This is a genomic window from Yunchengibacter salinarum (genome assembly GCF_037658235.1).
GTDB lineage: Bacteria > Pseudomonadota > Alphaproteobacteria > Sphingomonadales > Kordiimonadaceae > Yunchengibacter > Yunchengibacter salinarum.
The window spans coordinates 57018-111969 of sequence record NZ_JBBJLN010000001.1; the positions used below are offsets into that span (position 1 = coordinate 57018).

59 protein-coding genes (1 of these 59 running past the window's edge) are annotated in these 54952 nt (G+C 65.7%); 25 read left to right on the forward strand and 34 right to left on the reverse strand.

Features of this window, described 5'->3' with window-relative positions:
* The 3 genes in view from WGH93_RS00280 to WGH93_RS00290 are tightly spaced (at most 42 nt apart) and all read right to left on the reverse strand, a layout consistent with a single transcriptional unit that may run on beyond the window.
* Positions 1–624: the 5' portion of a M48 family metallopeptidase gene (locus WGH93_RS00280; RefSeq protein WP_374762838.1), read on the reverse strand. Its footprint begins 93 nt before the window's first position; 624 of the gene's 717 nt are visible here — the first part of the coding sequence; its start codon is at positions 622–624; its stop codon lies beyond the left edge, outside the window.
* Complete coding sequence (locus tag WGH93_RS00285) at positions 617–1060, reverse strand: YcgN family cysteine cluster protein (RefSeq protein ID WP_374762839.1); 444 nt, start codon at positions 1058–1060, stop codon at positions 617–619. The genes WGH93_RS00280 and WGH93_RS00285 overlap by 8 nt, the downstream gene beginning before the upstream one ends.
* Before the next feature lie 42 nt (positions 1061–1102).
* On the reverse strand, positions 1103–1717 hold the full coding sequence (locus WGH93_RS00290) for an SCO family protein (RefSeq protein WP_374762840.1): 615 nt from the start codon (positions 1715–1717) through the stop codon (positions 1103–1105).
* A gap of 335 nt (positions 1718–2052) precedes the next feature.
* Between WGH93_RS00290 and WGH93_RS00295 the strand changes: the two genes are divergently transcribed.
* Genes WGH93_RS00295 through WGH93_RS00310 form a run of 4 tightly spaced genes read left to right on the forward strand, consistent with a single transcriptional unit; the run spans position 2053 to position 5629 of the window.
* Positions 2053–2637 (forward strand): ankyrin repeat domain-containing protein, encoded by a 585-nt coding sequence (locus WGH93_RS00295; protein WP_374762841.1) that lies wholly within the window; start codon positions 2053–2055, stop codon positions 2635–2637.
* 37 nt (positions 2638–2674) lie between these two features.
* Positions 2675–3676, forward strand: coding sequence for a hypothetical protein (locus WGH93_RS00300; RefSeq protein ID WP_374762842.1), 1002 nt, complete (start codon positions 2675–2677; stop codon positions 3674–3676).
* The gene (locus WGH93_RS00305; protein ID WP_374762843.1) at positions 3673–5082 is read left to right on the forward strand and encodes an ActS/PrrB/RegB family redox-sensitive histidine kinase; all 1410 of its coding nucleotides are present in this window, start codon (positions 3673–3675) and stop codon (positions 5080–5082) included. The genes WGH93_RS00300 and WGH93_RS00305 overlap by 4 nt, the downstream gene beginning before the upstream one ends.
* Positions 5075–5629, forward strand: coding sequence for an ActR/PrrA/RegA family redox response regulator transcription factor (locus WGH93_RS00310; protein ID WP_374762844.1), 555 nt, complete (start codon positions 5075–5077; stop codon positions 5627–5629). The genes WGH93_RS00305 and WGH93_RS00310 overlap by 8 nt, the downstream gene beginning before the upstream one ends.
* A gap of 43 nt (positions 5630–5672) precedes the next feature.
* Here WGH93_RS00310 and WGH93_RS00315 read toward each other — a convergent pair whose 3' ends face one another.
* Positions 5673–6992, reverse strand: a complete 1320-nt coding sequence (locus WGH93_RS00315; RefSeq protein WP_374762845.1) for a YuxH family protein — start codon at positions 6990–6992, stop codon at positions 5673–5675.
* A 104-nt stretch (positions 6993–7096) separates the two neighbouring features.
* Entirely contained in the window at positions 7097–7783 is a 687-nt protein-coding gene (locus WGH93_RS00320; RefSeq protein WP_374762846.1) for a transglutaminase-like cysteine peptidase, read from the reverse strand.
* A gap of 178 nt (positions 7784–7961) precedes the next feature.
* Here WGH93_RS00320 and WGH93_RS00325 point away from each other — a divergent pair, with 178 nt between their 5' ends.
* Positions 7962–10097, forward strand: coding sequence for an HD-GYP domain-containing protein (locus tag WGH93_RS00325; protein WP_374762847.1), 2136 nt, complete (start codon positions 7962–7964; stop codon positions 10095–10097).
* Between the two features lie 12 nt (positions 10098–10109).
* Here WGH93_RS00325 and WGH93_RS00330 read toward each other — a convergent pair whose 3' ends face one another.
* The gene (locus WGH93_RS00330; protein WP_374762848.1) at positions 10110–10562 is read right to left on the reverse strand and encodes a hypothetical protein; all 453 of its coding nucleotides are present in this window, start codon (positions 10560–10562) and stop codon (positions 10110–10112) included.
* Positions 10563–10764: 202 nt separating this feature from the next.
* Here WGH93_RS00330 and WGH93_RS00335 point away from each other — a divergent pair, with 202 nt between their 5' ends.
* Positions 10765–10977, forward strand: coding sequence for a DUF3126 family protein (locus tag WGH93_RS00335; protein WP_374762849.1), 213 nt, complete (start codon positions 10765–10767; stop codon positions 10975–10977).
* A 118-nt stretch (positions 10978–11095) separates the two neighbouring features.
* Here WGH93_RS00335 and WGH93_RS00340 read toward each other — a convergent pair whose 3' ends face one another.
* Positions 11096–13180, reverse strand: coding sequence for a M13 family metallopeptidase (locus tag WGH93_RS00340; protein ID WP_374763209.1), 2085 nt, complete (start codon positions 13178–13180; stop codon positions 11096–11098).
* 583 nt (positions 13181–13763) lie between these two features.
* On the opposite strand from WGH93_RS00340, the gene WGH93_RS00345 reads away from it, so the two are divergent.
* Together WGH93_RS00345 and WGH93_RS00350 are read left to right on the forward strand one after the other, a co-directional pair.
* Positions 13764–15152: an NfeD family protein gene (locus tag WGH93_RS00345; protein ID WP_374762850.1), complete on the forward strand. Its 1389-nt coding sequence runs from the start codon at positions 13764–13766 to the stop codon at positions 15150–15152.
* A 3-nt stretch (positions 15153–15155) separates the two neighbouring features.
* A complete protein-coding gene (locus WGH93_RS00350) occupies positions 15156–15932 on the forward strand; it encodes a slipin family protein (protein WP_374762851.1) in 777 nt (258 codons plus the stop codon).
* Between the two features lie 24 nt (positions 15933–15956).
* Here WGH93_RS00350 and WGH93_RS00355 read toward each other — a convergent pair whose 3' ends face one another.
* The 11 genes from WGH93_RS00355 to WGH93_RS00405 form a co-directional block, all read right to left on the reverse strand.
* Complete coding sequence (locus WGH93_RS00355; protein ID WP_374762852.1) at positions 15957–16544, reverse strand: lipid-binding SYLF domain-containing protein; 588 nt, start codon at positions 16542–16544, stop codon at positions 15957–15959.
* Positions 16545–16588: 44 nt separating this feature from the next.
* Positions 16589–17887 carry an MgtC/SapB family protein gene (locus WGH93_RS00360; RefSeq protein ID WP_374762853.1) on the reverse strand — a complete coding sequence of 433 codons (1299 nt, stop codon included), beginning with the start codon at positions 17885–17887 and terminating at the stop codon, positions 16589–16591.
* A 9-nt stretch (positions 17888–17896) separates the two neighbouring features.
* Complete coding sequence (locus WGH93_RS00365) at positions 17897–18202, reverse strand: hypothetical protein (protein WP_374762854.1); 306 nt, start codon at positions 18200–18202, stop codon at positions 17897–17899.
* A 121-nt stretch (positions 18203–18323) separates the two neighbouring features.
* Positions 18324–18947 carry an urease accessory protein UreG gene (ureG, locus tag WGH93_RS00370; protein ID WP_374762855.1) on the reverse strand — a complete coding sequence of 208 codons (624 nt, stop codon included), beginning with the start codon at positions 18945–18947 and terminating at the stop codon, positions 18324–18326.
* Between the two features lie 22 nt (positions 18948–18969).
* On the reverse strand, positions 18970–19680 hold the full coding sequence (locus WGH93_RS00375; RefSeq protein WP_374762856.1) for an urease accessory protein UreF: 711 nt from the start codon (positions 19678–19680) through the stop codon (positions 18970–18972).
* Positions 19670–20125 carry an urease accessory protein UreE gene (locus WGH93_RS00380; protein ID WP_374762857.1) on the reverse strand — a complete coding sequence of 152 codons (456 nt, stop codon included), beginning with the start codon at positions 20123–20125 and terminating at the stop codon, positions 19670–19672. The genes WGH93_RS00375 and WGH93_RS00380 overlap by 11 nt, the downstream gene beginning before the upstream one ends.
* Before the next feature lie 7 nt (positions 20126–20132).
* Positions 20133–21839, reverse strand: coding sequence for an urease subunit alpha (gene ureC, locus WGH93_RS00385; RefSeq protein ID WP_374762858.1), 1707 nt, complete (start codon positions 21837–21839; stop codon positions 20133–20135).
* A 1-nt stretch (position 21840) separates the two neighbouring features.
* Positions 21841–22179: an urease subunit beta gene (locus tag WGH93_RS00390; RefSeq protein ID WP_374762859.1), complete on the reverse strand. Its 339-nt coding sequence runs from the start codon at positions 22177–22179 to the stop codon at positions 21841–21843.
* The gene (locus WGH93_RS00395) at positions 22176–22379 is read right to left on the reverse strand and encodes a hypothetical protein (protein ID WP_374762860.1); all 204 of its coding nucleotides are present in this window, start codon (positions 22377–22379) and stop codon (positions 22176–22178) included. The genes WGH93_RS00390 and WGH93_RS00395 overlap by 4 nt, the downstream gene beginning before the upstream one ends.
* Positions 22380–22408: 29 nt before the next feature.
* Entirely contained in the window at positions 22409–22711 is a 303-nt protein-coding gene (locus tag WGH93_RS00400) for an urease subunit gamma (protein WP_374762861.1), read from the reverse strand.
* 18 nt (positions 22712–22729) lie between these two features.
* On the reverse strand, positions 22730–23611 hold the full coding sequence (locus WGH93_RS00405) for an urease accessory protein UreD (RefSeq protein WP_374762862.1): 882 nt from the start codon (positions 23609–23611) through the stop codon (positions 22730–22732).
* Between the two features lie 286 nt (positions 23612–23897).
* On the opposite strand from WGH93_RS00405, the gene guaD reads away from it, so the two are divergent.
* Positions 23898–25217 (forward strand): guanine deaminase, encoded by a 1320-nt coding sequence (guaD, locus tag WGH93_RS00410; RefSeq protein WP_374762863.1) that lies wholly within the window; start codon positions 23898–23900, stop codon positions 25215–25217.
* A gap of 4 nt (positions 25218–25221) precedes the next feature.
* On the opposite strand, the gene WGH93_RS00415 is transcribed toward guaD, so the two are convergent.
* The 3 genes from WGH93_RS00415 to aceB are packed head-to-tail and all read right to left on the reverse strand — an operon-like array spanning position 25222 to position 28617.
* Positions 25222–25761, reverse strand: a complete 540-nt coding sequence (locus WGH93_RS00415; protein WP_374762864.1) for an ureidoglycolate lyase — start codon at positions 25759–25761, stop codon at positions 25222–25224.
* The gene (locus WGH93_RS00420; RefSeq protein ID WP_374762865.1) at positions 25758–26966 is read right to left on the reverse strand and encodes a urate hydroxylase PuuD; all 1209 of its coding nucleotides are present in this window, start codon (positions 26964–26966) and stop codon (positions 25758–25760) included. The genes WGH93_RS00415 and WGH93_RS00420 overlap by 4 nt, the downstream gene beginning before the upstream one ends.
* 52 nt (positions 26967–27018) lie before the next feature.
* Entirely contained in the window at positions 27019–28617 is a 1599-nt protein-coding gene (aceB, locus tag WGH93_RS00425) for a malate synthase A (RefSeq protein WP_374763210.1), read from the reverse strand.
* Between the two features lie 151 nt (positions 28618–28768).
* On the opposite strand from aceB, the gene WGH93_RS00430 reads away from it, so the two are divergent.
* The 5 genes from WGH93_RS00430 (at position 28769) to WGH93_RS00450 (ending at position 33332) form a co-directional block, all read left to right on the forward strand.
* Entirely contained in the window at positions 28769–29710 is a 942-nt protein-coding gene (locus tag WGH93_RS00430) for a LysR family transcriptional regulator (RefSeq protein ID WP_374762866.1), read from the forward strand.
* Positions 29711–29867: 157 nt separating this feature from the next.
* Positions 29868–30614, forward strand: a complete 747-nt coding sequence (locus WGH93_RS00435; RefSeq protein ID WP_374762867.1) for an electron transfer flavoprotein subunit beta/FixA family protein — start codon at positions 29868–29870, stop codon at positions 30612–30614.
* Positions 30614–31540, forward strand: a complete 927-nt coding sequence (locus tag WGH93_RS00440; protein WP_374762868.1) for an electron transfer flavoprotein subunit alpha/FixB family protein — start codon at positions 30614–30616, stop codon at positions 31538–31540. The genes WGH93_RS00435 and WGH93_RS00440 overlap by 1 nt, the downstream gene beginning before the upstream one ends.
* 202 nt (positions 31541–31742) lie before the next feature.
* Positions 31743–32615, forward strand: a complete 873-nt coding sequence (locus WGH93_RS00445; protein WP_374762869.1) for a 3-hydroxybutyryl-CoA dehydrogenase — start codon at positions 31743–31745, stop codon at positions 32613–32615.
* Positions 32616–32648: 33 nt separating this feature from the next.
* On the forward strand, positions 32649–33332 hold the full coding sequence (locus WGH93_RS00450) for a glutathione S-transferase family protein (protein WP_374762870.1): 684 nt from the start codon (positions 32649–32651) through the stop codon (positions 33330–33332).
* A gap of 172 nt (positions 33333–33504) precedes the next feature.
* Here WGH93_RS00450 and WGH93_RS00455 read toward each other — a convergent pair whose 3' ends face one another.
* Entirely contained in the window at positions 33505–34089 is a 585-nt protein-coding gene (locus WGH93_RS00455; protein ID WP_374762871.1) for a TlpA disulfide reductase family protein, read from the reverse strand.
* Positions 34090–34205: 116 nt separating this feature from the next.
* On the opposite strand from WGH93_RS00455, the gene argH reads away from it, so the two are divergent.
* Genes argH through lysA form a run of 3 tightly spaced genes read left to right on the forward strand, consistent with a single transcriptional unit; the run spans position 34206 to position 37010 of the window.
* Positions 34206–35582: an argininosuccinate lyase gene (gene argH, locus WGH93_RS00460; protein WP_374762872.1), complete on the forward strand. Its 1377-nt coding sequence runs from the start codon at positions 34206–34208 to the stop codon at positions 35580–35582.
* Entirely contained in the window at positions 35579–35743 is a 165-nt protein-coding gene (locus WGH93_RS00465) for a hypothetical protein (RefSeq protein WP_374762873.1), read from the forward strand. The genes argH and WGH93_RS00465 overlap by 4 nt, the downstream gene beginning before the upstream one ends.
* Before the next feature lie 4 nt (positions 35744–35747).
* Positions 35748–37010: a diaminopimelate decarboxylase gene (gene lysA, locus WGH93_RS00470; RefSeq protein ID WP_374762874.1), complete on the forward strand. Its 1263-nt coding sequence runs from the start codon at positions 35748–35750 to the stop codon at positions 37008–37010.
* 27 nt (positions 37011–37037) lie between these two features.
* On the opposite strand, the gene WGH93_RS00475 is transcribed toward lysA, so the two are convergent.
* A complete protein-coding gene (locus WGH93_RS00475; protein WP_374762875.1) occupies positions 37038–37619 on the reverse strand; it encodes a phosphoribosyltransferase in 582 nt (193 codons plus the stop codon).
* A 16-nt stretch (positions 37620–37635) separates the two neighbouring features.
* Complete coding sequence (locus tag WGH93_RS00480) at positions 37636–38865, reverse strand: zinc-ribbon domain-containing protein (RefSeq protein WP_374762876.1); 1230 nt, start codon at positions 38863–38865, stop codon at positions 37636–37638.
* Between the two features lie 258 nt (positions 38866–39123).
* Between WGH93_RS00480 and ftsE the strand changes: the two genes are divergently transcribed.
* Genes ftsE through WGH93_RS00500 form a run of 4 tightly spaced genes read left to right on the forward strand, consistent with a single transcriptional unit; the run spans position 39124 to position 42383 of the window.
* Positions 39124–39879: a cell division ATP-binding protein FtsE gene (gene ftsE / locus WGH93_RS00485; protein WP_374762877.1), complete on the forward strand. Its 756-nt coding sequence runs from the start codon at positions 39124–39126 to the stop codon at positions 39877–39879.
* Positions 39876–40787, forward strand: coding sequence for a cell division protein FtsX (locus WGH93_RS00490; RefSeq protein ID WP_374762878.1), 912 nt, complete (start codon positions 39876–39878; stop codon positions 40785–40787). The genes ftsE and WGH93_RS00490 overlap by 4 nt, the downstream gene beginning before the upstream one ends.
* Before the next feature lie 4 nt (positions 40788–40791).
* Positions 40792–41403: a YdcF family protein gene (locus WGH93_RS00495; protein WP_374762879.1), complete on the forward strand. Its 612-nt coding sequence runs from the start codon at positions 40792–40794 to the stop codon at positions 41401–41403.
* Positions 41400–42383 carry a DUF2125 domain-containing protein gene (locus WGH93_RS00500; protein ID WP_374762880.1) on the forward strand — a complete coding sequence of 328 codons (984 nt, stop codon included), beginning with the start codon at positions 41400–41402 and terminating at the stop codon, positions 42381–42383. The genes WGH93_RS00495 and WGH93_RS00500 overlap by 4 nt, the downstream gene beginning before the upstream one ends.
* Here the strand turns inward: WGH93_RS00500 and WGH93_RS00505 are convergent.
* A complete protein-coding gene (locus WGH93_RS00505) occupies positions 42378–43331 on the reverse strand; it encodes a prephenate/arogenate dehydrogenase family protein (RefSeq protein WP_374762881.1) in 954 nt (317 codons plus the stop codon). The genes WGH93_RS00500 and WGH93_RS00505 overlap by 6 nt on opposite strands.
* Positions 43328–44455, reverse strand: a complete 1128-nt coding sequence (gene hisC, locus WGH93_RS00510) for a histidinol-phosphate transaminase (protein ID WP_374762882.1) — start codon at positions 44453–44455, stop codon at positions 43328–43330. The genes WGH93_RS00505 and hisC overlap by 4 nt, the downstream gene beginning before the upstream one ends.
* A gap of 176 nt (positions 44456–44631) precedes the next feature.
* Here hisC and metX point away from each other — a divergent pair, with 176 nt between their 5' ends.
* Both metX and metW read left to right on the forward strand, forming a co-directional pair.
* Positions 44632–45798 carry a homoserine O-acetyltransferase MetX gene (gene metX / locus WGH93_RS00515; RefSeq protein ID WP_374762883.1) on the forward strand — a complete coding sequence of 389 codons (1167 nt, stop codon included), beginning with the start codon at positions 44632–44634 and terminating at the stop codon, positions 45796–45798.
* Positions 45795–46400 (forward strand): methionine biosynthesis protein MetW, encoded by a 606-nt coding sequence (gene metW, locus WGH93_RS00520; protein WP_374762884.1) that lies wholly within the window; start codon positions 45795–45797, stop codon positions 46398–46400. The genes metX and metW overlap by 4 nt, the downstream gene beginning before the upstream one ends.
* Positions 46401–46572: 172 nt before the next feature.
* Here metW and WGH93_RS00525 read toward each other — a convergent pair whose 3' ends face one another.
* The 4 genes from WGH93_RS00525 to WGH93_RS00540 all read right to left on the reverse strand — a co-directional run bounded on the left by WGH93_RS00525 (position 46573) and on the right by WGH93_RS00540 (position 49121).
* The gene (locus WGH93_RS00525) at positions 46573–46788 is read right to left on the reverse strand and encodes an SMc00767 family acetate metabolism repressor (RefSeq protein WP_374762885.1); all 216 of its coding nucleotides are present in this window, start codon (positions 46786–46788) and stop codon (positions 46573–46575) included.
* Between the two features lie 167 nt (positions 46789–46955).
* Positions 46956–47666, reverse strand: coding sequence for a class I SAM-dependent methyltransferase (locus WGH93_RS00530; protein WP_374762886.1), 711 nt, complete (start codon positions 47664–47666; stop codon positions 46956–46958).
* A gap of 11 nt (positions 47667–47677) precedes the next feature.
* Positions 47678–48955, reverse strand: coding sequence for an alpha/beta fold hydrolase (locus WGH93_RS00535; RefSeq protein ID WP_374762887.1), 1278 nt, complete (start codon positions 48953–48955; stop codon positions 47678–47680).
* Positions 48939–49121 carry a hypothetical protein gene (locus tag WGH93_RS00540; RefSeq protein ID WP_374762888.1) on the reverse strand — a complete coding sequence of 61 codons (183 nt, stop codon included), beginning with the start codon at positions 49119–49121 and terminating at the stop codon, positions 48939–48941. The genes WGH93_RS00535 and WGH93_RS00540 overlap by 17 nt, the downstream gene beginning before the upstream one ends.
* 168 nt (positions 49122–49289) lie before the next feature.
* On the opposite strand from WGH93_RS00540, the gene phaR reads away from it, so the two are divergent.
* Together phaR and WGH93_RS00550 are read left to right on the forward strand one after the other, a co-directional pair.
* On the forward strand, positions 49290–49886 hold the full coding sequence (phaR, locus tag WGH93_RS00545; protein ID WP_374762889.1) for a polyhydroxyalkanoate synthesis repressor PhaR: 597 nt from the start codon (positions 49290–49292) through the stop codon (positions 49884–49886).
* A 136-nt stretch (positions 49887–50022) separates the two neighbouring features.
* Positions 50023–51228, forward strand: coding sequence for an MFS transporter (locus WGH93_RS00550; protein ID WP_374762890.1), 1206 nt, complete (start codon positions 50023–50025; stop codon positions 51226–51228).
* A 40-nt stretch (positions 51229–51268) separates the two neighbouring features.
* Here WGH93_RS00550 and WGH93_RS00555 read toward each other — a convergent pair whose 3' ends face one another.
* The 4 genes from WGH93_RS00555 to WGH93_RS00570 are packed head-to-tail and all read right to left on the reverse strand — an operon-like array spanning position 51269 to position 54821.
* Positions 51269–51901: an ABC-type transport auxiliary lipoprotein family protein gene (locus tag WGH93_RS00555; RefSeq protein WP_374762891.1), complete on the reverse strand. Its 633-nt coding sequence runs from the start codon at positions 51899–51901 to the stop codon at positions 51269–51271.
* Entirely contained in the window at positions 51898–52869 is a 972-nt protein-coding gene (locus WGH93_RS00560; protein ID WP_374762892.1) for an MlaD family protein, read from the reverse strand. Before WGH93_RS00560 ends, WGH93_RS00555 begins: the two co-directional genes overlap by 4 nt.
* 3 nt (positions 52870–52872) lie before the next feature.
* Positions 52873–53652: an ABC transporter ATP-binding protein gene (locus tag WGH93_RS00565; RefSeq protein ID WP_374762893.1), complete on the reverse strand. Its 780-nt coding sequence runs from the start codon at positions 53650–53652 to the stop codon at positions 52873–52875.
* The gene (locus WGH93_RS00570; RefSeq protein WP_374762894.1) at positions 53649–54821 is read right to left on the reverse strand and encodes an MlaE family ABC transporter permease; all 1173 of its coding nucleotides are present in this window, start codon (positions 54819–54821) and stop codon (positions 53649–53651) included. Before WGH93_RS00570 ends, WGH93_RS00565 begins: the two co-directional genes overlap by 4 nt.
* Between the last annotated feature and the right edge of the window lie 131 nt (positions 54822–54952).

Sequence of the window (54952 nt, forward strand, 5' to 3'; positions counted from 1 at the left end):
CCAGAAGGCGGGGGAATGGTTCATCTCCACCATATGGGCCATTTCATGGGCCGCCACATAAGCCAGCACGCCGGGCGGCGCCATCACCAGCCGAAAGGAAAACCGCACCGCGCCCCGGCTGGAACAACTGCCCCAGCGGCTGCGCATATCGCCGATGGACAGCCGGGGCGCGGCCACGCCCAGCGCGGCGGCATGATCCTGCACCAGCGGCGCCAGATCGTGGCGTGCCTCGGCCTTCAGCCAGCTTTCCAGCCGCCGGGGCGCCATGTCGCGCGGGCCGCCCACCATCAGGGCATCGCCTTCCCGCCAGACACGGCGGGGCGGGCCGTCGGTGAAGGTGAGCCGCAGCCGCTCCCCCCGCACCGGGCACAGGCCGCCATCGCCGATGCGCGCCGCATCCAGCGCGGCAAGGCGCGCCGCCACGAAGGCTTCCTCCCGCTGCACAAAGCGCACGGCCTCCCGCTCCGGCACGCCGGGGGGCAGCGTCACCCGCACGGACCCGTCGTCCCGCACACGCAGGGTCATCCGTCGGGCTCTGGGATTGGGGCGGCAGGCCACCGTGACCGACCGGCCATCGGCCAGGGTGAGCGCCACCCCATCCGGCGGCGGTGCGGCCTCAGTCATCGCTGTCCCGGTCGGGCCAGGAAACCACGTGATCCTCGATCGCACCGGCAACGCGCTCATCCACGATGCGCCCCTTCACCGACATGCCCGCCCGGTGCACGCTGTCCGGGTCGCCGGATACCAGCGGATGCCAGTCCGCCAGGCCACGCCCTTCCGCCAGGCGACGATAGGCGCAGCTTCGCGGCAACCATTGCAGGCTTTCCGCCAGGTCCGGCGACAGCTTGACACAACTGGCCACCCAGCGCCGGCGATCGGCATAGCGGGTGCAGCCGCCGCCGTTCGGGTCGAGCATCCGGCAGCCCACATCGGAGAAGAACACCTCCTCCGTGTCCTCGTCCTGCAATTTGTGCAGACAGCACTTGCCGCAGCCGTCACAGAGCGATTCCCACTCCGACTCGCTCATCTGGTGCAGGCTTTTTTCTTTCCAGAAGGTCAAAAGCCCCCCTTTCCCGTGCGGGCTCGCGCAGCGGGCCGCATGTCAGGAACCGGCCAGCAGGGGCCGCAGCGCGTCCGCGATCACCTGCTTGCTGTCATCGCCGGTGAAGATGCGGCGATAGCTGCCGTCCGGGTTCATCAGGAAAATCACGCTGGAATGATCCATCAGATAGTCCCCGGCGCTGTCATCGTCCACCTTGCGATAATACACCCGGTAAAGCTTCGCCACCTCGGCGATTTCCTGCTCCGAGCCGGTCATGCCCACCAGCCGGTCATGGAACAGGGGCACATAGTCGGCCAGGGCCGCCACCGTGTCGCGGGCGGGATCAATGGTGACAAAGACCGGTTTGACCTTTTCCGTGGGCAGGCCGTCTTCCTTCAAGTCCTTCAGCGCACCGGTCATCTTGGCCAGTTCCGTGGGGCACACGTCCGGGCAGAAGCTGTAGCCGAAATAGATCAACCGGTACTGACCCGCAAAGGCCGTGGTGCTCATGTCCTCGCCGGTATGGGCGGTCAGGGTGAACGGCCCGCCGGGGCCGCCACCGCCGCCGGTGTCGGCGGGCCGGTTCTGCCCGCCCGGCCCCAGCAGGGCAAGGGCCGCCACACCCGCCAGTGCCAGCGCCACCAGCGCCCATAAAATCAGCCGAAACCGTGCCATGCTCACCTCCTGATATGCAGTGGCGCGACCGGGAGACGGACTCGATCCCGTCTTGGGCAACGCCTTTCTCCCCGCTATATAAGGGGGCGCGGCGGTGCTGTCACCCACTGGCCGCCCTATGATCGCCCCCTGCGCGATCATCACGCAGGCCGCGCGCGCACCACGGCGCTCACCAATGGGCGCATCACGGGGCAACGGGTGGGCCGGGGACCGCCACGGTCAACCATCTGGGTCAACCGTCCGGCAACCATCTGGCGGGCCGGACCACTTCATGCTAGTCACGGTGGCCGAATGGTCCCCAAGCGGCCAACCACAAGAAGGAGCGAAAGGCAACCATGCGCGTATCCCTGTCGGCCCTGTCCCTTAAGATAGTCCTGTCGCTGTCCCTGATGGTCGGCATCATCGCCCTGTCGGGCGCGGCATCGGCCCAGCAATCCAACCAGTTCAAGCTGCTCAATGCGGTGGAAGATCAGGACATGGAGGAAGTGCGCTCCCTCATGCGCAAGGGCGTTTCCCCCAATACCCGCCGACGGCAGAGCGGCATTCCCGCCATATTGATCGCCGCGGACGGCGGCTATCTGCCCATGGTCAAGCTGTTGCTGGAAAACGGCGCCGACCCCGACATGAAGGGGGAGGAACGGGGCCAGACGGCCCTGATGCGCCGCGCCGTGGCCGGTGACATCGAAATGATGAAGCTGCTGCTTGAACACGGGGCGGATGTGAACGCCGTGGATGCGGGGCTGGAAACCGCCCTGATGAAAGCGGTGCGCAGCCGCAAATTCCGCACCGCCGAATTCCTGCTGGAACACGACGCCGACCCCAATGTGCAGGACATGACGGGCCGATCCGCGCTTCAGTATGCCCGCATGAGCCGCAGCCGTCGCATGGTGCGGATGCTGGAAGAAGCGGGCGCCTACTGATCATGGCTGTGCCCGCCCATACCGCCCCCCTGGTGCCGTGACCGGCGCGCTGGCCCATCTGCCGGATTTTGGCCGCCTGCTGGCGACTCCCCTGCCGGGTGATGCACCCGCCCACTGGCTGATTCTGGCGGGAATCGCCCTGCTGCTGGATGCCCTGCTGGGCAGCCGCACCCTTCTGGGCCGCCTGCCCGGCCCGGATCGCATATTGTTGCGACTCGGCCAGTGGCTGGTGCCCCGGCTGGACCGCGAACGCCGATCCCGCTTTGCGCGCGCCATGCGCGGTGCCCTGGTGGTGATGGCCTTCACCCCGATACTGGTGGTGATCGGGCGCGGTGTGGACCTGATCGCGCTGGATGGCGGCCTTGGCACGCTGATCACCGTGCTGTTGCTGGCCCGGCTGATGGAACAGCGGGCGCTGGTGGACTTGATCAGCGCCATGCCGGATCGGCTGGGGCGCATCCGGCCCGGCGCGGACGGAAACGGGCGCTTCGGCGCGTCCCGCTTTGCGCTGGAACGGCTGGCGGTGCGCTTTGCCGACGGCCTGGTGACCGTGCTTGTGCTGCTGATGCTGGGGGGCATGGCGCTGGTGCTGGTCCATCGTTTTCTCACCATGCTGGTGGAAGCAGGCGCGCCCAAGGGAATGACACCGCCCGCCAGCCCTTTCTATCTTGTGCCGCTGGCCCTGCAACAGGCGCTGGCCCTGCCGGGGGCGGCGCTGGCCGCGCTGCTGATGGCGCTGGCGGCGCTGCTGGTGCCGGGCGCGCGCGCCGGGCAGGCATGGCGCGGCCTGTCCCCGTTCGGCGCTGGCCTGCCCGCCCGCCTGATCCCCGCCGCCACGCTGGCCTTCGCGCTGGGGCTTAACCTGCACAGCGACCCGGACAACCGCCCCGGTGGCCGGTGGCTCGGCCCGCCGGACGGGCGCGCCCGCCCCGCCCCACTGGATATGAGCCGGGCGCTTTATCTGATACTGGTCGCCGGCCTGCTGATTCTGCTGGCACTGGTGGGTGTGCTGCTGCATCTTCTGGGGGGAACGCCATGAGCCTGCCACCGAGCCCCGGTGAAGCCGACGCGCATATCAATCTGCTTCATCCCGATCTGCCCCAGGGCGGCGGCGTGCGGGCCGGTACGCTCGTGTCCATTCGCTGGGTGGCCGTGGCGGGCCAGGCGCTCAGCCTGCTGTTCGTCAGTTACGGGCTGGGCTTCCATGTGCGGCTGGATCTGACCCTGCCGCTGGTGGCGCTGTCCGCCCTGCTCAATCTGGTGCTGCATGTACGCCTGCCCCGCAATAGCCGCCTGACGGAACTGAACGCCACGCTGCAACTGGGCTTCGATCTGCTGCATCTGGCGGCGCTGGTCTATCTCACCGGCGGGCTGGCCAACCCGTTTGCCGTTCTGCTTCTGGCGCCCACCAGTGTATCCGCCTCCATGCTGGGGCGGCGCTCCACCATTCTGCTGGTCCTGCTCAGCCTGATATTGCTGACCTGCATGGCCTTTACGCCTTTTCCCCTGCCCTGGGACGGCCCGCCACCGGATATTCCCCGGCTTTATCTGGTGGGATTATGGGTGGGGCTCGCCTTTGCCATGGTGTTTCTGGCCGCCTATACTGCGCGCGTGGGCCGCGAAGGGCGCCACCGGGCACGCGCCCTGTCCGCCACACAGATCGCGCTGGAACGGGAACAGCAACTGTCCGCGCTGGGGGCACTGGCCGCCGCCGCCGCCCATGAACTGGGCACACCGCTGGGCACCATCACCATGACCGTCAGCGACCTGAGGGATGCCGCCAGGGACAGCAACGATGCCTTTGCCGCGCAAGCGCTGCCCGATCTGGACCTGATCGCCCAGCAGACCCGGCGCTGCCGCGACATTCTGACCCGGATCAGCCAGCAGGGGCGCACCGGCAGCGAGGATCATTTCCGCCATATATCGCTGGAAACGCTGGTGCGGGAAGCTGGCGCCCCGCTGGAGCACGCCGGTGTCACCCTGCATTATGGCGGCGATCCCCAGGCCCGCGGCATGGCGGTTCTGCGCCGATCCGAACAGATTCACGCCCTGCGCAATATCGTGGAAAACGCCGTGAGCTTCGCGGCAAGCCGGGTCGATATTGAAATGGGAATGGCGGGCGACCGGGTGGACCTGCGCATATCCGATGACGGGCCGGGCTTCGACCCAACGATTGTCCGCCAGCTCGGCGAGCCCTATGTCAGTCATCGGGAAGGCGCGCACGGCGAAACAGGCGGTCTGGGGCTTGGCCTGTTCATCGCCAAGACCCTGCTGGAGCGCACCGGCGGCAAGGTGCGGTTTGAACGCGCCCCCGGTGGCGGCGCTCAGGTGCGGGTGGCCTGGCAGCGGGCCGACCTGATCGCGCCCCGGCAGGAGCCACAAAAGGCCGCCCCACCGGCAACGCATCGAACCGGCACAGGCGATAAGGAAGAAACCGATGAGTGAAACCAACCCCCTTGACGATTTTACCGGCGGCACCCTGCTGGTGGTGGAGGATGATCAGGCATTCCGTCAGCGCCTCGGCCTGACCATGCAGCGGCGCGGCTTCGATGTGATATCCGCCGCGGGCGTGGAAGAAGGGCTGGCCATGGCCCGGACCCACAAGCCCGCCTATGCGGTGATCGACATGCGGCTGGAAGACGGCAACGGCCTGGACATGGTGGAGGAACTGCGCGCCCTGATGCCGGACATCCGCATCGTGATCCTGACCGGCTATGGCAATATCGCCAGTGCCGTGGCCGCGGTGAAGGCAGGCGCGGTGGATTATATGGCCAAACCCGCCGAGCCGGACGAGATCGCCGCCGCGCTGGTTACGGGCGCCGGGCAGAAAACCCCGCCGCCAGAAAATCCCATGTCCGCCGAGCGGGTGAAATGGGAACACATCCAGCGTGTCTATGAACTGTGCGAGCGTAATGTGTCGGAAACGGCGCGGCGGCTGAACATGCACCGTCGGACACTGCAACGAATCCTGGCCAAGCGCTCCCCGCAATAAGGCCGCATCGGGCCTGGGGAGCGCCGCACCACGCGGCCAACATCTAGCCCTTCGCCAGCGCCTCGGCCAGCGGCACGGCGGGGGAAACGGCATCCCCCTGAAACAGGGAAAAGCCCAGCTTGCGCCCTTCGGCCAGGGTGTGGCCATCGTCCACCCGGTCCAGAATGGTGCGGGCCGCGCCCCAGCGGGACAGCAGCGTTTTCAGCCGCTGGCGCACCGCTTCATCCAGCCACATCACCACCGGCTCCGCCGGGCATCTGAGCTTGATGAAGTCAAGGCCGAGAAGTTTCAGATCAGGCCACAGCAGGCTTTGCGGATCGAGCCCGGCCAGCGCCAGCCTGAAACCGCGCTCCCGCGCTTCCTCAAAGGCCAGCGCGCACTGGGCCGGGTTACTTTGCAGATCGATGGCGGGAAATTCCAATATCACCTTGGATCGGGGCCAAGACCCCAACCCATGATCGAATCGGGCGAACACATCCGACAGCACGCCGAACGAGGTGGTGCGCACCATGGTGGCCAGGCTATCCCGGTTTTGCACATCGGGCTCCCCGGCCAGCAGCCGTTCCGACAGGGTATCCTGCAAATAACCGCGAAACCACGGATTGACCGCGAACCGCCCCTTTTTCAGCAATTGCTGAAAGGCGGGCTCCATGGGCAGGTCCAGATGCATCAGCACGGGGGCCTGTGGCACCTGATCCACCGGCGCTTGATCATCCCCCGCCACCATGCCCATCACGGTCTGGCGCACCATCAGGCCGCTCAGGTCCGTGCCTTCCAGCCCCTTGACCATGCGGGCGAAGGTCTCGGCATCCACATCGCGCACATGTTCCTGTGGCTGACGGTGCTCCCGCACAATGGCGCGAAAGTCGATGGTCTTGTGCCGCCGCCCCTCCGGGTCCGTGGTTTCGGTGACAGGCGGGGGGCGCGTGCCCGCGGCGGTCGGGCTGGCGGGGCGCCCTTCCACCACGCGGGTGATCAGGCTTTCCATTTCCCGCTTGAAGCGGTCGAAATCGTTTTCCAGATCATACCATTCGATGAAGGCGTCGGACATGCCGGGCACCGGCTTCAGGGCCCGGATCACGCCGCTGTCGGACAATTCCCGGCGCACGCGGGCGATGTGCGGCTCGATCACGCCAAGGCCAAGCCCGCGCGTGGCGACAATGATCTCGCCATCCACCAGCCGGATCACCTTGCCGCCGTGCTTGTCCCGAAGCGGCCTGAGCGCCGCCCCCACGGCCCGGCGGTAATAGCTGTCCCGGAACGGGCGCTCCAGCGCGGACATGCGAATATGCAGCACATAACGGCCCTGAGGCGACCGCTTGGCCAGACGGATAAATCCCTGTAGATCCTCAATGCTCTCCATGCGCCACCCTCAAGCCCGTCCTGCCGCCAGAATGACGGCCCGCGCCACAAAGTGCAAGACGGCGGGAACAGCGGGGCATGACGGAAAAATCCCGACCCGGACGGTCAGCGCCCAAAGCTTTTGCGCTGATGCAGCCACCAGGCGCTTTCATTGATGGAATAGACCGGGCGATAGTGCAGGATGTCATCATCCGCCACCACCTGATCCACCTGATTGTCCAGAATATATTCCTGCCCTTCATGGCGCACGGCCAGCACCGCGTGGGCGGCGTTCAGGTTTTCATCCTGCAACACCACAAGGCGCATGGTGTCCGCCGGCACGCCCAGCCGCTTCAGCGTGATATATTTGCTGATGGCGTAATCCTCGCAGTCGCCGTCCTTCAGGAAGAATTCCCGCGGCGTGGCCCAGTAATCGGGTATGCCCCAGTTCACCGGGTCCACGATATAGGGCGCCTGATTCATGAAGCGATTGACCAGGGACAGCATCTCGGCCCTGTCCGCTCCCTTGTGGGCCTCGATGAAGTCCTCCCAGTTCTGGCGCTTGCAGGCCACCCGCGCGTCGCCGCCGGGGGCGGCATCACCGTCACAGTCCGGCGGGTCGGGCCGGGATTGACGCTTGAGATTGAAGCGGCGCCACATTTCCGTCCACTGGGTAAAGGCTTTCATGTCCGTATTGCGGATTTCGCGGCTGCCGAACAGGCCGTCCGCCGCCACCGAAACGCCCGCCGGGGCCACCGCCATGCCCAGCAGGATCAGCACCACCCCTAAAAGCCGTGCCTTTGAAACCGCCATGAACCGATACTCCGGGCAACAGGAGGCGCTTGTCTTTTGCACACTTGTTCCTTAAGCCGAAAAAGATCACCTTGGGGCGTCCGCCAGATGGCGCATACCGGCCCATATGGCAGATTTAACCATGGTACTCCGCCGAGGCAAGGCCCGGCACCAGGATCAGATAAGGGATGTCCCCCAGATGACGGATTCCGGCAAGACGGCGCAGGCCAGGCATGACACTCCCTCCCGCTCGACCCGCGTGACCGAGGGCCGCAGGCGCGGCCTGGTGGCGCTGGGGGCGGTGGTGCTGTTCCTGGCCTTCGGGGGATGGCTGATCCTGTCCTTTGCCGAGGACCAGCGCCAGAGCGACCTGAAATCATGGCGGGACAGGCTCAATCTGGTGGCGGAAAGCCGCGCGGATGCGGCGGGCGCCTGGCTCAACCGGCACCTGTCCACCATTGAAGGGCTGGCGGGCGATGCCTCGCTCCAGCTTTATGCCACCCACGCGCTCAATGACAGTGCCGGGGCGGAAGCGCAGCGCGGCTATATCTTTTCCCTGATCTCGGCGGAAGCGGATCGGGGCGGCTTTCACGAAGACCGCGCCACCGATCAGGTCAAGGCCAATGTGGCCCGCCCTCAGCGCGCCGGTATCGCACTTGTCACCGGGGAAGGCACGCCGCTGGTGGCCACGTCCGGTATGCCGGAAATCCCCGCGGATTCCTGGCCGCGCACCACATCCGGCTTCATCACGCTGGGCCCGGTGATGCCCGATGGCACGCCTCTGGTGTTGTTCGGTGCCCCCCTCGGCGCCAATGAGGGCACGCCCGGCAACGGCAACGAATCAGCCCGCCGCGCCTGGGTCATCGGCGCCAGGCCGCTCGGCGCCCGGTTCCGCGAAACGCTGGTGCAGCCCGGCTCCCTCAGCAGCACGGCGGAAACCTATGTGGTCATGCGCAAAAGCGGGGACGGCAGCAAGGTACGCGCCATCACCCGGCTGGACGGCGGCGGACGGCTGGGCGAAGCGCAAACGGACCCGGCGGCGGCCTTCGCCGTGGAGACGCCCGGCGGTTTTGCCACCCGCAAAAATTATGAAGGGGACGACGTACTGGTCACCGGGCGCACCCTGCCCGCCCCGGTGCCCTGGGTTCTGGTGCGCACCATCGACGCCAGCGAGGCCCTGGCCCATATCGACAGCCGCCGCAACAGCCTGATCATCACGCTGGGGCTGGCCGGGCTGGTGGTGCTGGGCGCGCTGGTGCTGGTCTGGCGCACGGCGGTATCCCGGCGCCTGATGACCGCGCTGGGCCAACAGGCGGCGGAGCGGGAACGCGCGGATTCCCTGTCCAAATTTCTTCAGGCGGTGAGCGACGCCCAGCCCACCGCCATCGCAGCCGTGGACGAGACCATGACCGTGCGTTTCGCCAATCGCGGCATGGGCGACCTGACCGGCTTCACGCCTGAAGAATTGCAGAACCGTCGGCTGTCCAACGCCTTTGAACGCGATCTGGCGATCACCCTGAAATCAGCGGTGCAGACCGCCGCCGGGGGGCGCCGGGTGGAAGACCGGATCAGCCTGCCCCATGAAAACGGGAACCGGCGTTTGCGGGCCCACGCCCTGCCGCTGGAAAAGTCCTTCGGCCATGAAGCCAGCGCCCTGATCGTGATGGAAGACATCACCGACCTGATCACCGCCAATGAGCGCAGCGAACGCCTGCTGCATCAGGTGGTGGCGACCCTGACACGGATCATCGACAGCCGCGATCCGTGGAGCCGCGACCATTCGAACCGCGTGGCCATCGTGGCCCGGGCCATCGCCGGGGAACTGTCCTGGCGCGCGGGCGCGGCGGATACGGTGGCCACTGCGGGTCAACTGGTCAATCTGGGCAAGATATTCGTCCCGCGCGACCTGCTGGTGAAGGAAAGCCCGCTCAGCGAAGACGAGCTGCACCATGTGCGGGACTGTATGCAGAAAGGCGCCGAGCTGGTGACCGGGATCGATTTTCCGGGGCCGGTGGCCCGCGCCCTGGCGGAACTGCATGAACGCTGGGACGGCAGCGGCGGCCCCAATGGCCTGAGCGGGGAAGCCATCGCCCCGGAAGCCCGCGTGCTGGCGGTGGCCAACGCTTTTGTGGGCATGGTCTCCGCCCGCGCGCACCGCACCGGCATGAGCTTTGACGACGCGCTGGATACCCTGGGCCAGCAGGCGGGGCAGACCTTTGAACGCCGGGTCGTGGCAGCCTTGCAGAATGTGCTGGAAAATCGCGGTGGCCGGGATCGCTGGGCCGATTTCACCCTGCCCCATGCCAGCCACAACACGGACAGCCCGGACGACTGAGGCGCCCGCCCGTCAGACCATGGAGACGTCGGTATCGTCGCCTTCGTCGTCGCCCCTGTCCGCATCGGCGAGCGCAGCATCCACCTTGCCCGCCAGGCGGGCAATCAGGGCCTCGCCCTTTTCACCGCCGTCCCCGGTGATGTCATTTTCCCAGATCACCTGAAACGCCTTCAGGTGGGAATCCACCAGCGCCGGGTCCGTCCCCACCGGATTGCCGCTGCCGGGCGCCTTGTGATGCTTGAAATAGCGGCACAGGCTGGTGCCCACACCGGTCATCAGGCCATAGCCGAATGAACCGCTCAGCCCCTTGATGTTGTGGGACAATTCGTAAATACGGCGGGCCGTCTCCTCATCCAGCGTGTCGCCGGCGCTGGCACAGGCATCCCGCAGGGTGGCCAGCTCGGCCACCGTGTCACCCATCCAGCTTTTGTAATGTGCTGTCAGATCGTCTTCCGCATCCACCACGACCCATCCTTTCCTTACAGACAAACGCTATCAACCGGGTGCGGTCCCGCCAAGGCTTTATTCCGCCGAAAGGCCGCCAGCACCCCCCTGGCGCGCTGACACCCCGCCCGCATCACCCTTTTGCCGCTTTTTCCTTTGAACTGACCGGGCGCGTCCGATACACAGCAGGGGCAGCAGTCACGCGATTCAGGAGGCGGTACCAGTGAAATCCCAAACGGTGGAAAAGCTTCAGGCTTATTTGCAGAACAAATTCGGTGCGCCGTCGCTGAAACTGATCTATCGGCCCAAGACGGACGATTCGGTGGAAGTGACCCTGAACGGCGAATTCATTGGCGTAATCTATGAGGATGAGGATGAGGGCGAATTGTCCTATCAGTTCCACATGGCCATCATAGAAGAAGACCTGGATCTCTAGCACCCGCGCGGGGCCCTTTCGGGCCGCCAGCGGATCATCAGGGCGCCATCATGTGAAACAGAAAGCCCCCGCCGCACAGTGCGACGGGGGCTTTGTCGTTCGGGCCTGAACGCTGCCCTTACCAGATGCTGACCCGTTCTTCCGGCGCCAGATACAGGTCGTCGTCCTTGTCCACGTCAAAGGCCGTGTACCAGGCATCCATGTTGCGCACCACGCCATTGACGCGGAACTCTTCCGGGCTGTGCGGGTCCGACTTCAGGCGGCGCAACATGTACTGCTCCCGGTTCTTGCCGCGCCACACCTGGGCCCAGGCCATGAAGAAACGCTGGTCCCCGGTAAAGCCGTCAATCACCGGTGCCTCCTCGTCCCCAAGCGACAGCTTGTAGGCGTGATAGGCCATGGAAAGCCCGCCCAGATCGCCGATGTTCTCGCCCAGGGTGAAGCGGCCATTGACCGTCTCGCCCTCGATCGGCTCATAGGAGTCGTACTGGTCCACCAGGGCCTGTGTGCGCTTCTCGAACCGCTCACGGTCGGCCTCTGTCCACCAGTTGCGCTGCACGCCCTTTGCATCGGACTTGGAGCCCTGATCGTCAAAGCCATGGCCCATTTCGTGCCCGATCACCGCCCCGATGGCGCCATAGTTCACCGCCGGGTCCGCTTCCGGGTCGAAAAAGGGCGGTTGCAGAATGGCGGCGGGGAAAACGATCTCGTTGAAGGACGGGTTATAATAGGCGTTGACCGTCTGCGGGGTCATGAACCATTCGTCCCGGTCGGTCTTTTCGCCCAGGCGTTCGATGTCCTCCCGCTCCCAATAGGAACGCACGGCCAGCACATTGCCGAACAGGTCATCGGGATCGATCTGCACATCATCGAAACCGCGCCACTTGTCCGGGTAGCCGATCTTGGGATTGAAGGCTTCCAGCTTTTCGAACGCCTCTTCCTTGGTGTCCTCGCCCATCCAGTCCAGACGCTCCACACGCTGGCGCAGAGCCACCCGCAAATTTTCCACCAGCGATTCCATCTGCTGCTTGGAGTCGGGCGGGAAATGGCGATCCACATAAATCTGGCCCAGCGCCTCGCCCAGACCGTCGCGGCTGCCCACCAGATTGACCGCCCGCTTCCAGCGCTCCCGCTGTTCCTCGCGGCCAGAGAGCACCTTGCCCCGGAAGGCGAAGTTCGCCTTGTCCACCTCTTCCGGCAGCAGGGCGGCATTGCCGCTGATGGCATGATACATCAGATAGGCCTTGAAGGTTGCCAGATCCGTCTCACCGATCACGTCGATCAGCGGGCCGATCGCGCTGGGTGTGGAGACGTTCACTTCCTCCAGTTCTTCGATACCCATGCTGGAAAACAGCAGGTTCCAGTCATAATCCGGGAATTCGCTGGTCAGCTTTTCCACGCTGTAGGGGTTGTAGGTCAGATCCCGGTTGCGCCGCTTTTCCACCGGCCAGTGATGTTCCGCGATCCGCGTCTCCAGCGCCAGAATGTCCTTGGCGGCCTTGGCGGCGGCTTCTTTCTCCACGCCCGCAAAACCGAGCATTTCAGCAATATGCGACTCATAGGACCCGCGAATCCTGGTGAAACGCTCCGTGTCTTCCAGATAATAATCCCGGTTGGGCAGCCCCAGCCCCGAATGAACAATGCTCAGCCGGTACTGATCCGGGTCCTTGCGGTCGATAGACAGCGACACATCAATGGGCGCCGTGGTCTCGTGCAGGCCGGTTTTGGCGAAGGCGCTAACCAGATCCTCGCGGTTCTGAATGGCGCGGAACTGATCCAGAATGGGCTGGATCGGCGCCATGCCCTTTTCGTTCAACGCCTCCACATCCATGAAGCTGGCGTAATAATCGCCCACTTTCTGCTCGATCGTGCCTTTTTCCGGCTCGGCCTCCGCCAGATCCCGGATGATGGCGCGCACCCGCTCCTCGCTGCGATCGCGCAGCTTGATGAAGGAGCCATAGCGCACCTCGTCCGCCTTCAGCTCATACTCGTCCAGCCATGATCCGTTCACATGGCGGAAGAAGTCATCGCCCGCATCCACGTCCGGCTTCATGGCATCGGTTTCGACCCCCCAGTCGCCCAGTTCCGGGCCCGTGGGCCGGGATGCCGCCTCCTGCTCCGTCTGTGTCTGGTCGGCCTTGTCGGCTGCCTTGCCGTCCGCCCCATCGTCGGACTGGCCGCAGGCCGCCACCATCAGCGCCATGGCCGACACGCCAGCCAGGCGCCAGGCACGCAGTGTCCCATATGTCATGTTCATCGCTCCCTTGTCTCCTCCGAAAAGGGGGGTGCCAACGCCGCCTTCCGGCCACGACGCACACCGCCCACCATGCGCCAGCATAATACGACGGTTTATTCTGTCCATGTTCCTTTGGTTTAAGGTGGGGGCTTTGTTTCCGCTCACGCCTTGGCGCTACGCGCCCGGCTCCGCGAGGGCGCCGCACTAGCGGCGGGGCGCGGTCGCGCCCTCCGCTCATCCCGCGCAGGGGCGGGATGGCGGTAGAGAGCCCTTTCCGCTCACGCCTTGGCGCTACGCGCCCGGCTCCGCGAGGGCGCCGCATAGGCGGCGGGGCGCGGTCGCGCCCTCCGCTCATCCCGCGCAGGGGCGGGATGGCGGTAGGGGCAAGCGCCGGTGCGGGTGGGAAATAAGGGCGCTGAACAGGTGCACTGCCTAATTGGTATGATGGCCACATCAACCGTGATAAACTGAACAAATGGTTAAGCTGTCCCGAATCATCACCGCTTGCCTGCTGGGCCTGGCACTTTGGTTTCAGGCGCCGGCCTCGGTTATGGCTGCACAGAATGACCGGCCTTCCGGCGAACAATCCCGAAACGCCCCCCAACAAGCCGACCTTGCCAGCACCGCCCCCGGCGTACGCCTGATCGCCATTGACGGGCCGATCGGGCCGGGGCGGGCCGCCTTTGTGATCCGCGCCCTGAAAGCGGCGGAAGCGGACCCGGCAATCGGCACGGTCATTCTGCGGTTGGACACCCCCGGCGGCCTGATGGAGCCCATGCGCGCCATCGTGCAGGCCGTGCTGAACAGCACCAAGCCGGTGATCGGCCATGTGGCGCCCCCCGGCGGTCGTGCCGCCAGCGCGGGCACCTTCATCCTGATGGCGACCCATATGGCGGCCATGGCCCCCAACACCACCATCGGGGCGGCGGCCCCCGTGGCCGTGGGCAGCGGCGGGGGTGGCACGGGCGATGACGAGGCCGACGACACATCGGGCAAGGCCGCCAGGCCCGACCTGCCGGACAAGGTGATGAACGATGCCGCCGCCACCATGCGGGGGCTGGCCCGCGCACGCGGGCGCCCGGCCCCGCTGGCGGAGCGCTTCGTAACGGAAGCGTTGAGCCTGAACACCCATGAAGCCATGGAAAAAGGCGTGGTGGCCCTGACGGCGGCGGACACGCCGTCCCTGCTGGCGGCGCTGAACGGGCGCACCATCACGCTGGGCGCAAACGGCAAGGGGCGGGCCGTGCGGCTTGACACCTCCGGCCCCGTCAGCACCGCCGCCCCCACCTGGCGCGATGATCTGCTGGCCTTTGTCACCAATCCCAATGTGGCCTATCTGCTGATGCTGGTTGGCATTTACGGGCTGTTTCTGGAATTTTCCAATCCGGGCATGATCTTTCCCGGTGTGGCCGGGGGCGTGGCGCTGCTGCTGGCGCTCTATGCGTTTCAAATGCTGCCCATCAATGTGGCGGGCGCCGGGCTGATATTGCTGGGCATCGCGCTGATGGCGCTGGAAGCGGTGGTCACGTCCCTTGGTGTGCTGGCCATTGGCGGCATTGTGGCTTTCGTGCTGGGCTCCATCCTGCTGATGGATACCAACGCGCCCGGCTTTGCCCTGTCCTATTGGCTGATCGGCAGCGCGGCACTGGTGGCCGCGGCAAGCAGCCTGCTGGTGGTATCGCTGGCCGTGCGCGCCTGGCGCCGCCCCATCACCGCCGGCGGGGAAGCCCTGCTGGACCGCCGCGCCACGGTGGAACACTGGAACGATGACGGAACGGGCACGGTCCATGTGCGCGGCGAGAACTGGTCCGCCACCGGCCCGGCGGAGCTGTCCCCCGGCGACAGCGTGCGCATAACGGAGCGCCGGGGCCTGGTGCTGAGAGTGACCCCCTGGAAGCAGGCATCCAAGGACACCCCCGACCCTCGAAAGGAGACCTGAGCCATGCCGTTTTCCCTGTCCCCCACCCTGCTCGCCGTCATACTGATCGGCGGTCTGCTGCTGTCCATGCTGCGGATTCTGCGCGAATACGAACGCGGCGTGGTCTTTCAGCTCGGTCGCTTCTGGAAGGTGAAGGGGCCGGGCCTGATCATCATCATCCCGATCATCCAGAAAATGGTGAAGGTGGACCTGCGCACCACCGTGCTGGACGTGCCCGAACAGGACGTGATCAGCCAGGACAATGTGTCGGTGCATGTGAATGCGGTGCTGTATTACCGGGTGGTGGATTCCGAAAAAGCCATCATCGAGGTGGAGAATTACCACTATGCCACCAGTCAGCTTGCCCAGACCACGCTACGCTCCGTGCTGGGCCAGCACACGCTGGATGACATGCTGGCCAAGCGGGACGAACTGAACGCCGACATTCAACGCATTCTGGACAAGCAGACGGACGCATGGGGCATCAAGGTATCCAATGTGGAACTGAAGCATGTGGACCTGGACCAGAGCATGATCCGCGCCATCGCCAAGGAGGCGGAGGCCGAGCGCATCCGCCGCGCCAAGGTGATCACCGCCATGGGCGAAGCCCAGGCCGCCGCCAAGATCGCCGAGGCCGCGGGCGTCCTGTCGGAGCAGAAGGGCGCCATGCAGATACGCTATCTGACCAGCCTTCAGGACATCGCCAGCGACAAGAGCCACACCGTGGTCTTCCCCATGCCGGTGAACCTGCTGGACAAGCTGGAAAATCTGGCGGTGAACACAGGGGACAATAAAGAATGACCCGGCCCCGGCAGGGCACGCCCCTTAGTCGTTCAGATTATCGTTCTGCCAGTATTTGGTGCCCTGCAAGGTGGCCTGAAGCGCCACGCCGCTCTTGGTGAACTGATAGACTTCCACATCCGACAGAACGGATTTGCTGTCGCTGGCCTCGGCGCCCTTGGTGTCGCTTTGAGCCGCCGCGTCCGCCTGGCCGGAAAAGTCCCAGCCGTCTTCCACAAAACCGGTGAACGCATCGTCGCTGTAGAAGATGAACACGGCGCGGAAATCCTTCACGCCGATGCCCAGCCCCACGCCCGCGGACGCCATTTTCATAAAGGTCTTTTCGCCGCTTCGGTTGTCGATCGCCACCCCCTTGCCGCCGCCGGCGGAAAAGAAGATCACATTGACCCCCACATTGGAAAACACCGCATAGCCCACCGCGCCTTCCAGCTTGTTTCGCGCGTCCGGCTCTTCGCTGTACAGGTCGGTCAGCGTCTTGTCGTGCATGTCCATGATACCGGCGCGATTTTCCGCGTCGGATTTGGCCAGGGCCGGCCCCGCTGTCAGGGCCAGTGCCATCAACAGGCCCGCAACGATTCGTCGCCCTGCTCGGTGGTGCACCCTATCTGCCATCACCCGTGCTCCTTCTGTCATGTGAAAATTACGAACCCGGAACATCAAACGGTGAGTGCCAGAGCACCGCCCGCCGCCAGCAAAGCGGCCATTAGCGGCACCAGAACCATCAGGCCCAGCCGCCAGCCCCCCAGCATACCAACAATCAGCGGCTTGACCAGCGAATTGGCCGCCGCCGCCAGCAATACACCGGTGGCCGCCACCGTCACCGCAACCTCATCCTTGCCCGCCATGTCCGCCAGCGACAGGGATATGGCATCCACATCGCCCAGCCCGGATACCACCGACAGGCCATAAAGCCCGCCCGTGCCCAGCCAGTGCGTCAACGCACGGGAGGCCAGCAGAACAAGCGCCAGAAGCCCGGCAAAGGGCAGGGCCACGGACAGCGCCAGCGGATTGGTCGGTATCAGCGCGTCCCGCATGGTTTCGTCCGGCGCCGCGCCGCGCATTCCGGCCAGTGCGAAAAAGCCGAGCCCCACCAGCCCCGCGCTGACCAGCGGCCAGACCAGAACCCCGGCAAGGGCGGGCGCCACCGCCGTCATCACCAGCAGCAGGCGCAGAAACATCACACTGCCAGAGGCCACGATGCCCCCCGCCAGAAGGCGTTCCTGCCCCGGCGCCTGACGGGACAGGCGGGCCAGATTAATGCTGACCGCGGTGGAACTGACCAGCCCGCCCATCAGGGCCAGCCCCGCCACGCCGCGCCGTGCACCGCCCAACCGGATCGCCGCATAGCCCAGAAAGGACAGGCCCGCAATCAGCACCGCCATCAGCCATATGCGAAAAGGATTGAGCGCTTCGAACGGCCCATAGCCGCGATCCGGCAACAGGGGCAGCACCACCAGCGACAGCACGGCCAGCCGGATCAGGGCGGTCAGGTCCGTGCCGGAAAGATGCTGCAAACCGCTGTGCAGCAATGTGCGGAAATTCAGCAGGGCGGCCACGGAAACACCGGCCACCACGGCGGGCAGAGCCGCCCCCGCACCGGCCATCAGGCCCACCACCAGCACCGCCAGCGCCGCCACGCTGTCCGTGGCGCTGAGAGTGCCGCGCGAGACACTTTCCCGCCAATATGCAAGGCCCAGCACGGCCGCGAGCGCCAGCACCAGCGCGCCGGAAAGCCAGGGGCCGAAATGCGCCGTTCCCGCGCCGCCAAGGCCGCCCAGCAGGCCGATCAGGCTGAATGTCCTGATGCCCGCAACCCGCTGCCCCGCGGGCCGTTCGCGGGCCTGCCAGCCCCGATCCAGCCCCACCAGCAGGCCGAGCCCCAGGGCCAGCAGCACCAGCCAGACCGGATCACCGGCCAGGGCGGGCATGAGATCGGCGGGGGCGGGGTCATCCATGCCGGGCGCCTAACCGGGCAGGCTGGTCATAAGGCCGTATATGGCAATGCGGATCACCGCCGTGGCCAGCACCGTGACCCACAGGCGCTCCACAAGCCGACCGCCGATCAGCGCACCCGCCGCCGCGGCCACCACGGACCAGAGCAGGAAGCCCATGAGCACGAAGGTATCCAGAACCGCCCAGAAAAACAGTGACAGGCCCACACTGACCAGCAGCGCCACCATCACATGGGTGGTCATGCTGAAGCCACCGGGCGATGGCGCATCAAGATCAGGGTCGTCGGAATCGGGAGTGTCGGCGTCATGCTCTGTCATGGGTGCGTCCTTCCATAGGGTGTGGACCAGGCGCCCATCATAGGCACTGCAACCCGCCGCGCCAAGGGCTGTGCCCGGCACGGATCACAGGGGACGAACCAGAGGGGGCGAGCCAGAGGGATCAGGCGGGGCGGATCAGGCCGCCCTTCTCCTCGATGAAGCGCATCACGGTTTCCGCGCCGTCGCCCTTGCGCAGCGATGTGAAGGCATAGGGGCGCTCGCCGCGCATACGCTTCGTATCGCTGTCCATCACCTCAAGCGAGGCGCCCACCAGATCCGCCAGATCATATTTGTTGATCACCAGAAAATCCGATCGGGTGATGCCGGGCCCGCCCTTGCGGGGGATTTTCTCACCCGCCGACACATCGATCACATAAATGGTCAGGTCCGCCAGTTCCGGGGAAAAGGTGGCGGCCAGATTGTCGCCGCCGCTTTCGATCAGCAGCACTTCAAGGCCGGGGAAGCGCTCCACCATGTCCGCCACCGCCGCCAGATTGATGCTGGCATCCTCCCGGATCGCGGTGTGCGGACAACCACCCGTCTCCACGCCCCTGATGCGTTCCTGCGGCAGAACGCCGGTCTCGCTCAGGATGCGCTCGTCTTCCTTGGTGTAGATGTCATTGGTGATCGCCGCCACATCATAATGGGGCGTAAGCAGACGGCAGAGATGTTCCATCAGCGCCGTTTTGCCCGACCCCACAGGGCCACCGATACCCACCCGCAAGGGGCCGTTCCCGGATGTCATATCCATCTCTCCCGTTTTTGTTTCATGACCGAAACAATCTGCTGTACTGCGTTTCATGGCGCATGGCCGCGATGTCGGACAGCATGGCCGCGCCGCCAAGGGCATCTAGGCCGCTGTCCAGCGCCCGATCCCCCACGCCGTGAACCACCGGTTCCAGTTCGGCGATCACGTTCTGGCCGTCGGTCTGGCCCAGCGGCACCAGCCGCACCGCCGCCGAGACCAGATTGGCCAGAAAGGCGTGCAGATAGCCGTGCAGGGCCAGCGCGCACCCGATGCCATGACCGGCCGCGGTCACGGCCACCGCCACCGGATAAACCACGTCGCCGGGGCGGAATCCGTCCAGCAGGTCCAGCGTGGCGGCGGGCCAGCTTTTGCCGGTGGCATCCATGAAGGCGCGGCCCTGCGCACCGGATTCCAGCAGCCGTTCCCGCCCCGCCTGATAGGCCCGCGCAAGGGATGTCACATGAACCAGCCGCCCGCGATCGCGCACATTGGCCGCCGCCCAGCTTTCGTGAAAGATCAGGGCATCGCACCAGCCGGTGCCGAACAACAGCACGTCTTCCAGCCACAGGGTCAGGCTGTGGGCATCCGTGATCTCGCCGGTTTCCACTGCCCATTCCAGACCGTGGGAATAGGTATAGGCCCCCACCGGATAGCTGGGCGACAGCCAACTGAGCAGGCGATAGAGCGCCCGCGCATCGATGGTGGGCGCGACGGCGGGATCAGTGCTCATGGTCGTGCACCCGGCCATGGCCATAGGCGCCGCCCTCAGGGTGGAACGGTTCCAGTATGGCGTTCACATCCGCGCCGAGCCCGCGCGCCATGTCCGCGATCACATGGTCATAGCGCACCTTCAGCCTGTCCGCCGCCAGTTCGGTGGGCAGGTGGCGGTTGCCCAGATGCCAGGCCAGACGCACCAGATGGTCCACACCGTGAGCGCGGATTTCCAGCAGGTCTTCCGGCGCGGCCACCACCTGAAACAGGCTGCCGTCAGCGATTTCCAGCGCGCTGCCGTCCAGCAGCGGGGCCGCCGTGTCCCGATCCAGCAACAGCTTTCGGCCCGCGGTGCTTTCCACCACCAGGCGGCGGCGATAGCGGTCGTCATAGACCAGCGACACGCTGTCCGCGGCGGCGGCCTGCCATGTTCCGGGATCATGTATGGTGATCACCTTTTCCATCACGGCCTCAATACAGGAAATAGCGCTGGGCCATGGGCACCACATCCGCCGGTTCGCAGGTCAACAGTTCCCCGTCGGCGCGCACTTCATAGGTTTCCGGGTCCACCTCGATATGCGGGGTGGCGTCGTTCAGTGCCATGGACTTCTTGGAAATGGTCCGGGTATCGCTGACCGGGATCAGCGTCTTGTCCAGCCCCAGATGGTCCAGCCCCGCATCCAGCCCGGCTTGCGAGACAAAGGTGCAGCTCGACGCCGTGACCGCCTTGCCCAGCGCCGCGAACATGGGCCGGTAATGCACCGGCTGCGGCGTCGGGATGGAGGCATTGGGATCGCCCATGGGCGCGGCGGCGATGCTGCCGCCCACCAGCACCAGCTTGGGCTTGACCGCGAACATTTCCGGCGACCACAGCACCAGATCCGCCCGCTTGCCGGGGGTGATGGAGCCGATATGGTCCGCCATGCCGTGGGCGATGGCCGGATTGACGGTGTATTTGGCGATATAGCGCTTGACCCGTTCATTGTCCGTGTCCGCCGTGTCGCCCAAAAGCGCGCCGCGCTGCTTTTTCATCTTGTCGGCGGTCTGCCAGGTGCGGATCAGCACCTCGCCCACCCGGCCCATGGCCTGGCTGTCGGACGCGATGATGGAAAACGCCCCCATGTCGTGCAGGATATCCTCGGCGGCGATGGTCTCCCGCCGGATGCGGCTTTCGGCAAAGGCCACGTCTTCCGGGATACGCGGGTCCAGATGGTGGCAGACCATCAGCATGTCCAGATGCTCTTCCAGCGTGTTGGCGGTGAAGGGCCGGGTCGGATTGGTGCTGGACGGGATCACATTATGGCTGCCCGCCACCTTGATGATGTCCGGTGCGTGGCCGCCGCCCGCGCCTTCCGTGTGATAGGCGTGAATCACCCGGTCCCCGATGGCCTTCAGGGTGTTTTCCACAAAGCCGCTTTCATTCAGCGTATCGGTGTGGATCATCACCTGCACATCCATGGCATCCGCCACAGACAGGCAGCAGTCGATCGCCGCGGGGGTGGTGCCCCAGTCCTCGTGCAGTTTCAGCGCGCAGGCCCCGGCGCGCACCTGCTCTTCCAGCGCCGCCGGGGTGCTGGCATTGCCCTTGCCCGCAAAGGCCAGATTGACCGGCGAAAACTCCGCCGCCTGAAGCATCCGGCCAATATGCCATGGCCCCGGTGTGCAGGTGGTGGCATTGGTGCCGGTGGCCGGGCCGGTGCCGCCGCCCAGCATGGTGGTCACCCCGCTCATCAGGGCGTCATCCACCTGCTGGGGGCAGACAAAATGGATATGGGCGTCGAACCCGCCGGGGGTCAGGATGCAGCCCTCGCCCGCGATGGCCTCCGTGCCGGGGCCGATGATGACGGTCACTCCATCCTGCGTGTCCGGGTTGCGGGCCTTTCCGATGGCATGGATGCGCCCGTCCTTCAGGCCCACATCCGCCTTGATAATGGCCTGATGGTCCACCAGAAGGGCATTGGTGATCACCGTGTCCACCGCCCCTTCCGCGCGGGACATCTGGCTTTGACCCATGCCGTCGCGCACCACCTTGCCGCCGCCGAACTTCACCTCGTCACCATAAACGGTGAAATCCTTTTCCGGGGTGATGAACAGCTCGGTATCCGCCAGGCGCAATCGGTGGCCCATGGTGGGGCCGAACATGCCGCCATAGTCCGCGTGTGAAAGTGTCGCCGCCATATCAGCCTTCCCCCTTGTCCAGATTGCCCATCACCTGACCATTGAAACCCACCGCGCGCCGGGCGCCGCCATAGGGCACCAGGGTCACGTCCCGCTCCTGGCCCGGTTCGAACCGCACGGCGGACCCGGCGGGAATGTCCAGCCGGTGGCCGTGCGCCGCCTCCCGGTCGAAGGCAAGCGCCGCATTGGTTTCGGCAAAATGATAATGGGACCCCACCTGAACCGGCCTGTCGCCGGTATTGGCCACGGTCAGCGTCAGGGTGGGGCGGCCCTCGTTCAGGGTGATCCGCCGGTTCGGCAGGCTCACCAGTTCGCCGGGGATAAGCGGGGCCTGTGTCATTTCCGGCCCCGATGGCGCCAGACGGCCCAGCCGATCGCCAGCAGGGCGACGGGCACCAGCACCCATTCCAGCCCGGCAAGGGGGCTGGCACCATGGGGGTGGCCATGGGCCGCCGCCGATGGATGGGCCAGCGCCCCGCCCGCATGGAGCGACGCGGCCAGCAGGCTGGCAAAAGCGAACAGGGTCAGCAGTCGGGTCATGGTCTGTCTCCTCCACATCTGAAACGGGCTCAACGAATGGGGTCATGCACGGTCACCAGCTTGGTGCCGTCGGGAAAGGTGGCCTCCACCTGCACGTCGTGAATCATTTCCGGCACGCCTTCCATCACCTGATCGCGGCCAAGCACGGTGGCGCCGAACGCCATCAAGTCCGCCACCGTGCGGCCATCGCGCGCACCTTCCAGAATGGCATCCGTGATCAGTGCAATGGCTTCCGGGTGATTCAGAAGCACACCCCGTTCCAGTCGGCGGCGGGCCACCATGGCGGCGGTGGCGATCATCAGCTTGTCCTTTTCGCGGGGGGTCAGGTTCATTGCAGTTTCTCCTTGAAATCAAAGGCCCCACATGCGGGGTGCCGCGGCGCCGCCCCGCACCAGATCGAGCACGGCAAGCATCTGGCGGCGCAGGGCGGCCCCGCCATGGGCCACGATCCGCGCCAGCACCAGCCCATCCGGCCCGGCAGGCAGATGGCTGGCGCCCATGACCGCCCCTTCGACCGGCCCAAGCGCCTGCAAATCCGCCACCATGCGCTCGGCCCCCGGCGTCACGGCCACCAATGTGGCAAAAGCATCGGCGCCGCCCAGCACGGCGGGCCGGGCCAGCACATCCTGAAGGTCCATATCCGCATCCGCCGCGAGCCGCGTGCCGTCGGCATAGACCAGGCGATCCCCCAGCCATATGCGCCAGTCATCGAAAAAGGCCCCGCGGCGCACCCGTTCCCGCATGGCGGTGCGGCCTAGCACTGTGGCTTCCGCCGCCACCAGGCGCGCGCCAGGTGCCAGCGACACGGACAGCGCCCGATGACAGCGCGCACCATCGAACAGAATGGTTTCCTGGGGCAGCCATTCCAGCGTCGCCCCCGTCGCCACACGAGCCCGCGTGGTGATGCGGGTAACGCCCGCGCTGGCCCGATAGAGCTTTTCCGCCGCCTGCGTGCTGGCCACCAGATGGCCGCCATCCACGTTCACACTTTGCTGGAAGCGGTCACCGCCGGTCAGCCCGCCCGCCGTATTGATCAGCACCATATCGCCCACGCCCGCCGTGGCCGGGCGGGGAAAGCGTGCCTTGGCGGCGCCTTCCTGATAGAGACTGCTCAGCCCCCGTTCATGCCAGCCCACCCTGAGAACGCCGTAGGTGCGTTGCAGGGCCTGTTCCGGCACCGAAACGGGATCGGGCGCATGGTGAGAGCGGGGCCATTGTGGCTGCGCGGTCATGCACATCCCCTGTTGCACGCGGTCAGCTTTCCTAACCAATTGGTCAGGTCACGGGAATCATAGCAATCACCGGGCCAAGAGCCGGACGGCCCGAAACCGGCGGAACAGGCGCCTGCCAGCGCAAATATGCCTTAAATTTCGGCATCCGGCTGCCCTGTTTGCAGGCACCTGCCCGTGCAATCGGCGGGAACGGTTTTCCCTTGTGGAAAAGGGCGGTCGCCGCTACGGTCGCAAACTGAATGATCGGTCAGATTCAGACCGCCCGGAACACCCTGAGACCCGCATTATGGCCGCAACCACACACAGCCGCCCCACCCTGTATCGCGGGCCGCTTTACACCCCGCTGGACACAACCGCCCCCCGCGCGGACGGGGCAGAGCTGTACCTGCCGGACGGCGGCCTGCTGGTGGTGGATGGCCTGATCGGCGATGTGGGACTGTTCGAGGCGGTGCGCGCCCGCGCCGGAGCCGCCTATGTGGTGGACACTGGCGGGCACTGGCTGGTGCCGGGCTTTGTGGACACCCATGTGCATTATCCCCAGACCGAGATGATCGCCAGCTTCGGCGCCCAGTTGCTGGACTGGCTGAACACCTACACCTTTCCGGCGGAAGCCGCCTTTGCCGATCGTGATCACGCGGATCGGGTGGCCAGGCTGTTTCTGGATGAGATGCTGCGTCAGGGCACCACCACGGCGCTGGTCTTCGCCACCGTCCACCCCGGTTCCGTGGATGCCCTGTTCAGCGCGGCATTGAAACGCGATCTGCGCCTGATCGCGGGCAAGGTCTGCATGGATCGCCACGCCCCGGCCAATCTGCTGGACACGCCGGAAAGCGCCTATGAGGACAGCGCCCGCCTGATCGATCAGTGGCACGGGCGCGGGCGGCTGGGCTATGCCATCACGCCGCGCTTCGCGCCCACGTCAAGCCCGGCGCAACTGGCCGCACTGGGCCGCCTGCTGCACGCGCATGACGACGTGCTGCTGCACACCCATCTGAGCGAAAATCAGGGCGAGATCGCCTGGGTGGCCGACCTGTTCCCGGAGGCGCAAAGCTATCTGGATGTGTATGACCGCCATGATCTGGTGGGGGAGCGCAGCGTGTTCGCCCATTGCCTGCACATGGCCGACCATGACATGGCCCGCCTGGGCCGTGCGGGCAGCGCCATTGCCTGCTGCCCCACGTCCAACTTCTTTCTGGGCAGCGGCACCTTCGATTTTCACCGCGCCGAACGCCATGATGTGACCGTGGGGCTGGGCAGCGATGTGGGGGCGGGCACCAGCTTCTCACTGACCGCCACCATGAACGCCGCCTACAAGGCTGGACAGCTTCAGGGACAGGCCCTGACCGCCGGCACCCTGATGCGCATGGCCACGCTGGACGGGGCGCGGGCGCTCCATGTGGCGGATCGGGTGGGCAGTCTGGAGCCCGGCAAGGAAGCGGATTTCCTGACCCTGAACCCGGCGGCCACGCCCCTGATGGCGGCGCGCATGGCGGCGGCACGGGACTGGCGGGAACAATTGTTCGCGCTGATCATGATGGGGGACGACCGGATGGTTTCCGGCACCCATATCCGCGGGCGCCGCTGGCAGGAAACGGCGAAAGCCTGAGCCCTCACGCGCCGGGCAGGTGGACGGTCACCGGCGGGTGGCCCGCATCGTCCAGCACCACCTCGTCGCAATTGGGCGTTTCCACATGGTCGCGGGCGTCCACCCGATCCACCACCAGGAAATCGCTCACACCCTGAAGGGCCAGGCTGTAATGGTGCCAGGTGCCGGGGTGATAATTCACGCCCTGATCGCCGCTGGCCAGAAAAGCGGTGAGCGCCACCGGATCGAACGACCCCTTTTCGCCCACCACCACCAGATAAGGATGGGGACCGAGGGGCATGAAAAGCTGGCTGGACAGGGGATGCCGCTCCATCACCGCAACCGACCAGGGCGTGGTGACGGGCTGGCTGCGGAAAATGTTCACCGCCACGCGGCCCACCTCGCCCAGCACGTCGATCTCCGCCAGGTCGTGAAATCGGGTGGTGCGGCCATAATTGATCTGTTTCTGCACGGCGCGCTCATCAGCTTCCACCACATCGCCAAAGGGGGCGAAGGCGTCCGCCGTAAGGGGCCGGGCGGTGAGGGTGATGGGGCGCGCGCTCATGATCCGTCCTTCCGGTGGTCGGCGATCCATTTGCCCAGCCGGGCGCGCTCGCCGTCCGTCATGCCGGTTTCATTGCCCAGCGGCATGATATTGGCCAGCACCGCCTGCTGTTCGATCTTCGGGGCGTATTGCCGGATCAGGGCCGGGCTGTCCAGCCGCACGCCGCCAGGGGCCTCGGTGAAAGCGGGGTGGCGGGGATTGGTCGCGTGGCAGCTTGTGCAATGGGTTTCCATGATGGCGCGCACCTCGGTGAACGGCACCGCGCCAGCCACGCCACCCGCCATGTCGGGCCGACCCGCTGAACGGGTCTGGGCCGTGAACATGGCGATGATGATGAACAGCCCGATGCTGGCAAAGACCAGCCCCGGCGCGCTCACCTCCCGGTGGCGCAGATTGAAGAAATGCCGGATCATCACGCCCAGCACCCCGATGGCCGCCAGAAGCAGCCAGTTATACGGATGGCTGAACACCATGGGATAATGATTGGAGATCATGATGAACAGCACCGGCAGGGTCATGTAGTTATTGTGCAGGGACCGCTGCTTGCCCGCCGCGCCCAGCGCCGGGTCCGGCTCTTCACCCCGTTCCAGCGCGGCCACCACCTTTTTCTGATTGGGGATGATCACGAAGAACACGTTGGCCACCATGGCCGTGCCGATCACCGCGCCCACATGGATGAAGGCGCCCCGATCATTGAAAACCTGCACAAGGCCGTAAGAAAGCGCCACCAGCACCAGAAACCAGAGCGCGCCGAACAGCCGCCCGTTGCGGCCCAGCGGAGAGCGGCACAGCCCGTCATAGACCAGCCAGCCGCCCGCGATCACACCCAGCCCCAAAAGCACCGCCTGCACGGGGCTGAGCGCGGCCTTGGCGCTGTCCACCAGGAACAGGTCCGCGCCCCAGTAATAGACAATGCCCAGCAAGGCCATGCCCGACAGCCATGTGGTATAGGCTTCCCATTTGAACCAGTGCAGGTCATCCGGCATATGGGCGGGGGCAACGGCATATTTCTGCTTGTGATAGAACCCGCCGCCATGCACCGACCACACTTCGCCGGTCACGCCGTCGGCGCCGCCTTTCGCGGTGGGGCGCAGGTGATTATCCAGCCAGACGAAATAGAAACTGGCACCGATCCAGGCAATGCCCGCGATCATGTGCAGCCAGCGCACGCCAAGGCCCAGCCAGGCCGCGATATCCAGTTCCATGGGGCAACTCCCTGCCCGTTCCGGGCGTTATTCCATCATCGCAGACCGGCCATCAGGCCGCTTCATACCCCAGCACCAGTTCGGTGGCCGGATCGGTCAGGAATTCGGCCAGTGTATCGGCCATCACCAGATCCCGGAACAGAGTGATGGCGTCGTCCATATGGCCGATATGGGTGGCCTGTGCACGGGTTTCCCCGGCCACCTGATCCAGCATCTTCGCCATCAGGGCGTCATCCATGCGGGTGCCGTCCGTCATTTCCGCCTTGTGAACGCGCCACTGCCAAAGCTGAGTGCGCGCGATTTCGGCGGTGGCGGCGTCCTCCATCAGATTATAGATGGGCACCGCGCCCAACCCGTCGAGCCAGGCGCCCAGATAAAGCAGCCCCACATTGATGTTCTGGCGCAGGCCCTCCTCCGTGATGGTGCCATCCGGCACCGCCAGCAGATCGGCGGCGCTGACCTGCACGTCGTCCCGCGCCACATCCAACTGGTTGGGGCCGGGCATATAGGCATCGAACACGGCCCGCGCCGTTTCCACCGAGGCCGGATGCGCCACCCAGGTGCCGTCATGGCCGTCACCGGCCTCACGCTCCTTGTCGGCGCGCAGCTTTTCCGTGGCCGCGGCGTTCTTTTCCGGGTCGCCCTTGACCGGAATCTGCGCCGCCATGCCGCCCATGGCGTGTGCCCCGCGCCGGTGGCAGGTCTTGATCAGCAGCAGGCTGTAGGACCGCAGGAAATGCTGCGTCATGCCCACCTGTTCCCGGTTCGGCAGCACGAAGTTCGGATCACGGGCGAAACGCTTGATGAAATTGAAAATATAGTCCCAGCGGCCACAATTCAGCCCGACAATGTGATCCCGCAATTCATACAGGATTTCATCCATCTGGAACGCCGCCGTAATGGTTTCGATCAGCACCGTGCAGCGCACCGTGCCGCGCGCCAGACCCAGATGGTCTTCACCGAAGGCGATCACCTCTTCCCACAGGCGGGCTTCCAGATGGTGTTCCATCTTGGGCAGATAGAAATAAGGGCCGGAGCCATTGGCTTTCAGCGCCGCGTGATTGTGAAACAGATACAGCGCGAAATCGAAAAAGCCACCGGATACGGGCGCGCCGTCCAGCAGCACATGATGTTCCGCCATGTGCAGGCCGCGCGGGCGCACGATCAACGTGGCGAGACTGTCCCCCAGCGCATAGGTCTTGCCGCGCGCCGCATCCGAGAAATCGATGGTGCGGGCATTGGCATCGCGCAGATTGATCTGGCCGTTCACCATGTTGGACCAGGCGGGCGTGCTGGCGTCCTCAAAGTCCGCCATGAAGCACTGGGCGCCGCTGTTCAGCGCGTTGATAACCATTTTGCGGTCCACCGGGCCGGTAATTTCCACCCGCCGATCCAAAAGGTCCGCCGGGGCGGGCCGCACGGTCCAGTCCCCCGCGCGCACATCCGCCGTTTCGGCCAGAAAGTCCGGCTTTTCCCCGGCGTCGAACGCCTTTTGCCGCTCCATCCGGGCATCCATCAGCGCACGCCGACGGGCGCCGAAACGGGTCTCGATCTCCTTGAAGAAAGCCAGCGCCCCTTCGCTCAGCACGCTGTCGGCCCCGGCCACTTCAGGGCCCTTGATGGTCAGTCCGCCGCGCTCGAATGTGTGCATGGTCACGGGAATTCCCCTTATGGCTGTGCCTGATCGTTGCGAATAAGGCGGTATCATACCGCGCGTGCGGCGCAGCATAGGCGGCGCGGCGCCTTTTTGGAATAGGCTAAAAATTTTAGGTTTTTCAAAAAATATTTGATAATACGCCGTCATGAGCAAGCTGGACGATATGGCCGTCTTCATCCGCGTGGTGGAACTGGGCAGCTTTTCCCGCGCCGGGCGGGATCTGCGCCTGTCGGCGGCGCTGGTCTCCTCGCGCATCAAGCGCCTGGAAGGGGCGCTCGGCATCACCCTGTTCAACCGCACCACCCGACAGGTCCGCGTGACCGAGGCGGGGCGGCGCTATTACGAGGATTGCCTGGACATATTGCGCCGGGTGGAAGAGGCCGAAAGCCGCCTGGCGGAAAGCGACGTGGCGCCCCGCGGCATACTCAGGCTCACGGCCTCCAGCAGTTTCGGGCGCCATTTCCTGGCCCGGCAGATTCCCGATTTCCACCGGCGCTATCCCCATATCCGGGTGCAGCTACAGATCACCGACCGGGTGGTGGACCTGCTGGCGGAAGGGCTGGACCTGGCGATGCGCATGGGGCCGGTGGTGCCGGGCAGTTTCCGCACGGTCATTCTGGCGCCGGTGCGCCGGGGCCTGTATGCCAGCCCGGATTATCTGGCCCGACGGGGCTGGCCGCAAACCCCGCAGGACCTGGCTCGCCACGACTGCCTGATGCTGCGCTATCCCGGCTCCCGCCAGTTCCGCTGGCGCTTTGCCGGGCCGGACGGCCCCTATGATCTGGCGCTGGACGGCGCGTTAGACAGCACCAATGGCGAAGTGCTGCGCGACTGGGCGGTTGCCGGAGAGGGAATCGTGCTGAAAACCGACTGGGAAGTGCGCCGCGACGTGGCCGAGGGGCGGCTGGTGGAAGTGCTGGCCGATCACATGCCCGGCGACAATGTGCTGCACCTCGTGATCCCCTATGATCAATATGTACCGCCCCGCGTGCGGGTGTTCATCGCGGATCTGGCCGATCGCCTGCGGGCGGACCCGGTTCTGAGCGCGCACGCCCGGCCACGGCCTTTTCTGGACTCATCAGTATGAATATTCATTGACTCGGCCAGTCGTTTTCGCTATCGCACAGCTAGGCTGAACCCGTTATAAAGCGGGCAGGATCATTGCCCCATCAAAGGGTCCTTGCGAACACACCGGGCGGGGCCGGGTCGGTTACCGTCCTTTTCTGGAGGGGAGAGGGAAGCCCATGAAACTCATGGTGCCCGTAAAGCGGGTTGTCGATTACAACGTCAAGGTCCGCGTGAAGTCGGACAATTCCGGCGTTGAGCTGGCCAATGTGAAAATGTCCATGAATCCCTTTGACGAAATCGCCGTGGAAGAGGCGGTTCGTTTGAAGGAAGCTGGCAAGGCGGACGAGATCATACTCGTCTCCATCGGCCCGAAGGCGTCGCAGGAAACCATCCGCACCGGCCTTGCCATGGGCGGGGACCGCGGCATTCTGGTGGAGCATGACGACGCGGCGGAGCCGCTGGCCGTGGCCAAGATCCTCAAGGCCATCGTGGCCGAGGAAAGCCCCGATCTGGTGATCATGGGCAAACAGGCCATCGATGACGACTGCAACCAGACCGGCCAGATGCTGGCCCACATGCTGGACTGGCCCCAGGCCACCTTTGCCAGCAAGCTGGAAACGGAAGACGGCAGCCTGAAGGTGACCCGCGAGATCGACGGCGGCCTGGAAACCCTGACAATGAAACTGCCCGCCATCGTCACCACGGACCTGCGCCTGAACGAGCCGCGCTATGCCGCCCTGCCCAACATCATGAAGGCGAAGCGAAAGCCCATCGACATGAAAACCCCCGCCGACTACGGCGTGGACATGGGCCTGCGCCTGAAAACCGTGCGGGTGGACGAACCGCCCAAGCGCGCGGGTGGTGAAATGGTGGCAAGCGTGGACGATCTGGTGGCCAAGCTGAAAGAAAAGGGAGTGGTGTGATGACGGCGCTCGTATTCATCGAACATGACTTTGAGGCCATCGCCGACAGCAGCCTGGCCGCCGTGACCGCCGCCCGGACCTTCGGGGATGTGCACGCCCTGGTCACCGGCAAGGGCGCGGACACCATCGCCGAAGCCGCCGCGAAGATCGACGGCGTGGCCAAGGTGCTGCACATGGAAGGCGACCAGTTCGAACACATACTGGCCGAGGAGCAGGCCGAAGCGGTGCTGAGCCTGGCCGACGGCTATGACCAGATTCTGGCCGCCGCCACCATGGCGGGCAAGAACTTCATGCCCCGCGTGGCCGCCGCGCTGGACGTGAGCCAGATTTCCGACATCATCGAAGTGGTGAACGAAACCACCTTCAAGCGGCCCATCTATGCGGGCAACGCCATCGCCACCGTGGAAAGCACGGACGCCAAAAAAGTGATCACCGTGCGCGGCTCCACCTTCGACAAGGCCGCATCCGAAGGCGGCAGCGCCAGCGTGGAAAAGGTGGATGCACCGGCACCCAAGGGCCATGCCAGCTTCGAAGGCGCGGAACTGACCAAATCCGACCGGCCCGAACTGACCAGCGCGGACATCATCGTTTCCGGCGGTCGGGGCCTTGGCTCCGGCGAGAATTTCGCCATCATCGAAAAGCTGGCGGACAAGCTGGGCGCCGCCGTGGGCGCCAGCCGCGCCGCAGTGGATGCGGGCTTTGTGCCCAATGACTATCAGGTGGGCCAGACCGGCAAAATCGTGGCGCCGGACCTGTATATCGCCTGTGGCATTTCCGGGGCGATCCAGCACCTGGCCGGCATGAAGGACAGCAAGATCATCGTCGCCATCAACAAGGACGAGGAAGCCCCCATCTTTCAGGTGGCGGACTATGGCCTTGTGGCGGACCTGTTCGACGCGGTGCCGGAGCTGACCGAAAAGCTCTGATCCCGCCGCCGCATCAATAGCCGAAACACAAGGCGGGCGCCCTGACACCGGGGCGCCCGTTTTTCGCGCCGCACCAGCCCGCGCACGCCCCGCCACGGGCGGACTTTTTCACCCGATACGGCCCGCCCCCCTTGCCGGACGGCGGATTTGTCCCCAAACTGCGCGCCGAAGAACAGCATCACGGCAAACAGGGGGACAATACATGGTTGAGACCGTCGGAGTGATCGGCGCGGGACAGATGGGCAATGGCATCGCCCATGTGAGCGCGGTGGCCGGCTTCCAGGTGGTGATGAGCGATCTGAGCATGGCACAGGCGGAAAAGGGCCTTGCCACCATCACGAAAAACCTTGACCGGCTGGTGTCCAAGGACCGCATGAGCCAAGCGGATCGGGACGCGGCGCTCAAGCGCATCACGCTGGCGGACGACCTTTCCGCCCACAAGGACCGCGACCTGGTGATCGAGGCCGCCACCGAGGACGAACACGTCAAGACCGGTATTTTCAAGCAGCTCTGCCCGCACCTGAAGGACGGGGCCATGATCGCCTCCAACACCTCGTCCATTTCCATCACGCGGCTGGCCGCCAGCACGGATCGGCCCGAACGCTTCATGGGCGTGCACTTCATGAACCCGGTGCCAGTGATGAAACTGGTGGAAATGATCCGGGGCATTGCCACGGCGGATGACACCTTTCAGGACTGCATGGCCTTCATCAACCGGCTCGGCAAGGAAACCGCCACCGCCGAGGATTTCCCCGGTTTCATCGTCAACCGCATCCTGATGCCCATGATCAACGAGGCGATCTACACCCTTTATGAAGGCGTGGGCAATGTGGAAAGCATCGACACCGCCATGAAGCTTGGCGCCAACCACCCCATGGGGCCGCTGACCCTGGCCGACTTCATCGGGCTGGATACCTGCCTGGCGATCATGCAGGTGCTGTATGATGGCCTGTCGGACAGCAAGTATCGCCCCTGCCCCCTTCTGGTGAAATATGTGGAAGCGGGCTGGCTGGGCCGAAAGACCGGGCGCGGCTTTTATGATTATGCGGGGGAACTGCCCCGCCCCACCCGCTGACGCGCATTCCTTCCCGGCCACAGGAGCCTATCCATGAGCAAGCTGACCCTGGTGATCGGCAATCGAACCTATTCAAGCTGGTCCCTGAGGGGCTGGCTGGCGGTGCGCCAGACCGGCTTCCGCTTCGAGGAGGTGATCCTGCCGCTGGAAACCGACCAGTTCTATGACGAGGTGGAAAGCTGGAGCCCCAGCCGCACCGTGCCCGCACTGAACCACAGGGGCGCCCGCATCTGGGACAGCCTGGCCATTGTGGACTATTGCGCCCGCCTGAACCGGGATGCCTTTTTCTGGCCTTCCGAATTCGATGCCTTCGGCTATGCCAAGTCCATCGCCGCGGAAATGCATTCCAGCTTTTCCGCCCTGCGCCGGGCCGCGCCGATGAATCTGCGCAAGCGCTATACGGGGCTGACCATGGATGCGGATGTGGCCCGCGACCTGGAGCGAATCGATACGCTGTGGTGCGAATGTCTGGACCATTTCGGCGGCGACGGCGGCTATCTGTTCGGGGACTTTTCCGCCGCCGACATGATGTTCGCGCCGGTGGCCACGCGCGTCGTGACCTATGACCTGCCCATGAGCACGGAAGCCCGGCGCTATGTGACCACCATCATGGAACACCCCTTCATGCTGGACTGGTGCGCGGCGGCGGAACAGGAAACCGCCATCCTGAAAAGCGAGGAACTGGCCGAGGGCCAGACCCATCTGAGCGCGGGATAGGCTTTATTACCGCTCACGCAAGCGTGCTGCGCACGCGCTCCGCGAGGGCGCCGCACTGGCGGCGGGCCACGGTCGTGGCCTCCGCTCATCCCGCGCAGTGGCGGGATGGCGGTAGGGGCAACGCTGGTGCGGGGCTGGAATTGGCGGCGGCGAGGTGGTCGTCGGTTGCCGTCTAGATTCGCCCTTTTTTCAGCGCCGTGAACAGCTTGATGGCTTCCGGTTCGTCCCATTTCAGGGGGCCCAGATATTTGCCGCGAATGCGGCCCTTGCGGTCCACGATCAGGCTGGTGGGAAGCGAGCCCTTCGCCAGATCCATGGCCAGTGCCATAGTGGGGTCCGCATAGGGGGCGAGATTGGGGGCGCCCCATTCCTTCAGGATATCGCGGGCCTGCCCCACGCCGCCGCGATCCACATTGATCGCCACCACTTCGAAATCCGCGTCGCCCAGTTCTTTCTGCAAGGCGGCCAGTTCCTTCATTTCCGCCTTGCAGGGTGCGCACCACGGCGCCCACAGATTGATCAGCAGCGCCTTGCCCTCAAGGCTGGCGAGCGGCGCCTTTTCACCGTCCGGCAGGTGAATGAGCGTCTGCGGCAACGCCTCTGGCGGCGTCACCACCGATACCGGCGTCATCTCCCCCCGCAGAAAGGGGGCAAGACCCCCTGCATCTGACGTGGACGGGCCCGCCACCATCCGATAGGCTACGGCGCCCATCAGGACGAGAACGATGCCAATCGGAATGATCAGCGATTTTCTCATGCCAGTCTCCAATTTGTTACAACGGTGAAGGCCGCCTTATGTCCAGTTCATCCAAAAGCCCCCACGCTCATCCGTCAAGCAATGAGGCGCCCGCCCCAGGCAGCGGACGGCAAAGCATGTGGGGTGGCCGTTTCAATGCGGGCCCGTCCGCGATCATGCAGGAAATTAACGCGTCCATCGGGTTTGACAATGTTCTGTATCGTCAGGACATCCAGGGCTCCCGCGCCCATGTGGCCATGCTGGCGGCGTGCGGCATCATCACGCAAAAGGACGCCACCGCCATCACCCGCGGGCTGGACCGGGTGGAAGCGGAAATAGAAGCGGGGGAAATGACCTTCGATCCGGCGCTGGAAGATATCCACATGCACATCGAAAAGCGCCTGATCGAACTGGTGGGAGACGCGGGCGCGCGCCTGCACACGGCCCGGTCCCGCAATGATCAGGTGGCCACGGATTTCCGCCTTTGGGTGCGCCAGGCGATCGACACGCTGCGCCAGAGCCTGACGGACCTGACAGCCGCGCTGATCGATCAGGCGGAAACCCACAAGGCCACGGTGATGCCCGGCTTTACCCATTTGCAGACTGCCCAGCCGGTCACACTGGGTCATCACCTGATGGCATATGTGGATATGATCCTGCGCGACCGCGCCCGGCTGGCGGACTGTCGCAAGCGGACCAATGAAAGCCCGCTGGGCGCGGCGGCGCTGGCGGGCACCGGCTTTCCAATCGACCGCCACATGACCGCCGAGGCCCTGGGGTTCGACCGCCCCATGACCAATTCGCTGGATGCGGTCTCGGCGCGGGATTTCGCGCTGGAATATCTCTCGGCGCTGACCATTCTCAGCCTTCATCTTTCAAGGCTGGCGGAAGAAATCGTGCTCTGGGCCTCGGCGCCCTTCGGCTTTCTCACCCTGTCGGACAGTTTTTCCACCGGCTCCAGCATCATGCCGCAAAAGCGTAACCCGGATGCGGCGGAACTGGTGCGCGCCAAGGTGGGGCGCATCGCCGCCGCCTTTCAGGGCCTGATGGTGGTGATGAAGGGGCTGCCGCTGGCCTATAGCAAGGACATGCAGGAAGACAAGGAGCCAGTGTTCAACGCCACCGCGGACATGGAACTGAGCCTGGCGGCCATGACCGGCATGATCCGCGATCTCAAGCCGGACACGGACGCCATGCGCACCGCCGCCGCCGATCGTTTCTCAACCGCAACGGATTTGGCGGACTGGCTGGTGCGGGAATTGGGGATGCCCTTCCGCAGCGCCCACCATGTCACGGGCGCCATTGTGCAAAAGGCCGAGCAGGCGGGCGTGACCCTGGCGGACCTGCCATTGGCGGACATGCAGGCGGTGGAACCCGCCATTACGGAGCATGTGTTCACCGTGCTGGGCGTGGACGAATCCGTGGCCAGCCGCCAGTCCTTTGGCGGCACGGCGCCGGATCGCGTGCTTGAGGCCATCACCGCCGCCCGCCGCCATCTGGAGGAAACGCCGTGACATCGCCCGTCGAACCCCGCGCGCTCACCGCCGCGCTCGCCCTGCTGCTGGGCGCCGCCCTCATTGCCGGTTGCGGCAAGAAAGGCCCGCCGCAACCCCCGAAACAGAGCGCAGCGCCCATGGTGCACGCGCACGCCCCCCAGACCCACAGGATCGGCTGACCCCATGGATCATTTTCACTATCACGACGGCACCCTGATGGCCGAGAGCGTACCGCTCGCCACCATCGCCGAAACAGTGGGCACGCCCGTCTATGTCTATTCCACCGCCACATTGCAGCGCCATATGCGGGTGTTCCAGCAGTCCTTCGAAGGGCTGGACGCCCTGGTATGTTTTGCGGTGAAGGCCAATTCCAACCAGGCGGTTTTGAAAACCCTGGCCAATGAGGGCGCCGGGGCGGACGTGGTCAGCGCCGGGGAGTTGAAGCGGGCGCTGATGGCGGGCATTCCGGCGGACAGGATCGTGTTTTCCGGCGTTGGCAAGACGGATGCGGAAATCCGCGCCGGGCTGGCGGCAGGCATCAAGCAGTTCAATGTGGAAAGCGAACCGGAACTGACCGCGCTGGACCGGCTGGCCGGTGAGATGGGCGTCACGGCGCCGGTTTCCATCCGCGTCAACCCGGATGTGGACGCCCGCACCCATGCCAAGATTTCCACCGGCAAGGCGGAAAACAAGTTCGGCATTCCGTGGAACCGCGCCGATACGATCTATGATCTGGTGGGGGCGCTGCCCAATGTGCGCGCCGTGGGCGTGGATGTGCATATCGGCAGTCAGTTGACCGATCTCGCCCCGTTCGAGGCCGCCTTCAAGCGGGTGGTGGGCCTGGTGCGAGACCTGAAGGCCAAGGGCCACGCCATCAGCCATATCGATCTGGGGGGCGGGCTCGGCATCCCCTATGAGCCGGACGCGGACACACCGCCGGAACCCGCCGCTTATGGCGCCATGATCCGCCGCATCATGGATGGGCTGGATTGCGCCATCATACTGGAACCGGGCCGCCTGATCGCGGGTAATGCCGGGGTTCTGGTCACCCGCCTTCTCTATGTGAAAACAGGCGATGCGCGCACCTTCTATGTGCTGGATGCCGCCATGAACGACCTTGCCCGCCCGGCCATGTATGACGCCTATCACGCCATACTGCCCGTGGCCGCCGCCCCCGGCGCGCCGGTTCAGACGGTGGATTTCGTCGGCCCGATCTGCGAAACGGGGGACACCTTCGCCACTGGCCGCGCCACGGCAGTCCAGGAACCGGGCGCGCTGTTCGCCATCAAATCGGCGGGGGCTTATGGCGCCGTGATGGCATCCAGCTACAACACTCGTGCGCTGGTGCCGGAAGTGCTGGTGAATGGCGACCGGTTCGAGGTGGTCCGCCCGCGTGTGGAAGTGGAAGACCTGATCGCCATGGACCGGCTGCCGGACTGGCTGTAACCGCTGGCGGGGCGGCGGGGCGCCGCCTCAGGCAGAGCCCATGCGCCCGATGAAGGGCAGTTCACGAAAGCGGTGGCCCACATCCATGCCATAGCCCACCACGAACATGTCACCGCACCGGAAGCCGGTGAAATCGGGCCGACAGACCGTTTCCCGCCCGGCGGACTTGTCCAGCAGCACCACGCTGGTCACGGATGCCGCCCCCAGCCGCTCATAATGGTCGAGGGCATAGGACAGGGTGTGGCCGGTCTCGAAGATGTCATCGATGATCAGCACATCCCGATCCGCCACGGGCCGGTCGGATGCGGCCAGCAAGGATACCGTGCCCGCGCGCCGGTCCTTTTCCAGCGTGATGAAATCCATTTCCACCACGCTGCCACGGGCGGACATGGCACGGGTCAGATCGGCGGCGAACATGAAAGCGCCGTTCATGATCACCTGCGCCACGGGCTCCCCTTCCAGCCAGCTTGTCAGGCTGGCGGCCAGTTCATCCACCCGCGCGGCGATTTCGGCAGCGGTATGGACCGGCTCCACACCGTGCACGCTGGGTTCGCTGCGGCCCCAGTCATGCAGGGCGCTGATAAGGCGGGGGGAGCGTTTGGATGTCATAACCGGTTCACCATGATCACTGGCCCTGTGTGGCGGATTGATCCGACTGCGAGCCGGACACCACCGACACCGCTGCATTGGCCGCCCCGGCGGGAACCGGATGGCGGGTCGCCTCGAAAGAGACCTTCATGCCGCGCCGGATCAACTGGGCGGGCGGGCTGAACACCCAGCTATCCACCACCTGGCCGCGCCGGTCCAGAATATCGGCCCGCACCTTGGGCACCTTGGCGGTAATATCCCCCTCATTGCGCACGAAGCCGCTGAGCACCAGCACATCCCGCCCGTCCCGCGTTTCCACGCGGGTGTTTTCCAACAGAGCGGCCACCTTGGGCACGCGCTCCGTGATGGGCTTGCTCAGTTCCCCGCCCTCCTCGCGGGCGGCTTCACGGAAGCGGGCTTCGTCGCTCACACTTTCCAGCATCTGGTAAAGCCGGGCACTGGCGGGCCACAGCGCGCGTACCTTGTCTTCGGCCAGGAAAAACGCACCCCCCGCACCGAGCCAGAGCGCCAGCAGCAACAGCCAACCCGCCGTCATCAACCCCTTGCGCCATCGGCCCCGCGCGGGCGCAGGCTCCCCGATCAAATCGTCCTGATTAAGGAAGGACGGCTTGTCATCCCCATAGCGGTCCCGCACGCGGGTGACGAAATCGTCCATGTCCGTATCCGGCACGGCATCGCCCGGCTCTGCGCCGTCCCCGGTATCGGCGGTCAGATCCGGGGTGTCAGGGCCATCCCCTTTAGGCGCGGGGCCATCCCCGTCCCCTTCATCCTCGCCCAGATCGTCCATGCCGCCGGACGGATGCGGGGCCGGGGCCGTGTCCGCCTCGTGCGGGGTGTCGTCGTCCGCGCCGCCCTGTTGGGGCGTGCGCTCGGCGGCGGCTTCCCGGCGGATGTCATCCAGGCTGGCCCAGGCGTCGTCGTCATCATCGTCGCCGAGGTCCGTGGGTGCCGCTGGGCGGGCGGGCGCAGGCGCGTCATCGTCGTCCTCCGCCATGGCCGCCCGCAGGCGCGCGGCGGTTTCGGGGTCGGGTGCTGCCCCGGAGCCCTCGGCGGCGCGGTCACGGGATGGCTCCCCCTCGCCAGCGGGACGGCGGCGGGCGCTGGGGGGCGGCGCCTCCCGCAGTTCATCGGGCGTGGCGTGCCAGTCATGGCCGCAACTGGCGCAGCGCACCTTGCGCCCTGCCCCCTTGATGGCTCCGTCGGGCACCTTGAAGGATGTGGAACAGGATGGACAGACCAGGATCATGCAGTGGCCTCACACTTTCCACCGGTTGGATCGGGGGGCGCGGTTCGGCCCCTTTGAATACCGCCCGGCGGACTTCCCCCGGCGCGCGGCACAGTCTATCCCGCTTTGGCCGACAAACTCAAGCGCACTGTGGCCCTGCGCCGTTCTGCAAAGCCCTTGCCCCACCAGCGCTTATCAGGCATCCCTGTGCCGGGCCGGACAGTCTGGACCACCCCCGGCCTTTATGCCATGATCGCACCGGCGCGGGCGGGAGAGACCATGATAACCTTCGAAAATGTGGGGATGCGCTACGGTATGGGCGGCGAAGTGCTGCGCGACATCTCCTTCACGCTGGAGCGGGGCTCCTTCCATTTTCTGAAAGGTCCGAGCGGCGCGGGAAAGACATCCCTTCTGCGCCTGCTGTATCTGGCACACCGGCCATCGCGCGGCCTGGTCACTTTCTTTGGCGAAGACCTCGCCAGCCTGCCCCGCCACCGGCTGCCGGCGCTTCGGCGGCGCATTGGCGTGGTGTTTCAGGATTTCCGGCTGTTCGATCATCTCACCGCCTTTGAAAACGTGGCCCTGCCGCTCAGGATCAAGGGGGCACGGCCCAAACAGATTCGCAGCCATGTGGCGGAACTGCTGGGCTGGGTGGGCCTGAGCGACCGGATGAACGCCCGCCCCGCCACGCTGTCGGGCGGCGAGCAGCAGCGCGTGGCCATTGCGCGGGCCATCATCAACAAGCCGGACCTGCTGGTGGCGGACGAACCCACCGGCAATGTGGACCCGGACATGGCCGAGCGGCTGATGCACCTGTTTCTGGAACTGAACCGCATCGGCACCACGCTGGTGGTGGCCAGCCATGACGCCAATCTGGTCAATGCCATCGGAGCCCCCGTCATGGCGCTGGACAAGGGGGAACTGACCCTGCATCCGGGCCGTCCGGGCGCGCTGTCCGCCCTTGCCGGGTCTGATGCAGCGCCGTCGGGCCTGCCATCATCGGGCGCGGCCCCGGCACCGGGAGGGCGGGCATGACCGATCGCCCCGGCCAGGGCAGCGCCATGCTGAGCGCCCGCACCATCCCCTTTCTGCCCGCCAACCGTGCGGGGGACCGCCTGTTGCCCTGGCTGATCGCGGTGATGCTGTTCCTGTCCAGCCTGTCGCTGGTGCTCGCCACCGGCGTGGGGCGCGGCCTGGAACGCTGGAGCAGCGGGCTGGCCACCACGCTGAGCGTGCAACTGGTGGAGCCGGATCGCGCGGTTCATGACCGCCAGAAAACAGAGGTGCTGGCCATGCTGCGCGCCACGCCGGGGGTGGAACAGGCCCGCGTGATGGCGGAAAGCCAGGTGATGGACATGCTCAGCCCCTGGCTGGGCGACCTGCCCCGCGGCAGCGGCCTGCCCGTGCCCACCCTGATAGACGTGACCCTGAAGAAACCCGGCGCCATCAACCCGGATGCGCTGGCGGAACGGCTGAAAGCCATCGCCCCCGGCGCCCGACTGGACGATCACAAAGCCTGGCTGAGCCGCCTGCTGGACCTGGCCCGGCTGGTGCAGATGGTGCTTCTGGCAAGCCTGGTCATGGTGGTGCTGGCCACCGTGGCGATCGTGGTGTTCGGCTGCCGCGCCGGGCTGGCCAGCCATCGCGGTGCCATCGAGATCATGCACCTGATGGGGGCGGAGGACGGTACCATCGCCCGCGCCTTTGACGAACGCTATCTGTGGTACGGCCTGAAGGGCGGCATTATCGGCGTGGCGCTGGCGGCGCTGGCGCTTTATGGCATCATCACGCTGGCCGGTCGCATGGGCGAAGGGCTGCTTACCGCCGCGCTGCCCGGCATGGGCGCGCTCTGGTGGCTGATCCTGCTGCCCCCCCTGGCCGGTGGCCTGACCATGCTCACCGCCCGCGTCACCGTGCGCCGGGCACTGGCCCGGATGGTCTGAGCCCGTGCCCGGCCCGGCCAAGCCCCGCCTGCGTCCGCGCACCGTGCTGAAAGGGGCGGGAATCGTTCTTGTGGGCCTGTGGCTGGCGGGATTGATCAGCTATCTGGAACGGGTGCCCATGGCAACGGGCGACCTGCCGGATCACGCCGACGGCATCATCGTGCTGACCGGCGCCGCGGGCCGGATGGAAGAAGCAATTCGCCTGCTGGAAGCGGATCGCGGCACGCGCCTGTTGATCAGCGGGGTCAATCTGAACGTGAAGGCCACCACGCTGCGCCGCATGACCGGCGCGGGGGCGGCCCTGTTCGATTGCTGCGTGGATCTGGACCATAACGCGCTGAACACGGTGGGCAATGCGCTGGAAAGCGCCCGCTGGGCCCGGCGCCACGGCTTTGCCAGCGTGATTCTGGTCACCAGCGACTATCATATGCCGCGCAGCCGCCTGTTGCTGGCCCGCGCCATGCCCAATGTGCGGATCATTCCCCATGCGGTTGATACGGATGTGTCGCTGGCGTATCTGATGCAGGAATATCACAAATATCTCGTAACCCTGATCGCAGGCGACCTGTCGGTGTCTCCGCCACCGCCCGATCCGGCAGAGGACAGCACACCATGACCCGTTTCCGCCTGATCCTTGGCGCCATCGTGCTCGCCGCCATCGCTTATTCCGCCATCTGGTTCACCATCGCGTTCGACGCGCGGGACATGGTGAAAGCCCGGCTGGCCGATTGGCGGGCGGCTGGCGCCACCGCCCGCGTCGGGGCAGTGGACCTTGGCGGCTTTCCCTATCGCATCCGCCTGGACCTGCGCGACCTGCGGCTGGACAGCAAAAATGACGGTATTCGTTTCAAATCCGAAACGGCACGCCTGATAAGCCATGTCTGGACCCCCGGACACTGGATGGCGGACGCCACCGGCACGACCCTGCATATGTTTGACGGCGAGATCCGCATCACCGATGACAGCCTGCGCGCCAGCCTGCGGCGGCGGGACGGCTTCATGGTCATGGTGCTGGATTCCGGGGTGCGGGACGACACAAGGCTGACCCGCTTTCCCGGTCTGGCCGGGCCCGCCAATCTGCACGATGCCACGCTGTTTCTGCGCCTGCCCCAAACCGCGAAAGGCCGGGGCACGGCGAACGGCACCGACACGGATACCGGGGACGGCGATGATAGCGGCGCGCTGTTCGCCGACCGGCTGGCGGATTTCAAGCTGGTGGCCGCATGGGACGGCGGGCGGCTGGACATGCTGGGCCGCCTGACCGGGGCGGGGCCGCTCGGCTGGTCGCGGCGGCGGCTGGCCCGCTGGCGGGACAGCGGCGGCCTTCTGGAACTGGACAGCCTGACCCTGCGCCTCGGCACCGGCCAGATCACCGGCAATGGCAGCCTGTCGCTGGATGAGGATTTAAGGCCGCTCGGTACCCTCAGCCTGGACTATAGCGGCGGCGACGTGCTGGCGGACGGGCTTGGCCGTGCCTTCGGCCTGAAGGCCGCACCGGTTCTGAGCGACGGGGAAGGCTCCCTGTCCGTCATGATGCAGGGTGGGCAGGTGACGGTGGGCAACACCCGGCTCACCGCCCTGCCGCCAATCCTATAAGGCGGGGTCGTCGTCCCGAACGTCATCACCGCGATGGCGGCCAAAATCCGCCTCGCCCGCGTCCTGGCCCGCTTCCACAATGCCGCGGCGAATGGCGCGGGTGCGGGTGAACAGCTCCAGCAAGGCATCGCCGTCGTCCCAGCGGATCGCCCGTTGCAGCGCCATCAGGTCTTCGTTGAAGCGGCCCAGCATTTCCAGCACCGCATCCTTGTTCTTCAGGAACACATCCCGCCACATCACCGGGTCGGAGGCGGCGATGCGGGTGAAATCGCGGAAGCCACCGGCGGAATAGCTGATCACCTCGCGCTCCGTCACATCCGCCAGATCGCTGGCGGTGCCGACAATATTATAGGCGATCAGGTGCGGCACATGGCTGGTGATGGCCAGCACCAGGTCATGGTGATGGGCGTCCATCACCTCCACCCGCGCCCCCAGCGCCTGCCAATAGGCGGTCAGCCGCGCCAGTGCCGGATCGTCCGCCGTCATGGTCTGCGGCGGGGTCAGGATGCACCAGCGATCCCGGAACAGAGCGGGGAAACCGGCTGCCGGGCCGGACTGTTCCGTGCCCGCCACCGGGTGGCCGGGGATAAAGGCCACGCCCGGCGGCAGATGGGGGGCCACATCCGCCAGAACGGAAGCCTTCACCGAGCCCGCATCGGTCACGATCTGGCCCGCCGTCAGCCCCGGCGCGATGGCCTTGGCCGCCGCCGCCATGGCGCCCACCGGCACCGCCAGCACCACCAGATCGGCCCCGGCCACCGCCGCCGCCGGGTCCGCCATGATCCGATCCGCCAGACCGAGGCGCTCCGCCGCCGCCAGCGTATCCGGGTCATGATCCGTAAGGGTGACCGTGCCATCCGCCACATAAGCGCGGGTGGCCAGCGCCATGCTGGACCCGATCAGCCCGGCGCCCACCAGCGCCACGCGGGTAATGGGCGGGGTGCTCATGCCGGCGCCTCCCCGGCTTCGGCAAGACCCGAACCGTCCATGAAGGCGGTGAGCAGCGCGGCCACGGCGCGGTTCTGCTCAGGCGTGCCAATGGTGATGCGCAAATGGTTCGCCAGACCCTGCCCCGGCAGATGGCGCAGGATATACCCGTCCGCCATCAGGGCGCGGTATGCTTCCGCCGCGGTCTGGCCGGGGGCATCCGGGAAGCCCGCCAGCACGAAATTGGTCTGGCTGGGCACCACATCCAGGCCGGTGGCGGCGAGCGCGGCGGTCAGCCAGGCGCGTTCTTCATTATTGCGGGCCACCGCCGCCGCCAGATGATCCTGATCCCGCACCGCGGCCAGCGCCGCCTTTTGCCCCGCCGCCGACACATTGAAAGGCAGGCGCGCGCGGTTCAGCACATCCATCACCGCCGCCGGGCCATAAGCCCAGCCCACCCGCAGCGCGGGCAGCGCGTACATTTTGGAAAAGGTGCGGGTCATCACCACATTGTTCGCCCGGTCCACCAGGCGGGCGCCCGCCTCATAGGCCGGGTCGTCCACACATTCGCCGTAAGCCGCATCCAGCACCAGCAGCACATGATCCGGCAGGCCGGCGTACAGGCGCTCGATCTCGGAAAAGGGCAGCATGGCGCCGGTGGGATTGTTGGGATTGTCCAGATAGATCAGCCGAGTGCGCGGCGTCACGGCCTGAAGGATGCCATCCACGCTGGCGGCCCAGTTCTCATTGGCCACCGCCACGCCGGTGGCGCCCACGGTCTTTGCCAGAATGGCATAAAGCTGAAAGCCGTAACGGCTGTAGATCACCTCATCCCCCGGCCCGGCGAAACAGTGCGCCAACAGGGAAAGCGGCTCGTCCGACCCGTTGCCGCACAGGATTCGCGCCGCATCCAGCCCGTGCAGTTCCCCAAGCGCCGCGCGCAGGTCCGCGCTTTCCGGGTCGGGATAGCGGGCAAGACCATCCATGGCATCGCGGGCCGCCGCCACGGCGCGCGGGCTGGGGCCATAGGCGGATTCGTTCGCCGACAGCTTCACCACCGGGCGGTCAGCCCCGTCCGCCCGCGCCTTGCCGGGCACATAAGGGGCGAGGTCCAGAATCCAGTCCTTGGGCGCGGGGCCAGTCATGGGGTGTCTCCAGGCTATAAGAGTGCGGGCCATTTGGTAGCCGCCCAGACCGGGCTTGGCAAAGATTTTGTGAGGTTGCCCCTGCCCGCTTCATGCGGAGAAAATTGACAAGGCCGGGCCGCCCGGCGTACCCAACATCCTGTTTGCCCGCAAGGGTACCGGCAAGGTCAACACCGATGAGCCAGACACACCATGACACAGCAACCCTGTTCCGGGACAGCCCCCTGAGGCTGGACAGCGGCGCCAGCCTGTCACCGGTGTCAGTGGCCTATGAGACCCATGGCACGCTGTCCGCCCGCGGAGACAACGCCATTCTGATCTGCCATGCTCTGACCGGCGACCAGTATGTGGCCAGCACCAATCCCGTCACCGGCAAGCCCGGCTGGTGGGACCGGCTGGTGGGCCCCGGCAAGCTGATAGACACCAACCGGTTTTATGTCATCTGCTCCAATGTGCTGGGGGGCTGTTCCGGCACCACCGGCCCGGCCAGCATCAACCCGGAAACGGGCGACCCCTTCGGGCTGGATTTCCCCGTTATCACCATCCGCGACATGGTGCGCGTACAGGCCGCCCTGCTGGACCATCTGGGCATAGACCGGTTGCTGGGCGTGATCGGCGGCAGCATGGGGGGTATGCAGGTGCTGGAATGGCTGACCACCTATCCCGACCGCCTGCACAGCGCCGTGGCCATCGCCACCGCCGCGCGCCATACGGCCCAGAACATCGCCTTTCACGAAGTAGGGCGCCAGGCCATCATGGCGGACCCCGACTGGCGGGAAGGGCGCTATTGGGCCGATGGCGGGCAACCGGCAAAGGGCCTGTCCGTGGCGCGCATGACCGCCCATATCACCTATCTGAGCGAAGACGCGCTGACCGCCAAGTTTGGCCGCAACCTTCAGGACCGCAACGCCGTCACCTTCGGCTTCGATGCGGATTTCCAGGTGGAAAGCTATCTGCGCCATCAGGGCATCAGCTTCGTGGACCGCTTCGATGCCAACAGCTATCTGTATATCACCCGCGCCATGGATTATCTGGATATCCCGGCGCGCCACGGGGGCCGACTGGCGGATGCCTTTGCCAGTGCCGCCCATGTGCGCACCTGCGTGATCGCCTTTTCCAGCGACTGGCTGTACCCCACCGGTGAAAACAAGGCCATTGTCCACGCCCTCAATGCGGCGGGGGTGCCGGTCAGCTTCGCGGAAATCCATTCCGACAAGGGCCATGATGCCTTTCTGCTGGATGCGCCGGACATGGAAACCATGCTGTGCGGTTTTCTGGAGGGCGCCGTGGCCAGCATGGCACCCACCGAAGGCGGCCCGGCCAAAAGCGGGGAAGCGCCATGACCGACGATCTGCGCCCGGACCTGGAGCTGATCGCATCGCTGATACCGGCGAGCAGCCGCGTGCTGGATGTGGGTTGCGGCGACGGTGCGCTACTGGCCTATCTGGCCCGCAACCGGCAGGTGGATGGCCGCGGCATGGAACTGGCCCAGGACGGGGTGAACCGCGCCGTGGCGCGCGGCCTGTTCGTGGTGCAGGGCGACGCGGATCGGGATCTGGCCGACTATCCCGACAACAGCTTCGATTATGTGATCCTGTCCCGCACCCTTCAGGCCGTGCAGCGGCCAAGGGATGTGCTGCTGCACCTGCTGCGGATCGGCAGGCGGGCCATTGTCACCATCCCCAATTTCGCCCATTGGAAGGTGCGTCTGGCGCTGCTGGCCACCGGGCGGATGCCGGTTACCGGGGCGCTGTCGCAAAGCTGGTTTGAAACCGACAACATCCATTTCTGCACGATTCTGGACCTGCTGGACCTGGCCGCGGCGGACAATATCCGCGTGGTGGATTTCCGCCCCTACCGGGCCGATGGCCGGCCCCTGTCGGTGGGGCCGAAAACCGCCAACCTATTGGCGGAACAGGCCCTGTTCACCCTTGAAAAGCGCTGAAAGCTGCTAAGAAAGCGCTGAAGGAAAGCTGAACCAGCCCGCGCGGCCCCGCCGACACCGGCAGGAAAAAGGGGCCGCCCCGCCGGGCGCCCCCTTCATGATCCGTGTTGGCATGATCCCTGTCAGCCAACGGGTTTTTCGTGCGCGTCCCGCCTGAGCGCGAAGGGCGCCGTCATTCGCCCCGCTTATGGATGATGGGGACCAGCATGTCGCCCCACGCCCCTTCTTCATTGTGATAGCGGGAGGTGCGCATCAGTTCCACCGTAACGCCCGCTTCCACCGCCTTGATGACCGAATCGTTCAGGCGGTGCAAGGCATTGGCCATGCGGCGGATGGCGGCGTCCTTATCGTCGGCGCCGGTTTCGGTATCGGTCTTGTCATCGCTCATACTGTGTCTCCCCCAAGCGGACTGTCTGTGCAAAGGCTCATTGGATTGAAATAAAATACCAATAAGACAGGTATATTCGTATTATATATTTCAACATTCTGTAAACAGATTTCTTCCGTTTCCGGCATTGAAAAGCCCCGGCACGCGGGAACGGCGACCCCGCATCGTCAGGGCCGGGTGGCCATTCGCACGCCGTGCGGCGCCTTTGCGGGACTTTCGATCGCGCCATAAACCTGTTTGTGTGCACGCACCAGCAGCACACCGCCCAGCCCCCGACCCAGCATATGCACGGGGCGCTCCACCAGAGCGGCGGTTCGCCGCACGCCGGGCCAGTGCACAGGCGGCAGCATCAGGGCGGTATCCCAGTAATCCGGCGGCAAAAGCTGGTCCCGCATCAGGGCCATCAACTGCGCCCGGCTATAGGGATGGCCATGACCGAACGGCGTGGTTTCGATGGCCGACCAGGTGCGCCGCCGGTTGGGCACCGCCACCAGCACCTGCCCGCCCGGCGCCAGAACCCGCCAGATTTCCCTGAGCCATATGGCGGGTCGCCGGGCGTGTTCCAGGGCGTGCAGCAGCACCACCCGGTCCACCGCCGAATCATCGAACGGCAGGCGCGCCACGTCCACCAGCAGGCTGCGATTGTCCGCCATGCGGGGCCAATGGCACACACCCTGCCGCGCGGGCATGGCGGCCAGCGTATTGGCCCCCAGCGCGGCCAGCGGCTCCAGCACCGGCGGGGCATAGCCGATGCCCAGCACCAGAAGGTCACGGGCATCGGACCACAGGTCCGCCACATGCCCCCCCAGCAGATCGGACACGCTGCGCCCCAGCGAACGCCCGTAAAAATGCCGCATCTGGTGAATATCCGGGTGCATGGGCGCCTTTCCTAATCGCTCGGCGACGCGGCGGACAGCCACGTCGTAAGCGGCGACCATAAACCGGCCCGTGCCCCGCTGCCAACGATCATCCCCACATGGCCGCTCGCCGGGGCCAGTGTTCGCGCATGGGGAAAGGCATCCAGCAGGGCCCGCACGCTTTCCGGCGGCACCAGCCGGTCACGGGCCGGGGCCGCGATCAGCACCGGGCCGCCGAACGATTCCGGCACCACCGGCGCGCCATCCAGTGACCAGGTGCCGCGCGCCGGGGCGTTGGCGCCGTACCAGTCCCGCAGCACCTCCCGCGCCACGTCCACGGGCAGGGGCGCGCCGTCATTGGCCCAGCTTTCCAGCGCCACAAAGAAATCGACCGCCGGATCATCGGGCGCCAGATTGGCAAAGCGGCGAAACTTGCGGGCCATCAGCGTGGGGTCGATACCCGCGAAAAAGCCCTGCAACAGCGCCACCGGCACGCCGGACCCGGTGGGCAGGGACGCCATCAGATCGGACATGCGCCGCGCCGCCGCGCCGCCCACGGCGCTGGCCGGGGCCTCGTCTTCCATGAAAAAGCGCCAGGGGGCCGCCAGCAGGGCCAGTCGCGACACCCGCTCCGGGGCCAGCGCGGCGGCGGCCACCGACAGCGTGCCCCCCATGCAATAACCCACCAGCGGCACCGGCCCACCGGCCAACGCAACCGCCCGGTCCAGCAAGGGCAAAAGGCGCTGCCGCACGGCGCGCGCAAGGGTCATGTCCGGCTCGAAACGATCCCCGGCCCAGTCCACCAGCAGCGGGCGCCAGCCCTGTTCGCGCAGCCAGCCCACCAGGGACCGGCCCGGCATCAGATCAAGAATGCGGGCGGGATTGACCATGCTGGGCACCAGCATCACCGGCGGGGCATCCACCGGGCCATGGTCCAGCAGGGTCACGCCGCCCACCGTGGCAAGCGGCGTGGCGGCGTGCGCCGGGCCGGTGGGGCGGCTTGCCTGATAGCGTGCCACCCCGGCCAGCATGGCTTGCAGCCGGGCCTGCGCCCGCGCCGCGACGGTGGCTGTCAGCCGGGCACGGGCCGATCGGTCCAACCCGGTGCAGGCGGCCCGAAGGGGTATCGCGGCGGCCTTCACATGCGGATGCCACATCAGATCATCATCCTGCATCAGCGCCAGCGCCGCCGCGGGGGCACCCAGCGCCATGGCCTGGGCATTGGCCATGTGCAGCGGCATGGGATGCGGGCCGGGCGGCAAGGGCCCATCCGGGCCGGATTCGGGACCGGACTCAGGACCGGTCATCATCGCGCTCCGCCGTGTGGTGGTCGCCCGCCTCCATGCGCGCATGGGCTCGCAGATTGTCTTCCCACAGGTCCAGAATGCGATCGGCCAGCGCCGTCAGGTCGTCATTCCCTGACGGCGCGCCGCCCGCACCCGGCGTCGTGCCTGACTGATCGTTCCGTTGCGTCATGGCGGCAGTATAAACCGGTTTTTGTGCGCAAAAAGAATTGATTTTGCAGGCGCAAAAATTATTTAATAAACAGATAGGGTGAAGACTGCCAAATTGGCGTTTTCCCTTGCGTTTTTGACCATTTCCAGATTTTATGCTGCGCAGCATAAACAGAAAGGGGAGAGGCCCATGGCCCGCACACGGCGCCAGGAAGGCGAGCCCATCATCATCAAGAAATACGCCAATCGGCGGCTCTACAACACCGCAACATCCAGCTATGTGACGCTGGAACATCTGGCGGAGATGATCAAGCAGGATGAAGACTTCGTGGTCCGGGATGCCAAAACCGGCGACGACATCACCCGCACCGTGCTGACCCAGATCATTTTCGACAAGGAATCGAAAGACAAGACCATGCTGCCGCTGCCCTTTCTGCGGCAATTGATCGCCATGTACGGCGACGGTATGCAGACCATGATTCCCACCTATCTGCAATGCGCCATGGAAGCCCTGACCAACAATCAGGAAAAAGTACGGGAAGCGGTGGTGACCGGGCAGGGGCCGCAGGCCTTCATGCCCATGATGGAAGACATCACCCGCCAGAACATGAAGCTGTTTTCCGATGCCATGCGCATGTTCAACCCGGCAGCCGAAGGCGGGGAAAACGCCGCCGCCGCCGCGCGGGCCAGGGCCGACTCGCAGACCCACCAGAAAGACGAGGAAATCCGCGCCCTGAAGGAGCAACTGTCCCGCCTGCAAACACAGGTGGACAAACTTTCCGGCTAAACGGGCTGGACGGGGGGCGCCCCGCGCCCGATGCTGATGAACGCGGCGACGCGGCCCCGTGTCGCCGTTTTCATGGGGCGCCCGTTTTCATGGAGCGCCCGCTTAAAGGGAAGTCCGTTTTCAGGGAAGCCCCGTTATGCCGGTATTGCTGATCGCCGTTTTCATCGACCTGGTGGGATTCGGCATCATCGTCCCTATTCTGCCCTTCATCGCCAAGGCGTATGGCGGCAGCGCCTTCACCGGCACGGCGCTGATTTCCATCTATTCCCTAATGACCTTTCTGTCCGGCCCGATCTGGGGCCGGCTGTCGGATCGTATCGGGCGCAAACCCGCCCTGATGTTCACCTTCATGGGGGCGGTGATCTCCTATATCACGCTGGCCCATGCGGACAGCCTGGCCATGCTGTTCCTGGCGCGCGGCATGTCCGGGGCCATGGCGGGCAATGTGGGTGTGGTCATGGCCTCCATCGCCGACCGCACCCATGAAGGCAACCGGGGGCGGGCGCTGGGCTGGCTTGGCGGTGTTTTCGGGCTGGGGTTCGCCGTGGGGCCGGGGCTTGGCGGGCTGCTGGGCTCGATGGGCAGCGGCCCGGCCATCTATCTTCCCGGCCTGACGGCGGCTGGCCTGTCACTGACCGCCTTCATCCTGACCGCCGTTCTGATGCGGGAAAGCCATCCGCTGAAGGCTGACACCGATATCACCCCGGACAGCACGGGGGCGCCCGGTGCCGCCGATGTGGCCCCCGCCGCGCCCCCCATGCGGCTGTCGCTGCTGTTCACCACACCGACGCGCGGGCTGCTGTTTGCCATGTTCACCCTGTTGGCAGTGGGCCAGAGCATCACCTTTTCCATCACCCCCTTCTGGGCGGAAAGCGCGCTTGGCTGGTCCGAACGGGAAGTGGGCTTCCTGATGATGGCCGTCGGCCTGATGGTGGCGGCGGTGCAGACTTTCGCGCTCGGCCCCATCTTTCGCGCCGTGGGGGAGGCCCGCGCCCTGATGGGCGGCATGGGGCTGGCGCTGGCGGGCGCCGCGATCATCAGTTTCGGGGGCGGCACGGTCTGGTCCGCCATAATCGGCTTCCCCCTGACCATGACCGGCATGACCGCGGGCTTCCCGGCGCTCAACAGCATCGTGTCCATGCGCACCGGCAGCCGGGATCAGGGTGCGGCGCTGGGCCTGGCCAACGGCATGTCGGCGCTGGGCCGGGTAGCCGGGCCGCTCAGCGCGGGAAGCCTGTTTTCCGCCGCCACCCCGGCCCTGCCCTTTCTGGTGCTGTCAGTGATGGCCTGCGCCATCCTGGCCTGGGCCAGTGGCCAGATTGGCCGGGAACGCGGCGGGTAATGCCCACCACACACACGGCGCGCACGAACCGGGAAGCGCCTTATGCCTCATCGCAGGCCGCGCGCCGCTCCAGCAACCATTGGCCCAGATTGGTGGCCACTTCATCCATGCCCGCATTGAAGGCGGCCATGATGGCGCCCTCACCGTCGCCCGGCGTGGGCTGGGCGGAATCGAACGTGGCGCGGCCAATCAGGGCATTGTCCCTGAGCCGCACCAGCGATGTTTCGATCGCCATCTTCACCCGGTCCTGCGCCACCTCGGCGCCCGGCGAGAACTGGAACGCCCAGACGGTCAGGGTCATGCGACAGGCGGCGTCCACGTCAAGGCTGCCCTCCCCGATCGTCTGCGCGCCGGAATTGGTCCGCAAAGCCCGCACCATATAGCCGCGAATGAGATCCGACAGATTGGCCGCCCAGCGCACACCACCCAGCGCGCTGCGCTCGAACCCCGCCATTTCCACCGTAATGACCCGCCCCCCCAGGCCGCCCTGCATCACCGGTTCTTCCAGATAGATCACCGGCCCGTCGCCGGGATAGGGGGAGCTTCCCTGCCATTCCAGGGTAAAGGTGCGTTCCGCCGGATTTTCCGGCAACAGGCTGAACCCGCCGCAGCCGGTCAGCACCAGAAACGCGGGCAGCAGCACCCAGCCGGGCAGCCTGGTATGACGGGTCATTGCTCATCCTCCTCAACCGTGCGGCTTTTCAGATCATAGGTCTTTTCCTCGCCGCCAAAGATCACTTCGCTGGGATTGCGCTCCACCCGCTTCACCAGCCGGGACAGGCCCCGCGCCGTGCGGCGCAGATCGGTGATCATGCGGGAAATCTCCGGCAGGCTGCCATTGACGAACTGGGTCATGGCCTTTTCATTGCCAGCCACCAGACCATCCACCCGCGCCAGCATGGTTTCCGCCGTCTGCATGGTGCGTCGGGCATCCGAAACCAGCGCCGTCACGTCTTCCTTCATCAGCCGGTCGGCGCTGCCCGCGGCATCCTCCAGCCGCCCGGCCATGCCGGCCACGGCCATCAGGGTCCGCCGCGACTCGGACATCACGGCCTCCAGATCCTCGGTGCCGCGCGCCATATTGGCGCTGAGCGTTTCGGTGTTCTGGATCGCGCGGCTGAGCGCCTGAATGTTTTCATCCCGCAGCAGCTTCTGCACCTGCGCCACCGCCTTGATCGCCGCGTCCAGCAGGGTCGGCGTTTCCGTATAAAGGGCCTGAAGCGCCGATTGCGTGGCCGGAATCACAGCGTTTTCCTTGCCCTCTGGCGGTTCCAGCGGCGGCGCATTGGCGGGGCCGCCATCCAGTTCCACAAAGGCCACGCCGGTCAGCCCCTGAAACTCCAGCCGGGCGGAGGCGCCCTCATTGATCGGCACCCGCTTTTCGATGCGGACGGTCACGCGCACCTGCTGGGGGTTGTCCGCGCCCAGCCCCAGATCGATCACGTCGCCCACCGGAATGCCCATATAATACACCGTGCTGTTCTTCAGCAGGCCGGAAATGGAGCTGTCGAAATAGACGTCGTATTCCTCATATTCGGCATCCAGATCGGCCTTCGCCACCCATAGCGCGATCGCCACGGCGCCCACCAGGAACAAGAGCACGAAGCTGCCCACCAATATATGTGAAGCCCGCGTTTCCATGGTTCACTCCTTCGTCGCGCCAAGCGCGGCGGCTTCTTCTGCCGACCGCCCGCGCGGCCCATTGAAATAATCCTGCACCCAGGGGTGATCAAAGGCACGCACCTGCGCCAGCGGGGCATTGATCAGGATGCGCTTTTCCCCCAGCACCGCAATGCGATCGCAGATGCTGACCAGTGTATCCAGATCATGGGTGACAAGAAACACGCTGAGCCCCAGATTATCGCGCAACTCCTTGACCAGCCGATCGATCCCGCTGGCCCCGATGGGGTCGAGCCCGGCGGTGGGTTCGTCCAGAAACAGCACTTCCGGGTCCAGCGCGAGCGCGCGGGCCAGCGCGGCGCGCTTGCGCATTCCCCCGGACAGGCCCGATGGATACTGCCGCGCCGCATCCAGCGGCAGGCCCACCATTTCCACCTTGGAACGGGCCAGATCATCCAGCAAATGCCGGGACAGATGATAATGTTCCCTGAGCGGCACCTGAATGTTCTGCGCCACGGTCAGCGACGAGAACAGCGCCCCGTCCTGAAACAGCACGCCAAGGCGGCGCCCGTCCCGCTGGCCGCGCGCCATGCCGGGGCAATTGAAGCGGATGTCACCGGCCCAAGGCTTCAGCAGCCCCACAATGGCCCTGAGCAGCACCGACTTTCCGGTACCGCTGCCCCCCACAATGCCCAGAATTTCACCGCGCCGCATGTCCAGGTCCAGGCCATCATGCACCACATGTTTGCCAAAGCCGGTTTTCAGGCCCCGCACCCGGATCACATTGTCCGCCTGTTCCGTCATAAGCCCACCGCCGTAAAGAAAACCGCGAACAGTGCATCCAGCACGATCACGTAAAAGATCGCCTGCACCACGGATCGCGTGGTGTGGCGGCCCAGCGCATCGGCGCTGCCCGACACCCGAAGCCCCTGATAGCAGCCCGTCACGGCGATGATCGCCCCGAAGAAAGGCGCCTTGATCATGCCAACGAGAAAATGTTCCACCGCCACCGCATCCTGAAAATAGACCAGGAAATTGGCCGGCTGGATATCCAGTTGCCACCAGGCCATCAGCGCGCCGCCGAACACGCCCATCACATTGGCGAACACGGTCAGCAGCGGCAGCACCACCAGCAAGGCCAGAAAACGGGGCAGCACCAGCACTTCCACCGGGTCCATGCCGATGGTGCGCATGGCATCCACCTCCTCCCTGAGGCTCATGGAGCCGATTTCAGCGGTGAAGGCACTGCCCGACCGGCCCGCGATCATGATGGCGGTCAGCAGGATGCCCAATTCCCGAAACAGCGAGATGCCCAGCATGTCCACCACCAGTATATCGGCGCCAAAGCGCTGCAACTGAACCGCCCCCTGATTGACCATCACCGAGCCGATCAGGAAGGAAATCAGCCCCACAATGCCCATGGCGCGCACGCCGGTCATTTCCATCTGATTCACGGTGGCGATAAACCGAAACCGACCGGGATGCAGCAGCATCCGGGCCAGCCGCGCCAGAATCAGCCCCACAAAGCCCACCGCCCCGCCGAGGGAGCGATAGCCGCGAAAGGTCAGATCCCCCAGATCCGCCACCGGTTGCAGCAGCGGCGGCAGATCGTCCGCATCCACCCGCGTGGGCGGCGGGCATTGCTTGACCACGTTCAACAATGCCTGATGGGTGTTCCGGGTGCCCACAAGCGCCGGGTCCCCCTTTCCGCCGAGCATCATGATGGCCCGGCGCACCAGCAGGGCACCGGTGGTATCCATGCGCCCGATACCCGACAGGTCGAGCGACTCCACGCGCAGACCAGCCGCGCCGCCGTCCCGGATCAGGCGGTCGATATGGGCGGCATGATCCACCACCCAGTCGCCACCACAGCGGGCCACCCCATCCCCATCCGCCGCCGGCAGGGTGAGAAAGGCCGCATCGCCTGAACGCGCCTTTCCTTCCGGCGCCCTGTCCGTGTCCGTCCGCGTCATTCCGTTCCCGCACCTGAAAGGGTTAACAGGCACACCATAGGGACAAGACCACGACACCTGCAAATGTTTCAGACCGTACCGCGCGCGATCCTTGCCAAGTCCGGGTCCCGCTTCTAGGCTTTTACAAAGAA

Excerpts from the sequence above, each read along its gene's own strand:
- WGH93_RS00290 (WP_374762840.1), bottom strand. The coding sequence starts at position 1,717 with ATGGCACGGTTTCGGCTGATTTTATGGGCGCTGGTGGCGCTGGCACTG.
- WGH93_RS00295 (WP_374762841.1), top strand. The coding sequence starts at position 2,053 with ATGCGCGTATCCCTGTCGGCCCTGTCCCTTAAGATAGTCCTGTCGCTG.
- WGH93_RS00305 (WP_374762843.1), top strand. The coding sequence starts at position 3,673 with ATGAGCCTGCCACCGAGCCCCGGTGAAGCCGACGCGCATATCAATCTG.
- WGH93_RS00310 (WP_374762844.1), top strand. The coding sequence starts at position 5,075 with ATGAGTGAAACCAACCCCCTTGACGATTTTACCGGCGGCACCCTGCTG.
- WGH93_RS00315 (WP_374762845.1), bottom strand. The coding sequence starts at position 6,992 with ATGGAGAGCATTGAGGATCTACAGGGATTTATCCGTCTGGCCAAGCGG.
- WGH93_RS00320 (WP_374762846.1), bottom strand. The coding sequence starts at position 7,783 with ATGGCGGTTTCAAAGGCACGGCTTTTAGGGGTGGTGCTGATCCTGCTG.
- WGH93_RS00325 (WP_374762847.1), top strand. The coding sequence starts at position 7,962 with ATGACGGATTCCGGCAAGACGGCGCAGGCCAGGCATGACACTCCCTCC.
- WGH93_RS00340 (WP_374763209.1), bottom strand. The coding sequence starts at position 13,180 with ATGGCGCTGATGGTGGCGGCCTGCGGCCAGTCCGACGATGGGGCGGAC.
- WGH93_RS00345 (WP_374762850.1), top strand. The coding sequence starts at position 13,764 with ATGGCTGCACAGAATGACCGGCCTTCCGGCGAACAATCCCGAAACGCC.
- WGH93_RS00350 (WP_374762851.1), top strand. The coding sequence starts at position 15,156 with ATGCCGTTTTCCCTGTCCCCCACCCTGCTCGCCGTCATACTGATCGGC.
- WGH93_RS00355 (WP_374762852.1), bottom strand. The coding sequence starts at position 16,544 with ATGGCAGATAGGGTGCACCACCGAGCAGGGCGACGAATCGTTGCGGGC.
- WGH93_RS00360 (WP_374762853.1), bottom strand. The coding sequence starts at position 17,887 with ATGGATGACCCCGCCCCCGCCGATCTCATGCCCGCCCTGGCCGGTGAT.
- WGH93_RS00365 (WP_374762854.1), bottom strand. The coding sequence starts at position 18,202 with ATGACAGAGCATGACGCCGACACTCCCGATTCCGACGACCCTGATCTT.
- ureG (WP_374762855.1), bottom strand. The coding sequence starts at position 18,947 with ATGACATCCGGGAACGGCCCCTTGCGGGTGGGTATCGGTGGCCCTGTG.
- WGH93_RS00375 (WP_374762856.1), bottom strand. The coding sequence starts at position 19,680 with ATGAGCACTGATCCCGCCGTCGCGCCCACCATCGATGCGCGGGCGCTC.
- WGH93_RS00380 (WP_374762857.1), bottom strand. The coding sequence starts at position 20,125 with ATGGAAAAGGTGATCACCATACATGATCCCGGAACATGGCAGGCCGCC.
- ureC (WP_374762858.1), bottom strand. The coding sequence starts at position 21,839 with ATGGCGGCGACACTTTCACACGCGGACTATGGCGGCATGTTCGGCCCC.
- WGH93_RS00390 (WP_374762859.1), bottom strand. The coding sequence starts at position 22,179 with ATGACACAGGCCCCGCTTATCCCCGGCGAACTGGTGAGCCTGCCGAAC.
- WGH93_RS00395 (WP_374762860.1), bottom strand. The coding sequence starts at position 22,379 with ATGACCCGACTGCTGACCCTGTTCGCTTTTGCCAGCCTGCTGGCCGCG.
- WGH93_RS00400 (WP_374762861.1), bottom strand. The coding sequence starts at position 22,711 with ATGAACCTGACCCCCCGCGAAAAGGACAAGCTGATGATCGCCACCGCC.
- WGH93_RS00405 (WP_374762862.1), bottom strand. The coding sequence starts at position 23,611 with ATGACCGCGCAGCCACAATGGCCCCGCTCTCACCATGCGCCCGATCCC.
- guaD (WP_374762863.1), top strand. The coding sequence starts at position 23,898 with ATGGCCGCAACCACACACAGCCGCCCCACCCTGTATCGCGGGCCGCTT.
- WGH93_RS00415 (WP_374762864.1), bottom strand. The coding sequence starts at position 25,761 with ATGAGCGCGCGCCCCATCACCCTCACCGCCCGGCCCCTTACGGCGGAC.
- WGH93_RS00420 (WP_374762865.1), bottom strand. The coding sequence starts at position 26,966 with ATGGAACTGGATATCGCGGCCTGGCTGGGCCTTGGCGTGCGCTGGCTG.
- aceB (WP_374763210.1), bottom strand. The coding sequence starts at position 28,617 with ATGCACACATTCGAGCGCGGCGGACTGACCATCAAGGGCCCTGAAGTG.
- WGH93_RS00430 (WP_374762866.1), top strand. The coding sequence starts at position 28,769 with ATGAGCAAGCTGGACGATATGGCCGTCTTCATCCGCGTGGTGGAACTG.
- WGH93_RS00435 (WP_374762867.1), top strand. The coding sequence starts at position 29,868 with ATGAAACTCATGGTGCCCGTAAAGCGGGTTGTCGATTACAACGTCAAG.
- WGH93_RS00440 (WP_374762868.1), top strand. The coding sequence starts at position 30,614 with ATGACGGCGCTCGTATTCATCGAACATGACTTTGAGGCCATCGCCGAC.
- WGH93_RS00445 (WP_374762869.1), top strand. The coding sequence starts at position 31,743 with ATGGTTGAGACCGTCGGAGTGATCGGCGCGGGACAGATGGGCAATGGC.
- WGH93_RS00450 (WP_374762870.1), top strand. The coding sequence starts at position 32,649 with ATGAGCAAGCTGACCCTGGTGATCGGCAATCGAACCTATTCAAGCTGG.
- WGH93_RS00455 (WP_374762871.1), bottom strand. The coding sequence starts at position 34,089 with ATGAGAAAATCGCTGATCATTCCGATTGGCATCGTTCTCGTCCTGATG.
- argH (WP_374762872.1), top strand. The coding sequence starts at position 34,206 with ATGTGGGGTGGCCGTTTCAATGCGGGCCCGTCCGCGATCATGCAGGAA.
- lysA (WP_374762874.1), top strand. The coding sequence starts at position 35,748 with ATGGATCATTTTCACTATCACGACGGCACCCTGATGGCCGAGAGCGTA.
- WGH93_RS00475 (WP_374762875.1), bottom strand. The coding sequence starts at position 37,619 with ATGACATCCAAACGCTCCCCCCGCCTTATCAGCGCCCTGCATGACTGG.
- WGH93_RS00480 (WP_374762876.1), bottom strand. The coding sequence starts at position 38,865 with ATGATCCTGGTCTGTCCATCCTGTTCCACATCCTTCAAGGTGCCCGAC.
- ftsE (WP_374762877.1), top strand. The coding sequence starts at position 39,124 with ATGATAACCTTCGAAAATGTGGGGATGCGCTACGGTATGGGCGGCGAA.
- WGH93_RS00490 (WP_374762878.1), top strand. The coding sequence starts at position 39,876 with ATGACCGATCGCCCCGGCCAGGGCAGCGCCATGCTGAGCGCCCGCACC.
- WGH93_RS00500 (WP_374762880.1), top strand. The coding sequence starts at position 41,400 with ATGACCCGTTTCCGCCTGATCCTTGGCGCCATCGTGCTCGCCGCCATC.
- WGH93_RS00505 (WP_374762881.1), bottom strand. The coding sequence starts at position 43,331 with ATGAGCACCCCGCCCATTACCCGCGTGGCGCTGGTGGGCGCCGGGCTG.
- hisC (WP_374762882.1), bottom strand. The coding sequence starts at position 44,455 with ATGACTGGCCCCGCGCCCAAGGACTGGATTCTGGACCTCGCCCCTTAT.
- metX (WP_374762883.1), top strand. The coding sequence starts at position 44,632 with ATGAGCCAGACACACCATGACACAGCAACCCTGTTCCGGGACAGCCCC.
- metW (WP_374762884.1), top strand. The coding sequence starts at position 45,795 with ATGACCGACGATCTGCGCCCGGACCTGGAGCTGATCGCATCGCTGATA.
- WGH93_RS00525 (WP_374762885.1), bottom strand. The coding sequence starts at position 46,788 with ATGAGCGATGACAAGACCGATACCGAAACCGGCGCCGACGATAAGGAC.
- WGH93_RS00530 (WP_374762886.1), bottom strand. The coding sequence starts at position 47,666 with ATGCACCCGGATATTCACCAGATGCGGCATTTTTACGGGCGTTCGCTG.
- WGH93_RS00535 (WP_374762887.1), bottom strand. The coding sequence starts at position 48,955 with ATGATGACCGGTCCTGAGTCCGGTCCCGAATCCGGCCCGGATGGGCCC.
- WGH93_RS00540 (WP_374762888.1), bottom strand. The coding sequence starts at position 49,121 with ATGACGCAACGGAACGATCAGTCAGGCACGACGCCGGGTGCGGGCGGC.
- phaR (WP_374762889.1), top strand. The coding sequence starts at position 49,290 with ATGGCCCGCACACGGCGCCAGGAAGGCGAGCCCATCATCATCAAGAAA.
- WGH93_RS00550 (WP_374762890.1), top strand. The coding sequence starts at position 50,023 with ATGCCGGTATTGCTGATCGCCGTTTTCATCGACCTGGTGGGATTCGGC.
- WGH93_RS00555 (WP_374762891.1), bottom strand. The coding sequence starts at position 51,901 with ATGACCCGTCATACCAGGCTGCCCGGCTGGGTGCTGCTGCCCGCGTTT.
- WGH93_RS00560 (WP_374762892.1), bottom strand. The coding sequence starts at position 52,869 with ATGGAAACGCGGGCTTCACATATATTGGTGGGCAGCTTCGTGCTCTTG.
- WGH93_RS00565 (WP_374762893.1), bottom strand. The coding sequence starts at position 53,652 with ATGACGGAACAGGCGGACAATGTGATCCGGGTGCGGGGCCTGAAAACC.
- WGH93_RS00570 (WP_374762894.1), bottom strand. The coding sequence starts at position 54,821 with ATGACGCGGACGGACACGGACAGGGCGCCGGAAGGAAAGGCGCGTTCA.